At 72.1% G+C, this 48,639-nt stretch carries 45 protein-coding genes; 35 read left to right on the top strand and 10 right to left on the bottom strand.

The features are described 5' to 3' along the window. Positions 1-259: 259 nt before the first annotated feature. The gene (locus R7226_RS16740) at positions 260-475 is read right to left on the bottom strand and encodes a hypothetical protein (protein ID WP_318598346.1); all 216 of its coding nucleotides are present in this window, start codon (positions 473-475) and stop codon (positions 260-262) included. A 175-nt stretch (positions 476-650) separates the two neighbouring features. On the opposite strand from R7226_RS16740, the gene lepA reads away from it, so the two are divergent. The 5 genes from lepA (at position 651) to R7226_RS16715 (ending at position 5,308) form a co-directional block, all read left to right on the top strand. Next, complete coding sequence (gene lepA, locus R7226_RS16735; protein ID WP_318598345.1) at positions 651-2,459, top strand: translation elongation factor 4; 1,809 nt, start codon at positions 651-653, stop codon at positions 2,457-2,459. Positions 2,460-2,599: 140 nt separating this feature from the next. Further along, on the top strand, positions 2,600-3,535 hold the full coding sequence (locus R7226_RS16730; protein WP_318598344.1) for a polysaccharide deacetylase family protein: 936 nt from the start codon (positions 2,600-2,602) through the stop codon (positions 3,533-3,535). Positions 3,536-3,559: 24 nt separating this feature from the next. Further along, on the top strand, positions 3,560-4,411 hold the full coding sequence (locus R7226_RS16725; RefSeq protein WP_318598343.1) for an SDR family NAD(P)-dependent oxidoreductase: 852 nt from the start codon (positions 3,560-3,562) through the stop codon (positions 4,409-4,411). Positions 4,412-4,451: 40 nt separating this feature from the next. Beyond that, a complete protein-coding gene (locus tag R7226_RS16720) occupies positions 4,452-4,892 on the top strand; it encodes an FAS1-like dehydratase domain-containing protein (protein ID WP_318598341.1) in 441 nt (146 codons plus the stop codon). A 2-nt stretch (positions 4,893-4,894) separates the two neighbouring features. After that, on the top strand, positions 4,895-5,308 hold the full coding sequence (locus tag R7226_RS16715; RefSeq protein WP_318598340.1) for a MaoC/PaaZ C-terminal domain-containing protein: 414 nt from the start codon (positions 4,895-4,897) through the stop codon (positions 5,306-5,308). Here the strand turns inward: R7226_RS16715 and R7226_RS16710 are convergent. After that, positions 5,283-7,376, bottom strand: a complete 2,094-nt coding sequence (locus tag R7226_RS16710; RefSeq protein WP_318598339.1) for a hypothetical protein — start codon at positions 7,374-7,376, stop codon at positions 5,283-5,285. The two genes, R7226_RS16715 and R7226_RS16710, sit on opposite strands and share 26 nt — an antisense overlap. A 167-nt stretch (positions 7,377-7,543) precedes the next feature. Between R7226_RS16710 and hrcA the strand changes: the two genes are divergently transcribed. Further along, positions 7,544-8,566, top strand: coding sequence for a heat-inducible transcriptional repressor HrcA (gene hrcA / locus R7226_RS16705; RefSeq protein ID WP_318598337.1), 1,023 nt, complete (start codon positions 7,544-7,546; stop codon positions 8,564-8,566). Between the two features lie 59 nt (positions 8,567-8,625). Here the strand turns inward: hrcA and R7226_RS16700 are convergent, their stop codons facing one another. After that, positions 8,626-10,938 carry a hypothetical protein gene (locus tag R7226_RS16700; RefSeq protein WP_318598336.1) on the bottom strand — a complete coding sequence of 771 codons (2,313 nt, stop codon included), beginning with the start codon at positions 10,936-10,938 and terminating at the stop codon, positions 8,626-8,628. A gap of 144 nt (positions 10,939-11,082) precedes the next feature. Continuing rightward, positions 11,083-11,781 carry a response regulator transcription factor gene (locus R7226_RS16695; RefSeq protein ID WP_318598335.1) on the bottom strand — a complete coding sequence of 233 codons (699 nt, stop codon included), beginning with the start codon at positions 11,779-11,781 and terminating at the stop codon, positions 11,083-11,085. 138 nt (positions 11,782-11,919) lie between these two features. Here R7226_RS16695 and dnaJ point away from each other — a divergent pair, with 138 nt between their 5' ends. Together dnaJ and R7226_RS16685 are read left to right on the top strand one after the other, a co-directional pair. Then, complete coding sequence (gene dnaJ, locus R7226_RS16690) at positions 11,920-13,038, top strand: molecular chaperone DnaJ (protein WP_318598334.1); 1,119 nt, start codon at positions 11,920-11,922, stop codon at positions 13,036-13,038. Beyond that, positions 13,035-13,853, top strand: a complete 819-nt coding sequence (locus tag R7226_RS16685) for a 50S ribosomal protein L11 methyltransferase (RefSeq protein WP_318598333.1) — start codon at positions 13,035-13,037, stop codon at positions 13,851-13,853. The genes dnaJ and R7226_RS16685 overlap by 4 nt, the downstream gene beginning before the upstream one ends. On the opposite strand, the gene R7226_RS16680 is transcribed toward R7226_RS16685, so the two are convergent. Next, positions 13,850-14,446 carry a GDSL-type esterase/lipase family protein gene (locus R7226_RS16680; protein WP_318598332.1) on the bottom strand — a complete coding sequence of 199 codons (597 nt, stop codon included), beginning with the start codon at positions 14,444-14,446 and terminating at the stop codon, positions 13,850-13,852. The two genes, R7226_RS16685 and R7226_RS16680, sit on opposite strands and share 4 nt — an antisense overlap. Before the next feature lie 112 nt (positions 14,447-14,558). Between R7226_RS16680 and R7226_RS16675 the strand changes: the two genes are divergently transcribed. The 5 genes from R7226_RS16675 to era all read left to right on the top strand — a co-directional run bounded on the left by R7226_RS16675 (position 14,559) and on the right by era (position 18,825). After that, positions 14,559-15,935, top strand: coding sequence for an NAD(P)/FAD-dependent oxidoreductase (locus tag R7226_RS16675; protein ID WP_318598330.1), 1,377 nt, complete (start codon positions 14,559-14,561; stop codon positions 15,933-15,935). A 37-nt stretch (positions 15,936-15,972) separates the two neighbouring features. Next, the gene (locus R7226_RS16670; protein WP_318598328.1) at positions 15,973-16,404 is read left to right on the top strand and encodes a GatB/YqeY domain-containing protein; all 432 of its coding nucleotides are present in this window, start codon (positions 15,973-15,975) and stop codon (positions 16,402-16,404) included. Further along, positions 16,404-17,420 (top strand): PhoH family protein, encoded by a 1,017-nt coding sequence (locus R7226_RS16665; protein ID WP_318598327.1) that lies wholly within the window; start codon positions 16,404-16,406, stop codon positions 17,418-17,420. Before R7226_RS16670 ends, R7226_RS16665 begins: the two co-directional genes overlap by 1 nt. A 10-nt stretch (positions 17,421-17,430) precedes the next feature. Continuing rightward, positions 17,431-17,844 (top strand): rRNA maturation RNase YbeY, encoded by a 414-nt coding sequence (gene ybeY, locus R7226_RS16660; RefSeq protein ID WP_318598326.1) that lies wholly within the window; start codon positions 17,431-17,433, stop codon positions 17,842-17,844. A gap of 81 nt (positions 17,845-17,925) precedes the next feature. After that, entirely contained in the window at positions 17,926-18,825 is a 900-nt protein-coding gene (gene era / locus R7226_RS16655; protein WP_318598325.1) for a GTPase Era, read from the top strand. A gap of 51 nt (positions 18,826-18,876) precedes the next feature. Here era and R7226_RS16650 read toward each other — a convergent pair whose 3' ends face one another. After that, a complete protein-coding gene (locus R7226_RS16650; protein ID WP_318598324.1) occupies positions 18,877-20,031 on the bottom strand; it encodes a glycosyltransferase family 2 protein in 1,155 nt (384 codons plus the stop codon). Between the two features lie 19 nt (positions 20,032-20,050). On the opposite strand from R7226_RS16650, the gene R7226_RS16645 reads away from it, so the two are divergent. The 11 genes from R7226_RS16645 (at position 20,051) to R7226_RS16595 (ending at position 29,369) form a co-directional block, all read left to right on the top strand. After that, positions 20,051-20,572 carry a cupin domain-containing protein gene (locus R7226_RS16645; RefSeq protein ID WP_318598323.1) on the top strand — a complete coding sequence of 174 codons (522 nt, stop codon included), beginning with the start codon at positions 20,051-20,053 and terminating at the stop codon, positions 20,570-20,572. 67 nt (positions 20,573-20,639) lie between these two features. Next, positions 20,640-21,245 (top strand): bifunctional phosphoribosyl-AMP cyclohydrolase/phosphoribosyl-ATP diphosphatase HisIE, encoded by a 606-nt coding sequence (gene hisIE / locus R7226_RS16640; protein WP_318598322.1) that lies wholly within the window; start codon positions 20,640-20,642, stop codon positions 21,243-21,245. A gap of 5 nt (positions 21,246-21,250) precedes the next feature. Next, on the top strand, positions 21,251-22,729 hold the full coding sequence (gene trpE / locus R7226_RS16635) for an anthranilate synthase component I (RefSeq protein ID WP_318598348.1): 1,479 nt from the start codon (positions 21,251-21,253) through the stop codon (positions 22,727-22,729). Continuing rightward, complete coding sequence (locus R7226_RS16630; protein WP_318598321.1) at positions 22,729-23,331, top strand: anthranilate synthase component II; 603 nt, start codon at positions 22,729-22,731, stop codon at positions 23,329-23,331. Before trpE ends, R7226_RS16630 begins: the two co-directional genes overlap by 1 nt. After that, a complete protein-coding gene (gene trpD, locus R7226_RS16625; RefSeq protein WP_318598320.1) occupies positions 23,331-24,365 on the top strand; it encodes an anthranilate phosphoribosyltransferase in 1,035 nt (344 codons plus the stop codon). The genes R7226_RS16630 and trpD overlap by 1 nt, the downstream gene beginning before the upstream one ends. After that, positions 24,362-25,162, top strand: a complete 801-nt coding sequence (gene trpC / locus R7226_RS16620) for an indole-3-glycerol phosphate synthase TrpC (protein WP_318598319.1) — start codon at positions 24,362-24,364, stop codon at positions 25,160-25,162. The genes trpD and trpC overlap by 4 nt, the downstream gene beginning before the upstream one ends. A 52-nt stretch (positions 25,163-25,214) precedes the next feature. Next, entirely contained in the window at positions 25,215-26,369 is a 1,155-nt protein-coding gene (locus tag R7226_RS16615) for a S1C family serine protease (RefSeq protein WP_318598318.1), read from the top strand. 47 nt (positions 26,370-26,416) lie between these two features. Continuing rightward, positions 26,417-27,076 carry a phosphoribosylanthranilate isomerase gene (locus tag R7226_RS16610; RefSeq protein WP_318598317.1) on the top strand — a complete coding sequence of 220 codons (660 nt, stop codon included), beginning with the start codon at positions 26,417-26,419 and terminating at the stop codon, positions 27,074-27,076. Next, positions 27,073-28,293 carry a tryptophan synthase subunit beta gene (trpB, locus tag R7226_RS16605; protein ID WP_318598316.1) on the top strand — a complete coding sequence of 407 codons (1,221 nt, stop codon included), beginning with the start codon at positions 27,073-27,075 and terminating at the stop codon, positions 28,291-28,293. The genes R7226_RS16610 and trpB overlap by 4 nt, the downstream gene beginning before the upstream one ends. Beyond that, positions 28,290-29,090 carry a tryptophan synthase subunit alpha gene (gene trpA, locus R7226_RS16600; protein ID WP_318598315.1) on the top strand — a complete coding sequence of 267 codons (801 nt, stop codon included), beginning with the start codon at positions 28,290-28,292 and terminating at the stop codon, positions 29,088-29,090. Before trpB ends, trpA begins: the two co-directional genes overlap by 4 nt. An 81-nt stretch (positions 29,091-29,171) precedes the next feature. Next, positions 29,172-29,369 carry a hypothetical protein gene (locus tag R7226_RS16595; protein WP_318598314.1) on the top strand — a complete coding sequence of 66 codons (198 nt, stop codon included), beginning with the start codon at positions 29,172-29,174 and terminating at the stop codon, positions 29,367-29,369. A gap of 139 nt (positions 29,370-29,508) precedes the next feature. Here the strand turns inward: R7226_RS16595 and R7226_RS16590 are convergent, their stop codons facing one another. Beyond that, a complete protein-coding gene (locus R7226_RS16590; RefSeq protein WP_318598313.1) occupies positions 29,509-30,546 on the bottom strand; it encodes a 6-phosphofructokinase in 1,038 nt (345 codons plus the stop codon). A 158-nt stretch (positions 30,547-30,704) separates the two neighbouring features. On the opposite strand from R7226_RS16590, the gene R7226_RS16585 reads away from it, so the two are divergent. Continuing rightward, complete coding sequence (locus R7226_RS16585) at positions 30,705-31,940, top strand: branched-chain amino acid ABC transporter substrate-binding protein (protein WP_318598312.1); 1,236 nt, start codon at positions 30,705-30,707, stop codon at positions 31,938-31,940. 34 nt (positions 31,941-31,974) lie between these two features. Here the strand turns inward: R7226_RS16585 and R7226_RS16580 are convergent, their stop codons facing one another. Together R7226_RS16580 and R7226_RS16575 are read right to left on the bottom strand one after the other, a co-directional pair. Continuing rightward, positions 31,975-32,886 (bottom strand): TIGR01777 family oxidoreductase, encoded by a 912-nt coding sequence (locus R7226_RS16580; RefSeq protein ID WP_318598311.1) that lies wholly within the window; start codon positions 32,884-32,886, stop codon positions 31,975-31,977. Positions 32,887-32,969: 83 nt separating this feature from the next. Continuing rightward, positions 32,970-34,439 (bottom strand): NAD-dependent malic enzyme, encoded by a 1,470-nt coding sequence (locus R7226_RS16575; RefSeq protein WP_318598309.1) that lies wholly within the window; start codon positions 34,437-34,439, stop codon positions 32,970-32,972. A gap of 121 nt (positions 34,440-34,560) precedes the next feature. On the opposite strand from R7226_RS16575, the gene polA reads away from it, so the two are divergent. From polA to R7226_RS16555, 4 genes are all read left to right on the top strand, one after another. Next, positions 34,561-37,182 carry a DNA polymerase I gene (gene polA, locus R7226_RS16570; protein ID WP_318598308.1) on the top strand — a complete coding sequence of 874 codons (2,622 nt, stop codon included), beginning with the start codon at positions 34,561-34,563 and terminating at the stop codon, positions 37,180-37,182. 154 nt (positions 37,183-37,336) lie between these two features. Further along, positions 37,337-38,413: an AI-2E family transporter gene (locus R7226_RS16565; protein WP_318598307.1), complete on the top strand. Its 1,077-nt coding sequence runs from the start codon at positions 37,337-37,339 to the stop codon at positions 38,411-38,413. 128 nt (positions 38,414-38,541) lie between these two features. Then, positions 38,542-40,161, top strand: a complete 1,620-nt coding sequence (locus tag R7226_RS16560; RefSeq protein WP_318598306.1) for a carboxyl transferase domain-containing protein — start codon at positions 38,542-38,544, stop codon at positions 40,159-40,161. A 270-nt stretch (positions 40,162-40,431) separates the two neighbouring features. Further along, complete coding sequence (locus R7226_RS16555; RefSeq protein ID WP_318598305.1) at positions 40,432-40,701, top strand: hypothetical protein; 270 nt, start codon at positions 40,432-40,434, stop codon at positions 40,699-40,701. Between the two features lie 61 nt (positions 40,702-40,762). On the opposite strand, the gene R7226_RS16550 is transcribed toward R7226_RS16555, so the two are convergent. Continuing rightward, positions 40,763-41,956 (bottom strand): FAD-dependent monooxygenase, encoded by a 1,194-nt coding sequence (locus R7226_RS16550; RefSeq protein WP_318598304.1) that lies wholly within the window; start codon positions 41,954-41,956, stop codon positions 40,763-40,765. A 106-nt stretch (positions 41,957-42,062) separates the two neighbouring features. Between R7226_RS16550 and rpsA the strand changes: the two genes are divergently transcribed. From rpsA to R7226_RS16520, 6 genes are all read left to right on the top strand, one after another. Next, entirely contained in the window at positions 42,063-43,610 is a 1,548-nt protein-coding gene (gene rpsA, locus R7226_RS16545) for a 30S ribosomal protein S1 (RefSeq protein WP_318598303.1), read from the top strand. Between the two features lie 7 nt (positions 43,611-43,617). Then, positions 43,618-44,217, top strand: coding sequence for a dephospho-CoA kinase (coaE, locus tag R7226_RS16540; RefSeq protein ID WP_404827864.1), 600 nt, complete (start codon positions 43,618-43,620; stop codon positions 44,215-44,217). Further along, the gene (locus R7226_RS16535; protein WP_318598302.1) at positions 44,214-44,855 is read left to right on the top strand and encodes a lytic transglycosylase domain-containing protein; all 642 of its coding nucleotides are present in this window, start codon (positions 44,214-44,216) and stop codon (positions 44,853-44,855) included. The genes coaE and R7226_RS16535 overlap by 4 nt, the downstream gene beginning before the upstream one ends. 47 nt (positions 44,856-44,902) lie before the next feature. After that, a complete protein-coding gene (uvrB, locus tag R7226_RS16530; RefSeq protein ID WP_318598301.1) occupies positions 44,903-46,939 on the top strand; it encodes an excinuclease ABC subunit UvrB in 2,037 nt (678 codons plus the stop codon). Positions 46,940-46,969: 30 nt separating this feature from the next. Continuing rightward, positions 46,970-47,782, top strand: a complete 813-nt coding sequence (locus R7226_RS16525) for an A/G-specific adenine glycosylase (RefSeq protein WP_318598300.1) — start codon at positions 46,970-46,972, stop codon at positions 47,780-47,782. A gap of 181 nt (positions 47,783-47,963) precedes the next feature. After that, positions 47,964-48,639: DivIVA domain-containing protein (locus R7226_RS16520; protein WP_318598299.1), on the top strand; the 676-nt coding region annotated here is incomplete at its 3' end.

Here is a 48,639-nt window from a genome sequence, read left to right as displayed (position 1 = left end):
CGCCGAGACGGCGTCCGCCGAGGCGCCCGCCGCCGCGCGGCCGCTGAGCCGCGCCGCGCCGGCGCGCACGCCGACCGCCGTGCCCGCGCCCGCCGAGGCGCACCCTCACGCAGTAAGGGAATGCCTTAGTCGCGCTTAACGCAACGCGCCCGCCCGCTCCACTCCGACGAGGAGGAGGAACGTGCGGGCGGGCGTGGTGCGTCGCCGGGGTTGTCCGCCTCGCTCGGTGCTGGCCGAGCGAGACGCCCCAGGTCTGGGATCAGGCGTGCGAGCCGTGCTCGCGCCCGAAGAAGCCGTGGCCGAGGAAGAGCGCGCCGAAGGCCGGCGCGTGCGACGCCGCCTCCACCGCCTCGATCTCCTCGGCGGTGCGGCGGCTGGACCGGCGGGTCAGCCGCGGGCTGCGCTGGCGCTGGGCGCGCTCATGCAGCTCGGCCGCCCGGATGTCGTTCTGGATATGGGTGAGGGCGGGGTTCATCGTGTGCTCCTGGCGTCGTTTCTGACCGTTAGGACGGTACGGCTGAGCCAGAGCGGACACATCGGGCAGATGCCGTCTCTTTGCGGGCGAAATGCCTTACCTCCGGAGGGCCGGGGCCTTACGTCGCCCAGGGGCACACGCTCCCCGCGCGCCAAGCCCTAACCTGTACCGGCCCATGGCCGACCAGTCCAAGATCCGCAACTTCTCGATCATCGCCCACATCGACCACGGGAAGTCGACGCTCGCCGACCGCATCCTCGAGGTCACCAACACCGTCGAGCAGCGCGACATGAGAGCGCAGCTGCTCGACTCGATGGACCTCGAGCGCGAGCGCGGCATCACGATCAAGGCGCAGGCCGTGCGCGTGACGTTCGAGGCCTCCGACGGCGAGACCTACCAGCTGCACCTCATCGACACGCCCGGCCACGTCGACTTCTCCTACGAGGTCTCGCGCTCGCTCGCCGCCTGCGAGGGCGCGCTGCTGGTCGTCGACGCCTCCCAGGGCGTCGAGGCGCAGACGCTCGCCAACACCTACCTGGCGATCGACGGCGGACTGGAGCTGGTCCCGGTCCTCAACAAGATCGACCTGCCGGGCGCCGAGCCCGAGCGCGTCGCCGGCGAGGTCTCCGAGCTGCTCGGCGAGGATCCCGACGACGTGCTGCGGATCAGCGCGAAGACCGGCATGGGCGTCAGAGAGGTGCTCGACCGGCTCGTCGAGAAGGTCCCGGCGCCCGCGGGCGATCCCGCCGCGCCGCCGCGCGCGCTGATCTTCGACTCCGAGTTCGACCAGTACCGCGGCGTGATCGCCTACATCCGCGTCGTCGACGGCACCTTCACGAAGGGCGAGGCGATCCGCGCGATGGCGGCCGGGACCGAGGCCGAGATCGACGAGATCGGCTTCTTCAACCCGCGCATGATCGCGGCGGCCGAGCTCGGCCCCGGCGAGGTGGGCTACCTGATCACCGGCGTCAAGGACGTCGCGATGCTGCGCGTCGGCGACACGCTGACGACCAAGCGCGGCGCCGCGACCGAGGCGCTGCCGGGCTATCAGGACGTCAAGCCGATGGTCTTCTGCGGCCTCTTCCCGATCGACTCCGACGACTACCCGGACCTGCGCGACGCGCTGGAGAAGCTGACGCTCAACGACGCCGCGCTGTCGTGGGAGCCGGAGACCTCCGAGGCGCTCGGCTTCGGCTTCCGCTGCGGCTTCCTCGGCCTGCTGCACATGGACATCGTGCGCGAGCGGCTGGAGCGTGAGTACGACCTCGAGCTGATGACGACGATGCCGTCGGTCGAGTTCGAGGTCGAGCTCTCCAACGGCGAGATCGTGCCGGTCCACAACCCGTCGGACATGCCCGATCCCTCGACGATCAGAGAGATCCGCGAGCCGTACATCCGCGCCAGCATCCTGACGCCGAAGGAGTACGTCGGCACGATCATGGAGCTGTGCCAGGAGAAGCGCGGCACGCATGCCGGCATGACCTACATGTCGGCCGACCGCGTGCAGCTGGAGTACGACCTGCCGCTGGCCGAGATCGTGCTCGACTTCTTCGACCAGCTGAAGTCGCGCACGCGCGGCTACGCGTCGCTCGACTACGAGCTGACGGGCCTGAGAACGAGCGACCTCGTCAAGCTCGACATCCTGCTCTCGGGCGATCCGGTCGACGCGCTCTCGATGGTCGTCCACCGCTCGAAGGCCCACGACGTCGGCCGCGTGCTGGCGGAGAAGCTGAAGCAGAAGATCCCGCGTCAGCAGTTCGACGTGCCGATCCAGGCGGCGATCGGCTCACGCGTCGTCGCGCGCGAGACCGTCAAGGCGTACCGCAAGGACGTCGTCGCGAAGTGCTACGGCGGCGACATCTCGCGCAAGCGCAAGCTGCTGGAGAAGCAGAAGAAGGGCAAGGCGCGGATGAAGCAGGTCGGCCGCGTCGAGGTCCCGCAGGAGGCCTTCCTCGCGGTGCTCGAACTGGGCGACACCAGATAGCGGGCAATCGGCTGGCGCCGATTGCCTTGGGAGATCGGCTGGCGCTGATCTCCCGCCGCCGGGCGTAGCGCCGACGTGCCGTCGCGCGCGCCGCGCGGCTGGCGCCCTCGCGCGCGCCGAGCTGTCAGGATGCTGGCGCGATGACGCGCCTCACGGATGCGGAACGGCGCGCGCGGCGCGAAGCGGCCCAGCAGGCGGTGCGCCGTCGTCGGCGGATCGCGAGCGGCGGGCTGCTGGCGGTGGTCGCGCTGGTCGTCGCCGTCTTCGTCGTGAGCAGCGGCCGCGGCCCGTCCGGCGACGACGTCGCCGAGGCGGAGACGACGATCGCGCGCGATGACGCGGGCAGAGCGGCCAAGGAGCGCCGCGCCGAGCGCAGACGCGCCGCCGCCGAGCGAGCCTCGACGATCGACGTCGACACGATCCCGCCGGCGAGACCGGGGCCCGCGGAGGTCCACCAGGGCGGCCCGACCGCGGGCCGGATGGTCGCGCTCACCTACGACGACGGCTACTGCGGCGCCTGCATCGCGACGCTCGTCAAGCAGCTCGAACGCACGGGCGCGCACGCGACCATCTTCCCCAACGGCTCCTACGACGGCCAGTGGAGACCGCACGCCGCGGCGATCCGCAGACTGGTCGCACGCGGCCAGCTGACGGTCGGCAGTCACACCTTCAACCACGTCAACTCCCCGGCCGTCGGGGCGGCGGCGTTCGGCGCCGACCTCGACCGCAACGAGCAGTGGATCCAGCAGACCTTCGGCCTCACCGGCCGGCCGTACTTCCGCCCGCCGTACGGCGCCTTCGACGACGGCACGCTCGCCGCCGCCGGCGAGCGCGGCTACACGAGCGTCGTGATGTGGAACGGGACGGTCGCCGACTCCAACCTGCGCTCGAAGGCGTACATCCTCAACGCGATCAGACACTGGGCGAGACCGGGCGCGATCATCCTGCTGCACGCCAACTATCCGCCGACGGCCGAGGCGCTGCCCGAGATGCTGGAGATCCTCAGACGCAAGCGGCTGAGAACGGCGACGCTCGCCGAGCTGCTCGGCGGATCGCCGTACGTCGCCGCGCGCTGAGCGGCGGCACGCGACAATGCGCCGATGGACCTCGGCCTGAGCGGGAAGCGCTGCGTCGTCACCGGCGCCAGCAGAGGGATCGGCCGCGCGGTCGCGAGAAGCCTCGCCGCGGAGGGCGCGCGGCTGCTGCTGGTCGGTCGTGACGCGCAGGCGCTGACCACGGCGGCCGCGGCGATCGCCACCGCGCCCGGCCCCGCGCCCGCCGGAGCCCGTTCGGCCGCCGCGCCGGGCGCGAGCGCGAGAGCGAGCGTGGAGACCTTCGCCGCCGACGTCACCGACCCGGCCGCCGCGGAGGCGATCGTCGCCGCCGCGCAGAAGCGGCTCGGCGGGATCGACGTGCTCGTCAACAACGCCGGCACCTCCGCCAACATCCCGCTCGGCGAGCTGAGCGAGGACGACTGGGAGCTGCAGTGGCAGCTCAACGTGCGCGGGCCCGACCGCCTGATGCGCGCCGCGGCGCCGCTGATGGCGAGAGGCGGCTGGGGGCGGATCGTCAACGTCGCCTCCTCCTCGGGCAAGCGGCCGTCGGGCACGAACGTCGCCTACTCGGTCACCAAGAGCGCCCAGCTGGCGCTCTCGCGCGCGTACGCGGAAGCGTGGGCGGCCAGAGGCGTGCTCGTCAACGCCGTCGCGCCGGGGCCGACGACGTCGGAGCTGTGGATGGCGCCCGGCGGCCTCGCCGACCAGGCGGCAGCCGCGCGCGGGCGCACGCGCGAGCAGGTGCTGGCGGCAGCGGCGGCGAGAACGCCGCGCGGCAGCCTTGGGGAGCCGCAGGAGATCGCCGCCGCGATCGTCTTCCTCTGCTCCGAGCGGGCCGCGAACGTCGTCGGCGCGTCATGGTCGGTCGACGGCGGCGCCGTGCCGTCGATCATCTGATTGAGTCCCGGACAGCCGTCCGACGCACGAGAGGAGCCTGGTGCCAGCCAACACCGACGCGGTCGGGAAGAGATACACCCCGGTCGTCTACGCCGTCGGGCGCGAGAAGGTCAAGGAGTACGCGCTCGCGGTCGGGGAGACCGACCCGCTTCACCTCGACGTCGCCGCCGCGCGCGCGGCCGGCTTCGCCGACGTCGTCGCGCCGCCGATGTTCGCCGTCGTCTACCAGTCGCCGTCGGTGATGCCGGCGCTGTTCGACCCGGAGGTCGGGATCGACTTCTCGATGATGGTCCACAGCGGCCAGGACTTCCGCTGGGAGCGGCTGGTCGTCGCCGGCGAGGAGCTGACCACGACGACGAGCGTCGCGGCGGTCAGCGAGAAGGGCGGGCTCGGCTTCTTCGACTTCGAGGTCGTGACCGTGGACGAGGCGGGCGAGCCCGTCGTGACCGGCATCTGGAAGATGCTCGTGCGAGGAGCGTGACGATGTCCGCAGAGTTCGAGCCGGGCGCTGAGCTGCCCGTCCTCACGACGACCCCGGACCGCTTTCTGACGGTCCGCTACGCCGGCGCCTCCGGCGACTTCAACCCGATCCACATCGACGAGCAGTTCGCGACGTCGGTCGGGCTGCCGGGGCGGATCCTGCACGGGCTGTGGTCGATGGCGCAGGTCGCGCGGGCGCAGACCGAGGCCGCCGGCGGCCCGGCGGCGCTGAGATCGCTGTCGGTCCAATTCCGCGGCATGGGCGTGCTGGAGCAGGAGGTCGTCGTCAGCAGCAGAGTGAAGACCGTCGAGGACGGCGTCGCGACGGTCGCGGCCGAGGCGCGTCAGGGCGACACGCGGATCATCCGCAACGCCGTCGCCGAGGTCGTCGTCACACCGCCCGCGTCCGGAAGCTGATCCGCACCGTCACCGCCGGCCCGCGGCGCGGCGTCAGCCGCACGGCGAGCGTCTGAGCGCCGCCGTCGGCGCGCAGTCGCGCGGCCGGAAGCAGCGGCGCCGGCAGCGCTCTGCCGGCGAGCGTCCAGCGCACGGCGCGCAGCAGCGCGCCGCCGCGCTGCGTGAGGCCGAACTGGAGCGTGTTGGCGCCGCCGATCACGCGCGGGACCTCGGCCCGCACGGTCACCCTGCCGCCGCCGACCGTTCGCGTGACGGCGGCGACGCGGCCGACGACGCGCCGCCCGGGACAGACGCCGTTGCGCGCCGGCGGGCGGATCGAGCTGCCCGGCCGCACGGCGCAGCGCGCCGTTCTGACTCTCAGCGGGTAGGCGTCGAGCACGCCGGCGGCGCGCATCCCGCCGGTCGTCGTGCCGCTGGTGGCGCCGGTGCCGGCGTCGCCGGGCGGCTGGGCGCCGCCGCCGGAACCGCTCTCGCTCCCGTCGCCGGATCTGGAGCCGGAGCCGCCGTCGCCCGGGACGGGTTCGCGGTTGGCCGGTCTGCCATCGCCGCTCCCGGCCGGCGCGGTCAGCAGGAGCTGGAGGCTGCGCGCCGTCGACTCGTTGCCGGCCAGGTCGAAGAAGCTCGCGCGGACGCGGTAGCTGCCGGCTCTGTCGGGCAGCGTGAGCGAGCCGCTGCCGTCGGCGCGGAGCGCGAGGGGGACGCCGAGCGGCGCCTCGGCGCCGTCGAGCAGCCGCAGCTGCGCGGAGACGGCGTCGCCCGGTCTGCCGATCACCGTGACCGTGCGCGTCCGCTGCGCCGATGACCATGGCGAGACGACGACGAGCACGCCGGCGGCGTCCGGCGGCGTGCTGTCGGAGACGTAGCGCGCCTCGACCGACGCGCTCGGCAGCGGGACGCCGCCGCGCGTGCGCACGACGCGGACGCGGTAGGTGCCGGCGGCGACCGGCAGCGCGATCGTCGCCGAGCCGTCGAGGTCGGCGTCCGGGAAGGAGCCGAGCACGGTCGTGCCGGTCTCGTCGAGCACCTCGACGAGCGCGCCGGTGACGGCGGCGTCGAGGTCGAAGACGGCGATCCGCTGGCGGCTGGTGGAGGCGCCGACGAGCATCGGCGCGCCGTCGGCGGCCGGCTCGGCCGGGGCGGTGAAGCCGGCGTCGATGGTCGCGACCGTCCCGTCGGGGCTGGTCGCGGTGACGCGGTAGCGGTATCTCGTCGCGGCTCTGAGGCCGGCGAGCGGCAGCGAGTACACCTGCGCGCCGCTGCCGGAGACGGACGCGCTGGTGGTCACGCCGTAGGCGCTCGTCGGGCCGTAGTCGATGCGGACGGTCGCCGGCTGGCCGTGCGGGTCGACGGCGCCGTGGACGCGCACCCCGACGGTGTCGGCGGAGACGGTCGCGGTCAGGTCGCTCGGCGGCGCCAGGTCGACCAGCTCCAGCGCCACGTCGTCGAGGTCGATCGAGCCGGCGACCGCCGCCGCCAGCGGCGTCGCGACGACCAGCCGCAGCCGCAGCGCGTAGCTTCTGCCCGGCGTCAGCAGCGCGGGGGCGACCGGGCCGCCGTAGGCGTTGAAGCCGGCCGACGGGGCGACCGCGCTCGCCGCCAGCAGCGGCGTCGCGGCGTCGCCGGCGCTCAGCTCGACCAGGTCGGCGGCGACGGTCGCGCCGCCGAGGTCGAGCAGCGAGCTGGAGGCGGCCCGCAGCGCGAAGCTCAGCGCGGCGACGTCCGGCCGCTGCGCGGGGGTGAACGACGGGCTCCTCCAGTCGACGGTCGTGGTCGACAGCAGCCCCAACGTCGTTCTCAGCGACGTCCGCGGGTGACCGCCGGCCTCCCAACCGGTGGCCACCTGCGGGCACGTCACGCCGGGGATCGCGAGGATCCCGCCGCAGGTCACCCCGCCGTCCTGCGTCGTCGTCGCCGTCCAGCCGGCGGTGCCGCTCGCGAAGGTGCGCGCACCCTCAGGGTGCGGCTCCCAGCTCGTCGTCGCCGCGATGGCGTTCGTCGTCCCCAGCAGCGCGATCGCTCCCACGATCGCGGCGACCGTCCGGCACGCTCTCCCAAGCGTCGGCGTCACAGCGGACCCTCCAGTGCGTGGAATCCCGGGCGTACCCCTGCCCGTTGAGCCTGTTTTCGGGATGGCAACAACAAACCTTGAGCAATCAACAGCTCTTGGCGGGTCCACGCGCTCCCGTTCGGCAGAGGCGGCGTGGTTCCGAGCGGCGGGGAACCTAGAATGAGGGGATGCTCACCCCGCGACAGGAGCTGATCCTCGGCAAGGTCGTCGAGGACTACCTCGAGACCGGCCAGCCGGTCGGCTCCAAGGCGCTCGCCGCCGACGTCGAGTGGGGACCGTCGACGATCCGCAACGAGCTGGCGATGCTGGAGGAGCACGGGCTGCTCGCGCACCCGCACACCTCGGCCGGCCGCGTCCCGACAGACGCCGGCTACCGCTACTACGTCGACCGCCTGCTGAGCCAGCCGGCGCCGACCGCCGTCGTCGCGGCGCCGCCGCTGGCGCTGTCGCTCGTGCGCCACGAGGTCGACGAGGCGATGCGCGTCACGACCGCGACGCTGTCGCAGGTCACCAACCTGCTCGCGATCGTCTCGGCGCCGCCGATCGAGACGGCGACGATCCGCCACGTCGAGGTGCTGCTGCTGCAGCCGCAGGTGCTGATGGTCGTCGTGATCACCTCGACCGGCGGGGTCTCCAAGCGCGTCTTCACGTTCGACCAGCCGGTCGACGCCGGGCTCGCCGACTGGGGCGCGAGCTTCCTCAACGAGCAGCTGGTCGGGATGGGCCTCGGCGCGCGCAAGCTGCACCTGCGGCTCGCCGACCCGACGCTGGGAATCCGCGAGCGCGGCTTCCTCGATGCGATATCGCCGGTCTTCACCGAGCTGGCCGACACCAGCGAGGACACGCTCTACGTCGACGGCGCCGCGCGCCTGGTGAGCGACTTCGGCTTCCAGGACGTGACGCAGCTCAACGACGTGATGACGATGCTGGAGCGGCGCGTCTCGCTGCTCGGCGTCTTGAGCGCCGCGCTCGTCGAGCGCGACGTCTACGTCCGCATCGGGCGCGAGAACGAGACGCCGGCGCTGCGCTCGCTGGCACTGGTGGCGGCCAGCTACGGGCTGCCGCGCCAGAGCCTCGGCACCGTTTCGGTGATCGGGCCGCTGCGGATGGACTACGACCACGCGATCCGCTCGGTGCGCGCTGCCGCCCACCAGCTGTCGCGCTTCGTCGAAGACGTCTACGACGGCTGAACGGCTGAGCGGGCGCCCTCCCTGGCGCCCGCCCAAGCTGCGTTCGTCTCGATCCGGCGTCAGCCGAGCGTGACGCGCACCTTGAAGGCGCTGCTCGACAGGCTGCCGAGGCCGATCTTCACCTTGCGGTTGAGCGGAACGACCTTCGTGACGTGGCCGACGGTGCGGCCGCCGCGCGCGAGCACGCGGATCTTCACGGTCGCCTTGCCGTTCTTGGCGCCGTTGACGCGGATCGTCACCCATGCCTTGCCGCGCGGGTTGCGCGTCAGGGAGGAGGAGGCGATCTTCGCCTTCTTCGCGGCCACGGCTCTCGTCGTGCCGCCCTGGACCTGGGCGATCGCCGCCGCCGGCACGTTCGCGGCGCTCAGCTGAGCGGGCGTCGGAGTGCCGGCGCCGGGAGCGCTCGGCTGCGGCGGGACGGGCTGCGGACCGGACTCGCCGCCCGGCACGGTCGGGATTGGCGGCGGGGTGCCACCGCTCGACGGCGCGGTGCCGAAGTCGACGCGGACGTCGCGGAAGAGGCGCTCGTCGACGAAGTGAGCGATCACGTTCACCGTCGTTCTGTTCGAGTTGAGCACCTCGATCACGGCGTTGCCGTACTGGTCCGTGCGCGTGCAGAGGCGGTTGCCGCCGAGCGGGTCTCTCACGGCTCTGAAGCCCTGGAAGACGATCAGCGACTCGGCGTTGAAGTCGGCCGAGAAGCAGACCAGCTCTCTGACGAACGGCGAACCGTCGACGTCCTGCGCGTGCGCGGTCACGAGCCGCACGTTCGCCGTCGCGGCGGTCGTGCCCTTCGGCTCGTAGAACAGCGTCTTGCTGAACAGCGAGTGGACCGTCTGCTGGAGCGTGCCCGAGCTGTGGTCCGGATCGGTCACCGGCTGGTACGGGTAACGGCCGATCGCGCTGATCTCGGCGATGCCGAGCGGATCGATCCCCTGCAGGTCGCAGCCGTTGTTGCGATCGGGCGTGACGAGCGCGTCGAAGAAGGCGTCGACGCCGGGCCGGAAGGCGACCTGCGCCTCGCCGTGCTCATCGGTGTACACGACGACCGACTGCGGTCCGAACGGCCGCTCGCGGTAGTCGTGGTCGCGGCGCAGGCAGTTGGTGTCGCCACCGGTCGCTCTGCGCAGCACGTACGCGATGTCCCAGAAGTCGTACGGGTTGCTGTTCAGGAACCCGACGAAGTTGGAGCCGTGCGATGGCCCGTCGATGCCGGAGGAGGACTCTCCCGCGGCGGTCGCCGGGATGAACGCGCGGTAGAACGGCGCGTACAGGTTGTGGGCGTAGCTGCCGCCGTCGCCGTTGCGCGAGTAGACGATCGACTTGTCGACCTTCTCCAGCGTGCCGATCCCGCTCGAGTCGGTCGGATCGCCGCTGTTGGCTCTGATGCTGAGGTCGACCCGCAGCGCCGGCATCGGCGCGTCGCCCGCGTCGATCTTGCCGTCTGGCAGGTACGTGTCGTCGGCGCGCGTCGGGTCGAACGGACCGTAGGCGCTGTCGCTCGACAGGAACGCCGTGGCGCTCAGTGCGTCCCAGGCGGAGAAGGGGCCGAGGTCGCCACCGCCGACGCAGTTGTCGACGGCGTCGATCGTGACCGGGTCACCGGGGCCGCACGGACCGGCGGGATGACCCTCGGTCGTGAGGTCGTCGTCGTGCGTGTCCCACAGCAGCGGGTCGTGGTCGGTCAGCGGATCGTCGCTGCGCGCCAGTCTGCCGGCCAGATCGGCGTAGCCCGAGGGCAGGTCGATCGCCTCGCCGAGCCCCAGCTCGGAGTAGTTGCCCAGCAGCGGGACGCTGCCGGAGACCTTCACCTGGACGCGGCCGGGGCCTTCGCCGGCGTCGAAGTTGCCGCTGGCGTCAGGGTCGCTGGCGCTCGGCAGCTGCGTCAGCACCGGGTCGTGCTGGTTCATCCAGATCGCGAGGAACTGGTGCTTCCAGACGGGCTCGCCGAAGAAGCTGGCGACGAGCTTGACCGGCGCGATGCCGGCCTTCAGCGAGACGACGTCGGCGGCCATGCACCACCGCCCCTCGTCGTCGACGTAGGAGCGGATCGTGCCCGGCTCGATCTGCGGCTTGGCGCGGTCCGGATCAGCGCCGCTCCAGTCCTCGACGAGGAAGTCGGTCGCGTACAGGTCCGCGACCGTGCCGCGCTGGGAGAGCGACTCCGACATCTCGCGCGAGACGCACGAGGCGAGCTTGATCTGCTCGCCGCGCCATGCCAGGTATGGCACGTTGGTGTCGAGCGGGTCCGTCGGCGCGGCTGTCGCGACAGCCGGAAGAGAAGCGGCGGCGCCGCCGGCGGCGAGCGTCGCGAGCAGCGCTGCACGTACCGGCCACCGTGCCGTTCGCCGCATCGTTCTGGTGATGCGCATGGGTCCTCCGTGCGGTGGAGTGATGACCCGGAAAACGTACGTTTCGGCAGGTTCGGCCGCTGGGGTGAAGTTCGGCCGCGGCTGGGGTGGAGCGCGCACGTCGCTCAGCGCGCGCCGGCCCGTTGGTGGGGGCGTTCCGAGTGTCTAGTACATCGCCGCTTCGCGCATCTGGCGGGCGACGACGACCGCCTGTCTGCGCGAGCTGACGCCGAGCTTGCGCAGGACGTGCTTGATGTGTGAGCGGACGGTCTCGGTCGTCAGCACGAGCTGGTCGGCGACCTCGTCGGTCGAGAGCCCGCCGCAGAGCAGGTCGAGCACCTCCCATTCGCGATCGGTCAGCGGGCTGCGCACCGGCCGCAACCCGGCGCCGTCCTCGCGCTGCCGGCGCAGGCAGTCGACGAGGTGGGCGGCGACGTGGCGGGGCACGATCGCCTCGCCGTCGTCGGCGGCCCGCAGCGCCCGCGGCAGCGGCTCCAGCCCGCAGCTCTTGGGCAGGTAGCCGGCGGCGCCGGCTCGCAGGCAGCGCAGCGCGACGGCGGGATCGTCCGTGCGCGCGTGGACGATCACGCGCACGTCGCGCGTGCGCTCGTGGATCTGCCGGATCGCGTCGAGTCCGCCGAGCCCCGGCAGCTCGGCCTCCATCAGCAGCAGGTCGGGCACGTAGTGGAGCGTCAACTCGACCGTCGTGCGGCCGTCGCCGGCCTCCGCGATCACCGTGATGCCCGCGGCCTGCAGCGCGTCGCGGACGGCCCGGCGCGAGAGCGGGTCGTCGTCGGCGACGATGACCCGCAACGTGCGTGTCGCGTGACGGTCCTGGTCCGCCGTGGTGTCACTCCTCGACACAGGTCACCTCCATGTGGGGATGGGGGAGGGGGCGCCCAGCATGACGGGTGGAACCGACCCCGGTGGGGGAGGAACGGCCCTGACGAGCGGCCGCATGCCAGCGGGGCCGTTCTCTCACCGGTCACATACCATGAGGGCGTGCCCACGGCGAGCGACTACTACGACCGTCTCGGCGTCCCGCGCGACGCCGACGCAGACCAGATCAAGAAGGCCTTCCGCCGCCTCGCGCGCGAGCTGCATCCGGACGTCAACAGCGACGATCCGGAGGCCGAGACGAAGTTCAAGGCCGCTGCGGAGGCGTACGAGGTGCTGTCGGACCCCGACCGCCGCGCGACCTACGACCGCTACGGCGCCGACGGCCTCAGGTCGGGGGGCTTCCAGCCGAGCGGCTTCGGCTCCTTCTCCGACATCTTCGACGCCTTCTTCGGCGGCGACGTCTTCGGCGGCGCGGGCGGCCGCGGCGGCCCGGCGCAGGGCGGCGACATCGCCGTCTCGGCGACGATCGAGCTGGGGCAGGCAGCGACCGGCACGCCGGTCGAGGTCGCCTACGAGGCCGTCATCCGCTGCGAGACCTGCCACGGCAACGGCGCCGAGCCCGGCACGCCGATCGAGACCTGCGAGCGCTGCGGCGGCTCCGGCCAGCTGCGCGCCGTCTCGCGCACGCCCTTCGGCCAGGTCGTCCGCGCGACCGCCTGCGACGTCTGCCACGGCGACGGCAGGGTGCCGAAGTCACCCTGCAAGACCTGCAGAGGCCGCGGCCGCGTCGTCGCGAGGCAGACCGTCAGCGTCGACGTCCCCGCCGGCATCTCCGACGGTCAGCGGATCCGCCTCTCCGGCCGCGGCCACGCCGGCGAGCACGGCGGCCCGCCCGGCGACCTCTACGTGCTCGTGCGCGTCGCCGAGGACGAGCGCTTCGTGCGCGACGGCGACGACCTCGTGACCGTCGTCGACGTCGCCGCGCCGCTGGCGGCGCTCGGCACGACGCTCGACGTCCCGACGCTCGACGGCCCGGTCCCGCTGGAGGTGCCGGCCGGCACCCAGCCGAACGAGACGCTGACGCTGCGCGGCAGAGGGCTGCCGGCGCTGCGGCGCGGGCGCAGAGGCGACCTGCGCGTCGTCGTCAACGTCGTCATCCCGAGGCGCCTCTCGCACGAGCAGCGGGAGCTGATGGAGCAGCTGAGCGCGTCGCTGGGCGAGGAGAACCTGCGCTCGGAAGAGGGCGTCTTCTCGAAGCTGAAACGAGCCTTCGGCGCATGATTCGCCTCGCCCTGAGAGTCGGCCGCGCCGACGCCGAGATCGCGCTCGCGGAGCTGCTGGAGCTGGCGCCGAGCGGCGTCGAGGAGGTCGACGGCGGCGACTGGGTCGAGTACGCCGTCTACGGCGCGCCCGGCGAGCTGCCCGACCTGCCGGACCTGCGCGCGGCCGTCGGCGGAGCGCTCGTCGAGGTCACGACCAGCGAGCTGCCCGACGACTGGACCGAGCGCTGGAAGGACTTCCACAAGCCGCTCGTGCTCGGCGACCGGCTGGCGGTGCGGCCGCCGTGGGAGGCGCCGCTCGGCGCCGCTGTCGAGCTGGTGATCGACCCGGCGCAGGCGTTCGGAACCGGTTCGCACGCGACGACGCGGCTGTGCCTGGAGCTGCTGCTCCAGCTCGCCGACGAGGAGCCGGAGGCGCGCGGCGAGGCCGTCGACGTCGGCTGCGGCTCCGGCGTGCTCGCGATCGCCGCCGCAAAGCTCGGCTGGGAGCCGGTCGTCGCGGTCGACTACGACCAGCTGAGCGTCGACGCGACGATCGAGAACGCCGCCGTCAACGGCGTCGCGCTCGACGTCCGCAGAGGCGACCTGCGGACGGAGACGATGCCGGCCGCCCCGACCGTGCTCGCCAACCTGCTGCGCCCGCTGCTGCTGGAGTACGCGGCCGATCTGCCGCAGCCGCCGCGGCGGCTGATCGCCTCCGGCCTGCTCGTGCACGAGGGCGACGAGATCGCCGCCGCCTTCGCCCGCCACGGCCTGGCCGAGCGCGCCCGCGTCGCGCGTGGCGAGTGGTGCGCGCTGCTGCTCGCGGCTGACTAGAGCGCCGCGAGCCAGTCGCGCAGGCCGCCGTCGAGCACCAGCTCGGTCAGCTCGTCGTAGCCGCCGGCGCCCGGGTGGGCGCCGTCGCCGGCGGCCGCCTCCTCGAGCCAGGTGCGCGACGCCAGCAACGGCTCGGCGACCGCGACATAGGGGATCCCCCGAGAGGCGCAGAGCGTCTCGAAGGCGCCGGTCAGCTCGCGGACCCGCTCGTCCCACGCCGGCTCGCCGACCGGCGGCGGCCCGACGACGAAGGCCGGCAGCTCCATCATCCGCGCGGCGTCGAGCGTCTCCGCCAGCGCCGTCGTCGACTGCTCGATGGTCAGCCGCGGCGGGTCGCCGGGCTGCTCGCCGCAGGCGTCGTTGGCGCCGACGCTGAAGACGAAGGCGCAGGTCGCCTCGGCCCGCAGACGCGGCCACGCCTCGGTCTGCCAGCGGCCGCAGACCTGCACGGAGGTCTCCCCGCGGATGCCGAGGTTGTAAGGCGTCAGCGGCGCGCAGGCGGCGGCGACGCGGCCGACCCATCCACAGCCGCGCGGATCGCCCGCGCCGGCCACGAAGGAGTCGCCGAAGAAGAGAACGCGACGGTCGTTCACCGTCAGGAGCCAACCAGATCTCGGCCGCGCGTGCAGCGTCCGCGAGCGCGCGCCGCGCCGACGCGACGCGGCTCGCTTGTGAGCCGGCCGATGCGGGCATAGCCTTCAGATCATGGCCTGGGACATCGTCATCGCCGGAGGCGGGTTCGGCGGCTACTACGCCGCCCGCACGCTCGAAAAGCAGCTGCCGCCGCACGCGGCGCGCGTCACGTTGGTCAACGACGTGAACTTCATGCTCTACACGCCGCTGCTCCCGGGCGCGGCGGCCGGCACGCTGGAGCCGCGCCACGTCGTCGTGCCGCTGCGCGAGCAGCTCAGCCGCACCGACCTGTGGCTCGGTCACGTTACCGGCGCCGAGCCCGACCGCAACTGCATCTCCGTCGACTCGCTCGACGGCCGCGAGCACAAGCTCCACTACGACCAGCTGATCGTCGCGCTCGGAGCGGTCTCGCGCACGCTGCCGATCCCCGGCCTGGCCGAGCACGCGGTCGGCTTCAAGACGCTGTCGGAGGCGATCGCGCTGCGCAACCGCGCGGTCACCTCGCTGGAGATCGCTGAGACGATCCACGACGCGCAGGAGCGCGCCGAATACCTCACGTTCGTCTTCGTCGGCGCCGGTTACGCCGGGCTGGAGGGGATCGCCGAGCTGCAGGACTTCGTCACCGACGTGATCGACCTCTATCCGCGCTGCCGCGTGCAAGGCGTGCGCTTCATGCTCGTCGAGGCGCGCGACCGCGTGATGCCGGAGGTCGCGCCGCGGCTGGCCGCCTTCGCCGAGCGCGAGCTGCGCGGGCGCGGGATGGAGATCCGCACCAACACGACGGTCGAGTCGATGACCGAGCGCTCGGTGACGCTGAAGGGCGGCGAGGTGATCCCCTGCCGCACGCTCGCGTGGACGGCCGGCGTCAAGCCGCATCCGGTCGTCAGCAGACTGGGCCTGCCGCTCGGCAGAGCGGGCCGGATCGAGGTCGACCAGACGATGCGCGTCAACGGCCGTCGCAACGTCTGGGCGATCGGCGACGCCGCCGGCGTTCCCGACCCCGCGCGCAAGGGCGAGCTGTCGCCGCCGACGGCGCAGCACTCGATCCGTCAGGGCAGACGCGTCGCCCGCAACGTCGCCGCCGAGCTGGGCGGAAGCGGCAGCGTCAAGCCGTTCACGTACAAGACGAAGGGCGTGTTCGTCGACATGGGCCGCCACCAGGCGGTCGCGAGCGCGATGGGCTTCAGAATGCGCGGCTTCCCGGCCTGGTTCCTGGCGCGCACGTACCACCTCGCGAACATGCCCGGCTGGCATCGCAAGTCGCGCCTGCTCGTCGACTGGACCGTCTCGCTCCTGTTCCCGCGCGACACCTCCGAGCTGGGCCAGATCGGCAACCCGCCCGACCTGGAGCAGGTTCACCACCCCGCCTCGCCCGCCAACGGCGCGGCGCCCGTGGCGGCCGCGACGGCCAGGGACGGCAGAGCGCCCGAGACGGCGTCGACCTCGTAGACGGCGGCGCCGCCGGCGCGGCTATCCTAGGTGGACCGTGACCGTCGCCGAACGACTGAGAACCGACATCACCGCCGCGATGAAGGCGGGCGACCGTGAGCGCGTAGGCGCGCTCCGGCTCGTGCTGTCCGAGCTGCAGAAGTCGGTGAAGGAGGGCGACGGCGACGAGCTGGCCGTGCTGCGCCGTGAGCGCAAGCGCCGGCTCGATGCCGCCGAGCAGTTCCAGGGCGGCGGTCGCGAAGAGCTTGCAGAGAAGGAGAGCGCGGAGGCCGAGCTGATCGCCGGCTACCTGCCCGCGGAGCTGTCGGACGCGGAGGTCGACGTGTTCGTCGCCGAGGCGGTCGCCGAGACCGGCGCCAGCTCTCCGAAGGAGATGGGCGCCGTGATGAAGGCGACGATGGCGCGGGTCGCCGGGCGCGCCGACGGCAAGCGCGTCTCCGCGCGCGTCCGGGAGGCGCTGTCGTCGTAGTGCCGGGCACGAGCGCAACCCCCGAGGACACGAAGGTGCGGCGCCGGCTGGAGCTCGACAACGCGGTCGCGGCCGAGCTGTCGGGCACCCAGGACGAGGTGTTGCGCACGCTCGAGAGCGATCTCGAGTGCCAGATCTGGCTGCGCGGCAACATCCTCACGCTGGAGGGCGAGGCCGAGGCGGTCGAGGCTGCCGAGCAGGTCGTGCGCGAAGTCGCGGATCTGGTCGGGCGCGGTCATGAGATCGCCCCGGGCACGATCCAGGCGATCCGCGGCGCGCTGCGCCAGCACGAGTCGCCCAGCAGGGTGCTCGAGGACGTGATCTGGCGTCACCGCTCGACGAAGGTCGCGCCCAAGACGGTCAACCAGAAGCGCTACGTCGACTCGATCCGCAACAACACGATCACGTTCGGCGTCGGCCCGGCCGGCACCGGCAAGACGTGGCTGGCGGTCGCGATGGCGGCGGCGGCGCTGAGCCGGCGCGAGGTCAACCGCATCATCCTGACGCGCCCGGCCGTCGAGGCCGGCGAGCGGCTCGGCTTCCTGCCCGGCGACCTGATGGCGAAGGTCGACCCGTACCTGCGGCCGCTGTTCGACGCGCTGCACGACATGCTCGATCCGGAGAGAGTCGTCGCGCACCTGGAGCACAACGTGATCGAGGTCGCGCCGCTGGCCTTCATGCGCGGCCGCACGCTCAACGACTCCTTCATCATCCTCGACGAGGCGCAGAACACGACGCCCGAGCAGATGAAGATGTTCCTGACGCGCCTGGGCTTCAACTCGAAGATCGTCGTGACCGGCGACGTGACGCAGATCGACCTGCCCAACGACCAGCGCTCGGGCCTCGTCACCGTCGGCGAGATCCTCAGCGACGTCAGAGGGATCGACTTCGTCCGCTTCGGCGGCGAGGATGTGGTGCGCCACAAGCTGGTGCAGCGGATCGTCGAGGCGTACGACGAGCATCAGCAGCGGCTCGCGCCCGAGCTCAGGTCGGCGTCGGACCGCCGCTCCGCGTAGGCTGCGAGTCATGTTGGAAGTCGAGGTCATCGGGCTCGATGACGCCGAGATCGACGGGTTGACCGCGATCGACGTCGAGGAGCTGTGCGGGTTGGCGTTCTCCTCCGCGGGGATCGAGGACGGCCACGTCGCGGTCGCGTTCGTCGACGCCGACACGATCCGCGTCCTCAACCGCGACCATCGCGGCAAGGACAAGCCGACCGACGTGCTCTCGTTCCCGATCGACGGTCTCGACGACGGCGTCGACAAGATCCCGGCCGACCAGCGCGAGCTGGGCGACGTCGTGATCTGCCCGCCGCACACCGAGGACCTCAGCGAGGCGGTCGTGCACGGCGCGCTGCACCTGACCGGGATGGACCACGAGGTCGACGACGGCGAGATGCTGGCGCTCCAGGCCGAGCTGCTGCGATGGATCAAGCCATGATGCGGAATCTTCGCCCAGGGGCTCAGATTCCGTCGGAAGAACTCGCCTGGCGGCTCGCTCTTCCCTGCCAAGGAGGCTTTGATGCTTGGCGCTGATGCCAGAACCCGCAGCGGCTTCGTCGTGCTCGCCGGCCGCCCGAACGTCGGCAAGTCGACGCTCACCAACGCGATCGTCGGCGCGAAGGTCGCGATCGTCTCCGACAAGCCGCAGACGACCCGCCGCGCGATCCGCGGCGTGCGCACGACGCCCGACCACCAGCTCGTGCTCGTCGACCTGCCGGGCGTGCAGCGCCCGCGCGACGTGCTGACCGAGCGGATGCAGCGGCGCGTCGAGAGCGAGCTGCGCGACGCCGACGCCGCGCTGATGCTGATCAACGCCGAGCAGGGGATCGGCCCGGGCGACCGCTTCATCGCCCAGCTGCTGAAGCAGGCGCCGCTGCCCGTCGTGATCGCGGTCAACAAGATCGACCGCTGCAGCAAGCATCAGACCGCGATCGTCCTGCAGGCGGCGGCCGACCTCGACGTCGCCGAGGAGATCTTCCCGATCTCCGCCAGCGGCGGCCAGGGCGTGCAGACGCTCGTCGACCACCTCGCGTCGATGCTGCCGGAGGGCCCGTTCTTCTTCCCGCCCGAGGACAGATCCGACCAGGCCGAGCACGTGCTGCTCGCCGAGCTGGTGCGCGAGCAGGTGCTGCGCCGCACCCGCCAGGAGGTGCCGCACGCGGTCGAGGTCGAGGTCGGCGAGATCGAACAGCGCGATGACGACCTGATGTACGTGCGCGCGGTCGCATTGGTCGAGACGGATTCGCAGAAGGGCATCCTGATCGGCGCCGGTGGGCGGATGATCAGAGCGATCGGGACGGCGGCGCGCAGAGAGCTGGAGCGCGAGCTCGGCACGCGCGTCCATCTCGACCTGACGGTGCGCGTGCGCAAGAGCTGGCGCACCGACGAGCGCCTGCTCGACCGCCTCGGCATCGAGTAGGCGCCCCGCGCCGACCCCCTCGGGGGCGCGAGCCCGCAGCGTGGCGGGCCCTCAGGTGCGGCGCAGCCGCCGCGCGAGCGGCAGCAGCCGCGCCCGCAGCTGCCACCAGCGGCCGGCCTCGATCCGCGCGAGCGCCGTGTTCAGGCGCGTCGCCTCCGCCTCGGCTGCCGTCAGGCGCGCGGCGAGCGCGGCACGCTCGGCGTCGCGGTCGGCCAGCACGCGCCGGGCGTCGGCGAGGGCTGCGTCCAACTCGTTCACGCGCGCGAGCGCGTCATCGCGCTCGCTCGACACGCGCTCACGCTCGCTCGACCGCTGCTCACGCTCCTGCTCGTGCTGCTGCTCCCGCTCGCGCTGGAGCTGCTCGAGCTCACGCTGGAGCTGCTCGCGCCAGCTGCGCTCGTCGGCGGCGTTGCGCTCGAGCTGGCGGGCCCACGACTCGGCCGCCTCGGCACGCTCCAGCAGCGCCGCGTCGCGCAGCTCGCGCACGCGCCGCAGCTCGACGCGCAGCCGCGACAGCTCGCCGGGGTCCTCGAGCCGCTCCAGCCAGGCGGTGTTCTGGCGCACGCGGTCGGCCCACGGCTGGTCGCGCTCGGTCGCGCGGAAGTGCAGATGCGTTGGCTCCGCGCTGACGGCGGTGCGGGCGCCGGCCGCGAGCAGCCGTCTCCAGAGGTCCCAGTCGGCGGCGCGCGGGCAGGAGCCGTCCCAGCCGCCGATCTCCAGCGCGAGCGATCTGCGCACGCTGATCGAGGCCATCGGGTTGGTGTTGTGGCGCTCGAACCGCTCGCGCAGCGCGGGCACGCTCCAGTCGGCGCCCATCCACGTCAGCGCGTCGTCGGGCGCGACCATCAGCGCGTTGCTCTGCACGAGGTCGTAGCGGCCGCTGTCCCACAGCTCGCCAATCCGTTCGAGGTGATCGGGCATCAGCAGGTCGTCGTCGGCCAGCCACAGGACCACCTCGGTCTCGGCCAGCTCCAGCGCCCGGTTGCGGTGGGCGTAGGCGTACCCGGGGCCCTTCTCCAGCTCCAGCGCCGTGACGCGGGGATCGCCGAGCGCGCGGACGGCGTCGGCGGTGCCGTCGGAGCAGCCGTCGCAGAGGACGATCACGGCGGCAACTCGACGAGTCTGGTCGAGTACGCTGCGCACCGCCAACAACGTCGTCTCCCGTCGGTCGTGCGTCGGGACGCCAACGGTGAAGTCGATCCCCATCTACGGAAGGATGTCAGCGATGCCGGTCACCCGGGACGTGCAGACCGTCACATCCAACGGTGCGTCGATCACCCAGCTGCCCGAGGGCATGGTCGTGCGCGAGCTGATCACGCACGTCGACGAGCGCGGCAGCGTCGTCGAGCTGTATGACCCGCGCTGGGGCGTCAGCCCGGACGAGCTGGTCTTCGCGTACCAGTTCACGATCCGGCCCGGGAGAGCGAAGGGGTGGGGCATCCACAGACGGCACGACGATCGCTACGCCTTCCTCGACGGCGACCTGGAGCTGGCCTTCTTCGACGCCCGCGAGGACAGCAGCACCAGCGGCCTGGAGTCGCGGCTGGTGCTGTCGCCCTACCGGCGCCTGCTCGTGACGATCCCGCGCGGCGTATGGCACGCCGAGCGCAACCTCGGCGACAGCGACGTCCGCGTCGTCAACTTCCCGACGATCATGTACGACCACACCAACCCGGACAAGTACCGCCTCCCGCTCGACACCGACGAGCTGCCGGTGAGACTCGGTCCCGACTGGCAGGGCTGGTAGCGCGGGCGGCGGGCGGCGGGCACCTCTGGGCGCCTCCGTCCCGCCGGCCCCTACAATCTCTCGACCGATGCCTGATCTAGAAGTCGCGTTCGACGCAGCCGGCCTCGTCCCGTGCGTGATGCAGGACTGGCGCACCGGCGAGGTGCTGACGCTCGCCTATATGAACGCCGAGGCGCTGCGCAAGACGCAGGAGACCGGCGAGATCCACTTCTTCAGCCGTTCGCGCAACGAGCTGTGGCACAAGGGCGCGACCTCGGGCAACGTGCAGAAGGTCAAGGCGCTGCGGCTCGACTGCGACCGTGACGCCGTCGTCGCGCTCGTCGAACCGGCCGGCCCCGCGTGCCACACCGGCGCGCGCACCTGCTTCCACAACGGCGAGCTGACGCCGAAGGCGCCGTACGAGGTGCTGCCGGCGCTGCAGCGCACGATCGCCGAGCGCGCCGCCTCCAGACCGGACGGCTCGTGGACGGCGAAGCTGCTGGCCGATCCGAGACTGGCCGGCGAGAAGGTCGAGGAGGAGGCCGAGGAGGTCGTGCGCGCGGTCCGCGAGGAGAGCGACGAGCGCGTCGCCAACGAGGCCGCCGACGTGCTCTACCACCTCTCCGTGCTGCTCAACACGCGCGGCCTGACGCTCGCCGACGCCGAGCAGATCCTCGACGAGCGCAGCCGGTGAGCGGGATGGCCTCGCCGACCCATCAGCCTGTCGCGGCCTCGCGCGTGACCCCGTCGCTGGAGGAGGTTCGCGCGCTCGCGGGCGAGCACACGCTCGTGCCGCTGCGCCACACCTTCGTCGACGACATCGAGACGCCTGTCTCCGCCTACCTGAAGCTGCGCGGCAGCGGTCCCTCGTTCCTGCTGGAGTCGGCCGAGCAGGGCCACATGGGCCGCTGGTCGTTCATCGGCGTCCAGCCGCGCGAGACGCTGCGCTGGTCACTCGGCGACGAGGGCGACCCGTACGCGCTGGCGGCCGCCGCGGTCGCGCGCGCCAGACAGGCGCAGCTGCCCGGCCTGCCGCCCTTCTCCGGCGGCGCGGTCGGCTTCTTCGGCTACGACCTCGTGCGGACGGTCGAGCCGCTCGGCGAGCCGAACCCGGACGTGATCGGCCTGCCGGACATGGCGCTGATGCTGACCGACGCGATCGTCGCGTTCGACCACCTGCGCCACGAGCTGCATGTGCTCGCCAACGTCGACGCGACCGCTGAGGACCTCGACGCCGCCTACGCCGCCGCGGTCGAGACGATCGACGAGGTTCGCTGGAAGCTCGCCGGCCCGGTCCCGCGCCCCGAGCGGCCGCCGCGCGAGCGCAGCGGAGCGGTCGAGTTCAGAAGCAACATGCCGCGCGAGCGCTTCGAGGGCATGGTCGAGCGGATCGTCGAGTACATCCACGCCGGCGACGCCTACCAGGTCGTGCCGTCGCAGCGCTGGACGGCCGAGGTCGGGATCGAGGCCTTCTCGATCTACCGCGGCCTGCGCGCCGTCAACCCGAGCCCGTACATGTACTTCCTCGACTTCGAGGAGTTCGAGATCGCCGGCGCGAGCCCTGAGCCGCTGCTGAGAGTGACCGACGGGATCGTCCACACGCGGCCGATCGCCGGCACCCGCCCGCGCGGCGCCGACGAGGGCGAGGACGCGCGCCTGGCCGAGGAGCTGATGGCCGACGAGAAGGAGCTGTCGGAGCACGTGATGCTCGTCGACCTCGCCCGCAACGACGTCGGCCGCGTCTCCGAGTACGGCAGCGTCAGCGTCGACGGCTACATGGAGATCGAGCTGTACAGCCACGTGATGCACATCGTCTCGCGCGTCTCGGGGCGGCTGCGCGAGGGGATCGGGCCGCTCGACGCGCTGCGCTCGCTGCTGCCGGCCGGTACGCTCTCCGGCGCACCGAAAGTTCGCGCGATGCAGATCATCGACGAGCTGGAGCCGGTCAAGCGGGGCGGCTACGGTGGTGCGATCGGCTATCTGTCGTACACGGGGGACCTCGACACGTGCATCCACATCCGGACGGTCGTCGTCAAGGACGGGCTCGCGCACGTGCAGGCCGGCGGCGGGACCGTGGCTGACGCCAAGCCCGACTACGAGTTCCGCGAGTCGGAGGCGAAGGCGCGCGCGGTGCGCCAGGCGATCGAGCTGGCCTCAGCGCAGCCGGAGTGGCCGTGATGCGCGTCCTCGTCGTCGACAACTACGACTCGTTCACGTACAACCTCGTCCAGTACCTGGGCGAGCTCGGCGCCGAGGTCGAGGTCGTGCGCAACGACCACGCCTCCGTCGATGAGCTGCTGCTGCGCGGCTACGACCGCGTGATCGTCTCGCCCGGCCCCTGCACGCCCGACGAGGCCGGCATCTCGATCGAGGTGCTGCGCCGCTTCCCGGCGGCCGGCATCCCCGTGCTCGGCGTCTGCCTCGGCCACCAGGCGCTCGGCCAGGCCTACGGCGGCACGGTGATCCGCCACAAGCCGATCCACGGCAAGACCGAGCCGGTCGAGCACGACGGCAGGACCGTCTTCGCCGGGCTGCCGTCGCCGCTGACGGTCGGTCGCTACCACTCGCTCGTCGTCGACGAGCAGCTCCCGGACGTGTTGGAAGTGTCGGCACGGGGCGGCGGCGTGATCATGGCGCTGCGCCACAAGACGCTGCCGGCCGAGGGGATCCAGTTCCACCCGGAGTCGGTGCTGACCGAGCAGGGCCACGACCTGCTGCGCAACTTCCTCTTCGGCGGCTCGGCCGCCGCCGGCGCCGGCAGCGGGACGGCGGCCGCCTGATGGCGCCGAGGGACCTGCTCACGCGTGCGATCGACACGCTCGCCTCGGGTGAGAACCTCAGCACGGACGCCGCCGCGGCGGTGCTCGCCGAGATCTGGAGCGGCAACGCCAGCGACGTCCAGATCACCGCGGTGCTGATCGCGCTGCGGACGAAGGGGGAGACGGTCGACGAGCTGACCGGCCTCGCCCGCACGATGCGCGAGTTCGCCACGCACGTCGAGATCGCCCGCGACGACCTCGTCGACGTCGTCGGCACCGGCGGCGGCAGACAGACCTTCAACGTCTCGACGACCGCGGCGCTGATCGCGGCCGGCGCCGGCTGCGCGGTCGCCAAGCACGGCAACCGCTCGGCGACGGGCAAGTCGGGCGCCGCCGACGTGCTGGAGGCGCTCGGCGCCAGAATCGACCTGCCGCCGACGGCGGTCGCGCGCTGCGTCGAGCAGATCGGCTTCGGCTTCATGTTCGCGCCCCACCACCACGCGGCGATGCGGTACGTGATCCCGGTCCGCAGAGAGCTCGCGGTCCGCACGGTGATGAACTTCCTCGGCCCGCTGACGAGCCCGGCCGGCGTCGCGCGCCAGCTGACCGGCGTCGCCGACCGCCGCTACCACGACACGATCGCCGGCGCGTTCGCGAGACTCGGCGCCAAGCATGTGCTGATCGTCTCCTCAGACGACGGGCTCGACGAGCTGTCGACGGTCGCGCCGACGCAGGTCGTCGAGGTGCGCGACGGCGAGATCACGCGCTTCACCGTCACCGCCGCCGACGTCGGCCTCGACGCCGCCTCCTACGAGGAGCTGCGCGGCGGCGGCCCGCAGGACAACGCGGCGATCGCCCGCCGCATCCTCGACGGCGAGCGCGGCGCCCCGCGCGACATCGCCGTCCTCAACGCCGGCGCCGGCATCTACGCCGGCGGCCGCGCCGCGACGCTGGAGGCAGGCGTGCGCGCCGCCGAGGCCGCGATCGACAGCGGCGCCGCGCGTGAGACCTTGGAGCGATACGTCACCCAGACCCAGGAGCTGGCCCCAGCATGAGCAACGTGCTCGAACGCATCGTCGACTCGACCCGTCGCGACGTGGAGCACCGCCGCAGCGAAGTCCCGCTCGCAGAGCTGGAGCGCTCGCTGCTGGGACGCGGCGAGGATCGCCCGTTCGCCGAGGCGCTCGTCCATCCCGGCATCTCGGTGATCGCCGAGCACAAGCGCCGTTCGCCGTCGGCCGGCGCGATCCGCGAGGGCGCGACCGTCGAGGAGGTCGTCGGCGCCTACGAGCGCGCGGGCGCTGCCGCGCTGTCGGTGCTGACCGAGCGCCACCACTTCGGCGGCTCGCTCGAGGACCTGCGCGCGGCGAAGGCGGCGGTGCGGCTGCCGATCCTGCGCAAGGACTTCGTCGTCGACACCTACCAGGTGTACGAGTCGGCGGCCGTCGGTGCGGACGCGATCCTGCTGATCGTCGCGGCGCTGGAGCCGAAGGAGCTGACGCGGCTGCACAGCGAGGCGCTCGCGCTCGACCTCGACGTGCTCGTCGAGGTCCACGACGAGCGCGAGCTGGAGATCGCGCTCGAGCGGATCGACGCCGACGTGATCGGCATCAACAACCGCGACCTGACCGACTTCACCGTCGACGTGCAGCGGACCTTCGAGCTGCTCGCCGACATCCCGGCCGGAAAGACCGTCGTCTCCGAGTCGGGGATCGTCCACCGCGACCAGCTCGACGAGCTGGAGCGGGTCGGCGTCGACGCCGTGCTGGTCGGGGAGGCGCTGATGCGCTCGCCCGACATCGAGGTCGCCTGCCGCTCGCTGACGCGCCTGGATCTCGAAGACGACGTCTGAGCGCGGCGGTCGTTTAGGTCGGGTTCAGCGCGGGCGGCGACACTCGGGACGGATGAGAGCGCTCGTTCGTTCACCCTTCGTCACCGCGCTCGCGGGCGGCGCGATCGTCGCCGTGGCGCTGTTGGCACTCGGCGTTGCCGGTCGCGAGCGCACCACGACGACCGTCATCGAGCAGGCGCGGGTGGCCGGCGGGCTCGCCGGCACCGCCGCCGACCAGCGCTGGATGATGAGCGCGCACGAGGTCTACGAGCGCGACGCGCCCGGCGTCGTCTACGTTCACGCAGACCCCCGCACCGGCAGTGCGACGACCGGCACCGGCTTCGTGATCGACCGCGACGGCCACCTGCTGACCAACAGCCACGTCGTCGGAGACGCGAGGACGGTCAAGATCCGCTTCGGCGAGGACCGCACCGTCGTCGCACGGGTGCTCGGCCGCGACGTCTCCAGCGATCTGGCGCTGCTGAAGGTCGATCCCGACGCGGTCGACCTGCACCCGCTGACGCTCGGCGACTCCAGCGACTGCCGCGTCGGCGATCCGGTGATCGCGATCGGCAACCCGTACGGCTTGGAGCGCACGCTCACGACCGGGGTCGTCTCAGCGCTCCAGCGCCAGCTGCGCGCGCCCAACGGCTTCACGATCCAGCACGTGATCCAGACCGACACGCCGATCGGCGCCGGCAACTCCGGCGGACCGCTGATCGATGCCGGCGGCCGCGTCGTCGGGATCACGTCGCAGATCGCCGCCGATGGCAGCAGCGGCACCACCGACATCAGCTTCGCGATCCCGATCAACACGGTGAAGGACCGGCTCACCGAGCTGAAGGAGACCGGCGGCGTCGTGCATCCGTACATCGGCATCAGCGCGATCACGCTCGACGACCGCCTCGCGTCGCTGCGGCTGCCGGTCAAGCGCGGCGTGCTGGTGCAGTCGGTCCATCCCGGCGGCCCGGCGGCCGCGGCCGGCGTCAGCGGCGGCACGATCGAGAGCCAGGTCGAAGGCGAGGCGGTGCTGCTCGGCGGCGACGTGATCACCGCGCTCGACGGCCGCACGGTGCGCTCGATGGGGCAGCTGACGCGCGCGATAGCCGACCGCAAGCCCGGCGACGAGATCAAGCTCGGGATCCTGCGCAACGGCGAGTCGCTGCAGCTCGTGATCACGCTCGGAAAGGCGCCGGGCGAGGCGCCCGCCGACGACGAGACGCCGTAGCGCCGTCAGACGGCCGGCGGCCGTTGCCACCGCCTAGGATGTGGGGCATGGCCACACGCATCAAGTTCTGCGGGATCACCCGCCCCGAAGACGCCGAACGCGCCGTCCAGCTCGACGCCTGGGCTGTCGGGCTGATCCTGTGGCCGGGCTCCGCGCGCTACTGCAGACCTGAGGTCGCGGCCGAGATCGGCGGCGCCCTGCACCGGCGCGCCGAGGTCGCCGGGGTGTTCGTCAACGCCCATCTCGACTTCGTCGTCGCGCGCGCCGACGAGATCGGGCTGACGCTGATCCAGCTGCACGGCGACGAGGGGCCGTCGTTCTGCACCGAGGTCGCGCGCCGCACCGGCGCCAGAGTGATCAAGGTCGCGCGCGTGCAGCAGCGCTCCGACGTGCAGGCGCTGCGCGCCTTCCGCACCGACTACCACCTGCTCGACGCCTTCGTGAAGGACGCGCCGGGCGGCACGGGGGAGACGTTCGCGTGGGAGCTGGTGCACGAGCTCAGAGGCGACCGCCCGTTCATCCTCAGCGGCGGGCTGACGCCCGAGAACGTCGGCGCGGCGATCGCCGAGACGAGACCGTACGCCGTCGACGTCGCCAGCGGCGTCGAGCTGTCGCCGGGCATCAAGGACCACGAGCGGATGGGCGAGTTCTCCGCCGCCGTCAGAGCCGCCGACGCGGCATTGAGCGAGGAAGGACAGGCCGCATGATCACCTCCGTCGAGCATCGCTTCGGCCCCTATGGCGGCCAGTACGTGCCCGAGACGCTGATGCCCGCGCTGGCGGAGCTCGAGACGGCGTGGCTGGAGGCGAACAAGGATCCCGAGTACACGACCCGCCTGCGCGAGCTGCTGACCAACTACGTCGGCCGCGCGACGCCGCTCTACCTGGCTGAGCGGATGAGCGAGGTTGCGGGGCGGACGATCTACCTCAAGCGCGAGGACCTCAACCACACCGGCGCGCACAAGATCAACAACGCGCTCGGCCAGGCGCTGTTGGCGAAGCGGATGGGCAAGCCGCGCGTGATCGCCGAGACCGGCGCTGGCCAGCACGGCGTCGCGACCGCGACCGCCTGCGCGCTGCTCGACATCGAGTGCGTCGTCTACATGGGCACCGAGGACATGCGGCGCCAGAAGCCCAACGTCGAGCGGATGCGGCTGCTCGGCGCGACGGTCTCGCCGGTCGACGCCGGCACGCGCACGCTCAAGGAGGCGACCTCGGCCGCGATCCGCGACTGGGTCACCAACGTCGCCACGACCCACTACATTCTCGGCAGCGCCGCCGGCCCGGCGCCCTTCCCGGCGCTGGTGCGCTCGCTGCAGCGCGTGATCGGCGACGAGGCGCGGGAGCAGATCCTGCAGGCCGAGGGCCGGCTGCCGGAGCGCGTGATCGCGTGCGTCGGAGGCGGCTCCAACGCGATCGGCATCTTCACCGCCTTCACCGGCGACAGGGACGTCAAGCTGATCGGCGTCGAGGCGGCCGGCGACGGGCTCGACACGCCCCGCCACGGGGCGCCCCTGACGAAGAACGCCCGCCCCGGGATCCTCCACGGCGCCTATTCGGCGCTGATGCAGGACGACGAGGGCCAGATCCTCGAAGCGCACTCGATCTCCGCCGGACTCGACTACCCCGGCGTCGGGCCTGAGCACGCGTGGCTGCGCGACACCGGCCGCGCCACCTACGAGGCGGTCACCGACGCCGACGCGCTCGCCGCCTTCCAGCGGCTGGCGCGGCTGGAGGGGATCATCCCGGCGCTGGAGTCCTCGCACGCGATCGCCTGGGCGCTCGCCAACGGCGGCAGCGAGCTCGACCTGATCTGCCTCTCCGGGCGCGGCGACAAGGACCTCGCGCAGGCGCTGGAGATGATCGGCGGAGTGCAGGACGGCGGCAGAGCGGCCGCCGATGACACGGAGGCCGCACAGGCATGAGCACCGAGACGCAGACCGGCATCGAGCGGATCTCCGCTGCCTTCGCCGGCAGCGGCAAGCGCGCCGCGCTGATGCCGTACCTGATGGGCGGCTTCCCCTCGGTCGAGGGCTCGCTCGCGGTCGGCGAGGCGTACGCCGACGGCGGCGCCGACCTCGTCGAGCTGGGCGTTCCCTTCTCCGACCCGCTCGCAGATGGGCCCGTGATCCACGAGGCCGGCACGAAGGCGTTGGCGGCCGGCGCGACGCTGGCCGACGTGCTGGAGGTCGGTCGCAGGCTCTCCGAGCGGCTGCCGGTCGTGCTGATGGCGTACGCGAACCTCGTCTACGGGCCCGGCTTCGAGGGCTTCGCCGACAAGCTCGTCGCCAACGGCATCAGCGGGCTGATCGTGCCCGACCTTCCGCTGGAGGAGCAGCCGGCGCTGCTGGAGGTGCTCGACGCGCGCGGCGTCGCGCTCGTCCCGCTGGTCGCGCCGACGACCCCCGACGAGCGGCTGGCGCGGATCGGGGAGCGGGCGCGCGGCTTCCTCTACACGGTCTCGGTGACCGGCACGACCGGCGAGCGCGTCGCGCTCGACGACAGGCTCGGCGGGGTGCTCGCGCGCGCCGCGGCGACGACCGAGGTTCCGGTCGCGGTCGGCTTCGGGATCAGCACGCCGGAGCAGGCGCGCGCGGCGGCCGACGCCGGCGCGGCCGGCGTGATCATAGGCAGCCGCCTCGTGCGCGCCGCCGCCGAGGCCGAGGACCCGGCCGCCGAGGTGCGCGCGCTGGTGTCGGCGATGGCTGACGCGCTGCGGTGAGCGCCGGCGCTCACCGTCGCGACGGCTCACGTGCTGCGATGAGGCCGTCCGCCCGCCCGCTTCAGTAGGATTCGCCGCCTTATGCCTCTCGCAATCGCCTCCACCGTCGCCGTCTGCCTCTGGATCGTCCTGTGGTCGATCGGCATCGGCGGTTTCGACGGCCTCCTCGTCTCGGTCCTCGTCGTGCTGCTCGTCGGCGGCATCAGAGCGCTCGGCGCGTTCATCCCGAGCAAGAGACGCGGCGCAGGCCGTCCCGGCGCCCCGCAGGGCGGCTGGTAACGCCTACTTCGTCCGGCCGCGTGAGCGCGGCCGGATCGTGGATGCTGGGCGTGATCCGGCGAGCCGATCAGACCGGGTCGTCTTTGAGGCTCGCCGGATCGCGTCCGGCGCCGCGAGGCGGTTCGCTCACGCGGCTGGACTAGCCGAAGAAGGTCTTCGCGAGCTCCAGGTAGCGCAGGTCGATGGTCTTGATGCCCTCGACCTCGCTCAGCTCGACGCTCGTCATCTCGGCGCCCTTCAGCGCGACCATGCGGCCGGTCTCGCCGGCCATCACGAGGTCGGCGGCGTGGGCGCCGTACCTGGTCGCCAGCAGGCGGTCGGTCGCGGTCGGGGTGCCGCCGCGCTGGACATGGCCGAGCGAGGTCACGCGCGTCTCGTAGCCGGTGCGCTGCTCCAGCTCGATCGCGAGCGCGGCGCCGATCCCGCCGAGGCGCGGATAGCCGTACTGGTCGACCTCTTCGGAGGCGCGCACGAGCTGGCGGTCGCCGGCCTCGAAGGCGAGCTGCGCACCCTCGGCGACGACGATGATCGAGAAGTCCTTGCCGCGCTCGTGGCGGCGCGCGATCGCGGCCGCTATCTCCTCGACGGTCAGCTCCAGCTCGGGGATCAGGATCGCGTCGGCGCCGCCGGCGATCCCGGCGTAGACGGCGATCCAGCCGGTGTTGCGGCCCATCACCTCGAGGATCATCACGCGGTCGTGCGACTGCGCGGTCGTGTGGAGGCGGTCGATCGCATCGGTCGCGATCTGCACGGCAGTGTCGAAGCCGAAGGTGTAGTCGGTGTGCGTGACGTCGTTGTCGATCGTCTTCGGCACGCCGACGACGGGGATCCCCAGCTCCTCCTGAACCCGCCGCGTGATCATCATCGTGTGCTCGCCGCCGATCGCGATGACGGCGTCGAGCGGGTCCTGCGTCTGCTGGCTGAGGACCTTCTCGACCCCCTGCTCCTCGCGGAAGGGGTTGTAGTTCGACGTCCCGATGATCGTGCCGCCGAGGTGGAGAATCCCCGACACGCTGCGCTGGTCGAGCTCGACCCAGTCGTGCTCGGCGAGGCCGCGGTAGCCGCGGCGCAGGCCGATCGGCTGGTGTCCGTGGGTCATCAGGCGCCGGGCCGCGGCGCGGATGACGGCGTTGAGGCCGGGGCAGTCGCCGCCGGCGGTGAGGATTCCCACTCGCATTGCGGCGAGCGTACCCCGACGCCGGAGGGCTGTCGACATGGCCCGGGATCTCCCGACGAACGGGGGGTGCGGCTGCCACCACCGCGCGCGACGGCGCGCCTTCGTAGAATCCCCGGCGCTTGATTCGTCCCGTCGCCTCCCCAGACAGACGCGCCCCGTTGAGGTTCCTCCTGGTCCTCCTCGCTGTCGTGCTCGCGCTGACGTGGGCGGGATGCGGCGGTGACGACGCCGACGGCGGTGCCGTCGCCGGCACGCGCGCGACGGTCTACTCGTCGATGCCGCTGGAGGGTCCTGACGCCGTCGCCGCGCTCGACGTCGTGCGCGCGCAGAGAATGGCGCTGAGAGACGCGGGCGCTGACGCCGGCCGCTTCCGCGTCGAGCTGGTCTCGCTCGACGCCGCGACTCCGGAGGAGAACCGCTGGGATCCGGCGAGAATCTCCGAGAACGCACGCAGAGCGGCGAAGGACCCGAGCGCGATCGCCTACGTCGGTGAGTTCCACACCGGCTCCTCGGCGATCTCGATCCCGCTGCTGAACGAGGTCGGGATGCTGAGCGTCAGCCCGATGGACACGGCGCAGGCGCTGACCTCCAGAAACCTCGCCGTGCCCGACTCGCCGGCGAAGTACTTCCCGAAGGGCAAGGAGTTCGGCCGCACCTTCGCGCGCGTCGTGCCGTCCGACCGCCGCCAGGCGGCCGCGCAGATCGAGTACATGCGCGAGGAGGGCGTCAGACGGCTGGTGCTGCTGACCGACGAGAGTCCCAGCGGCGTCGGCTACGTGATGGCGATGAGACCGCTCGCGAGGGCCGCCGGGATCACGATCGTCGGCCGCGAGGACGTCGACCCGCACGAGCAGGACCCGCGCGACCTCGTCGAGAAGGTCACGCAGCTGAACCCCGACGCCGTCTTCTACGCCGGCGACTCGCACGAGGGGATCGTGCGGCTGTGGCAGGACCTGTCGGTCGCCGATCCGCAGCTGAAGCTGTTCGCGCCCGGCTCGCTCGCCGATCCCGCCTTCGTCGAGGCGATCGGCGCGGCCGCCGCATCGACCTACGTGACGCGGCCGGTGCTGGGCCTGCGCGCCTACCCGCCGGCCGCCCAGCGGTTCGCGAGACGGTTCGAGCAGGAGTACGGCGTCGCGCCGCAGCCGGAGGCGCTCTACGGCTACGAGACGATGCGCGCGCTGCTGGCGGCGATCGAGACGGCGGCCAGAGCGGCCGGTGACGGTCCGCTGGAGCGCGCCGACGTGGTCAGAGCGTTCATGGCGACCAGACGCGAGCAGACCGTGATCGGCGACTGGGAGCTGCTGCCCAGCGGCGACACGACGCTCGACCGTTTCGGCGCCTACCGGATCGTCGGCGGGGAGCTGTCGTACCAGCACCCGTTGCTCGGCTGACTCAGCCGAGCGCCGCGCGACCCGCGGCCGAGCCTCAGCCCAGCGCCGCTCTCAGCGCCTCGTCGAGCTGCGGGTGGCGGTAGGCGAAGCCCAGCTCCAGCGGCTTGGCCGGTACGGCCCGCTGCCCGGTCGTGACGATCTGCTCCATCTCGCCGTAGAGGAGCTTCAGCGCCAGCCGCGGCACCGGCGCGACCGCCGGGCGGTGCAGGGCGCGGCCGAGCGCCTTCGAGAAGTCGGCGTTGGTGACGGGGGTGGGGGCGGAGCCGTTGAGCGGCCCGCTCCAGCGCTCGTCGCCGTCGAGCGCGGCGAGGTAGAGGCCGACGAGGTCGTCGGCATGGATCCACGGCATGTACTGCCTGCCGCCCGCGACGGGCCCGCCGGCGCCGAGCTTGAACGGCGGCAGCATCTTCGCCAGCGCGCCGCCGTCGGGATCGAGCACGACGCCGGTGCGGATCCGCGCGACGCGCATGCCGAGGTCGGCGGCGGCGACCGCCTCGTGCTCCCACGTGATGCAGACGCCGGCGAGGAAGTCGCTGCCGGGCGGCGTCTCCTCGGTCACCTGCTCGGCGCCGTGCGGCCCGTAGTAGCCGACCGCGGAGGCGGAGACGAGCACGCTGGGGCGGGGGTCCGACGCTTCCAGGCCGGCGACGAGGTTGCGCGTGCCGGTCGCGCGGCTGTCGCGGATGCGCGCCTTGACCGCGTCGTTCCAGCGCTGCGCGACCGGTTCGCCCGCGAGGTGGACGACGCCGTCGCGGCCGGCGAGCGCCTCGGTCGGCGCCGGTCCGGCCGACGGATCCCAAGCGACGGCCGTGACCGCGTGGCCGAGCTTGTCGCGGGCGCTGGCGGGGTCGCGCGAGAGGACGGTCACCTCGTCGCCGCGCGCCATCAGCGCGGCGACCAGCTTCGCGCCGATCAATCCGGTCGCTCCCGTCACCGTCACTCGCATCGCGTGCCTCCTGCGCTGGTTCGCTCCATCAGGGAGGCTACGGCGGTCGGGGCGCGGCGGTTCACGCCGCGCCCGGCGGCCGTTCAGCCCGCTGCGACGTGCAACTCGTTCGGCGCGTAGCCGACCGAGTTCTCGACGACGTGAGTCTCGCCGACGGCGCGCGCCGCCCGCTCGACGGCGGCGGCGACGGCCGGCGCCACGTCGCGGTTGAAGACCGAGGGGATGATGTAGTCCTCGCGCAGCTCGTCGTCGGGGACGATCTCGGCGATCGCCCGCGCCGCCGCCATCTTCATCTCCTCGGTGACCCGCTGCGCGCGCACGTCGAGCGCGCCGCGGAAGATCCCCGGGAAGCAGAGGACGTTGTTGATCTGGTTGGGGTAGTCCGAGCGTCCGGTCGCCATGATCCGCACGTACGGTGCGGCCTCCTCGGGCGAGACCTCGGGGTTGGGGTTGGCCATCGCGAAGACGATCGGGTCGGGCGCCATCCGCGCGAGCGCGGTCGCCGGCATCACGCGCGCGCCGGAGACGCCGACGAACAGGTCCATCCCGTCGATCACGTCGCCGGGGCGGCCGTCGCGGCGGTCCGGATTGGTCGTCTCCGCGTACCAGCGCTTGATCGGGTTCATCGTCCCGTCGAGGTAGTCGGCGCGGTCGACGTGGACGGCGCCGCGCGAGTCGCAGCCGACGATGTCGGTGATGCCCGCCGACTGGAGGATCTTCGTGACCGCGACGCCGGCGGCGCCGAGGCCGGTCACGAGCACCCGCATCTCCTCCAGACGCCGCCCGGTCAGCTTCGCCGCGTTGATCAGCGCGGCGAGCGTGACGACGGCGGTCCCGTGCTGGTCGTCGTGGAAGACGGGGATGTCGAGCTCGGCGGAGAGGCGGTCCTCGATCTCGAAGCAGCGCGGCGCCGAGATGTCCTCGAGATTGATGCCGCCGAAGGTCGGCGCCAGCGCCTTGACGATCGAGACGATCTCGTCGGGATCCTGCGTGTCGAGGCAGATCGGGAAGGCGTCGACGCCGGCGAACTCCTTGAACAGGACCGCCTTGCCCTCCATCACGGGCATCGCGGCGGCCGGGCCGATGTCGCCGAGGCCGAGCACGGCGCTGCCGTCGGAGACGACCGCGACCGTGTTGCGCTTGATCGTGTACTGGAACGCCTTGTCGGGATCCTCGCGGATCGCCTCGCAGACGCGTGCGACGCCCGGCGTGTAGGCCATCGAGAGGTCGTCGCGCGTCTTCAGCGGGAACTTGTTGTGCTGCTCGATCTTGCCGCCGATGTGCATCTGGAAGGTGCGGTCGGTCGTGTCGAGCACGCGCGTCCCGTCGACCCCGGCGATCGCCGCCGTGATGCCGTCCCACTCCGACTGGTCGGAGCAGATCGCGGTGATGTCGCGCACCGTGCGGCCGTCCTCGACCGCGACCAGGTCTACCGCCCCGATCGTTCCGCCCGCGTCCCCGATCGCCGTGGCTACGCGCCCAAGCATCCCGGGACGGTCCGCGATCTCGACGCGGATCGTGAGGGAGAACTGGGCACTCGGCGTGGTCGGCATGGCGGAAGCTCCGTCGTTCGTAGGACCGCACGATCATACCGTCCTTCGGTCAGGATGTTCCGCATCGCGGAACGAATCGCCGTCCTGCTTCCACGCCGGCCCACCGCCTAGTCTTCCTGCCGTGGCGACCCCTTCGGACACGCATGACGACCTCTTCCTGATCGACGGCAACTCGCTCGCGTACCGCGCGTTCTTCGCGCTGCCCGAGTCGATCGCGACCTCGACGGGCTTCCCGACCAACGCGATCTTCGGCTTCGCCTCGATGCTCGTGAAGCTGCTGACCGAGTACGGCGCGAGAGCGACGATCGTCGCCTGGGACCGCGGCCACTCGGGCCGCAGAGAGGTCTATCCCGAGTACAAGGCGCAGCGCTCCTCGCGGCCGGACCTGTTCAAGCAGCAGTGGCCGCACCTGGAGCCGCTCGTCGACGCCTTCGGCTACGCGAACGTCTCGCTGGAGGGCTTCGAGGCCGACGACGTGATCGCCTCGATCGCCGAGCGCGCGAAGGCCAGCGGGATCCCCGTGAAGATCGTCACCGGCGACCGCGACTCGTTCCAGCTGGTCGACAGAGGCGTCGAGATCATGGCGACCGCGCGCGGGATCACCGAGACGAGAACGTACGACCGCCAGGGCGTGATCGACCGCTACGGGATCCCGCCGGAGCTGGTGCCGGACTTCATCGGCCTCAAGGGCGACACCTCCGACAACATCCCCGGCGTCCCCGGGATCGGCGACAAGACCGCCGCGCAGCTGCTGAACCAGTTCGGTGATCTCGAAGGCGTGCTCGCGAACGCGGAGACGATCAGAGCGACGAGACGGCGCGAGAACCTGATCGCCCACGCCGAGGACGCGCGCATCTCCAAGCAGCTCGCGACGATGCGGCGCGACCTTGTGGTCGACGTCGACGTCGAGGCGGTCGCCAGCGCCAGACCGGATCGCTCGCGCCTGCGCGACGTCTTCCGCGAGTTCGAGCTGCGAGACCCGCTGCGGCGGCTGGAGGAGGCGCTCGCCGACAGCGACGACGAGGCCGCGCCGCGGCCCGCCGCCGAGCAGGCGATCGCGGTCGCCGTCCGCCGTGACGGGGCGCCCGCGGAGCTGGCCACGCTGGCGCCGGCCGGCGCCGAGATCGCGCTCGCCGCCCGCGAGCCGGAAAAGCCCGACGACGCGCTCTTCGGCGAGACCGAGGCATGGCGGTTCGGCGCCTACGCCGGCGGCGACGCGCTGGCGGGCGAGTGCGGGGCGGGTGGGGACGGCGTGAAGGCCGGGCCGGAGGTGCTCGCCGCCGCGCTCGGCGAACGCGCGGCGCTCGCGCACGACGCGAAGGCGCTCGGCGCGGTGCCGGCGACGCTCGTCCACGACACGCTGATCGCCGCCTACCTGCTCGACCCGGCGCGGCGCGGCTATCCACTTGCCGAGCTGACCGAGGAGCGCGGGATCGCGGCCGACGTCGACGATCCGGCCGCCGCCGACGCGGTGCTCGTGCACGCGCTCGCGGCCGCGCAGCGGCCGCAGCTGCAGGAGCGCGAGCTGGTGCGGTTGATGGACGAGATCGAGCTGCCGCTGGTGCGCGTGCTGCGCCAGATGGAGACGGCCGGCCTCAAGCTCGACAGAGCGCTGCTGGCGACGATCCGCGAACGCGTGAAGGACGAGGTCGTCGGGCTCGAACGGGAGATCTTCGCGCTGACCGGCGAGGAGTTCGTGATCGGGTCGCCGCAGCAGCTCGGCGCGATCCTGTTCGAGAAGCTCGAGCTGTCGAGAAAGAGACGTGGCAAGACCGGCTACTCGACCGACGCGCGCGTGCTGCAGTCGATCCGCCACGAGCACCCGGTGATCGAGAAGATCGAACGCTGGCGCGAGCTGACGAAGCTGGAGTCGACCTATCTCGCCGCGCTCCCCGAGCTGGCCGACGCCGGCGATCGCATCCACACGACCTTCAGCCAGGTCGTCGCCGCGACGGGCCGGCTCTCCTCGACCAACCCGAATCTGCAGAACATCCCGATCCGCACCCCGCTCGGACGCGAGATCCGCGCATGCTTCATCGCCGAGCCGGGCAACGTGCTGATCTCTGCCGACTACTCGCAGGTCGAGCTGCGCGTCCTCGCGCACATCGCCGGCGAAGAGGTGCTGAAGGAGATCTTCCGTCGTGGGGAGGACGTGCACACCGCCACCGCAGCGTCGATTCTCGGGGTCGATCCCGAGCAGCTCGACGCGGGCTCGCGGTCGAAGGCGAAGATGGTGAACTACGGCATCGTCTACGGCCTCTCGGCCTTCGGGCTCGCCGACCGCCTGCAGATCCCGCGCGAGGAGGCGCAGGAGTTCATCGACCGCTACCTCGACGGCTTCCCGGCCGTGCGCGAGTTCATCAGAGCGACGATCGAGCAGGCGACCGACCAGGGCTACGTGACGACGCTGATGGGGCGCCGCCGGCAGATCCCGGAGTTGCGCGCGCGCAACTTCCAGATGCGCCAGTTGGGCGAGCGGCTCGCCGTCAACACCGTCATCCAGGGAACGGCGGCCGACGTCATCAAGCTCGCGATGGTCAACGCCGACAGAGCGCTGCGCGAGTCGGGGATGGCGACGAGACTGATCCTCCAGATCCACGACGAGCTGCTGTTCGAGGGGCCGGCCGAGGAGGCCGAGCGCGCCCGCGACCTCGTCGTGCCGATGATGACCGACGCGCTCGTGCTCGATCCGCCGCTGGTGGTGGACGCCGGCATCGGGCCCAACTGGCTGGACGCGAAGTGAGCGGATCGTGAGCGGCTCGCCGCCGATCCTGCAGCCGCCCCCGCCTCCGTCGCAACCTCCGTCGCCGCCTGTCCCGCCCGCGGGCGGGAACGGCCCGTCGCAGCCATCCGCCTTCGACCTGAGCGTCCGCTCGATCGCCCGCACCGTGATCACGGTGCTCGTCATCCTCGGCTTCCTGTGGCTGATCTGGCGGCTGCGCACGCCGCTCAGCTGGATCGTCATAGCGATGTTCATCGCGGTCGCGCTGTCGGGCCCGGTCAACCTGATGAGCCGCAAGCTGCCGCGCGGGCTGGCGATCCTGTTCGCCTACCTCGGGCTGGTGCTGATCCCGATCGGGATAGCCGCGATCGTCGTCCCGCCGCTGGTGCGCGAGGCGACCAACCTCGCCAACGACGTGCCCGGCTACGTCCAGGACCTGCAGAGATGGGTCAACGACAACGACCGCCTGAAGGAGCTGGACCGCGAGTACAACATCGTCGACAGACTGAGAGAGCGGGCGGAGGAGCTGCCGACCCACCTCGACGACGCCGCCGGGACGCTCTCTGACGTCGGCGGCACGATCGTCGGCTCGCTGTTCGCCGCCTTCAACATCCTGATCCTGTCGATCTTCATGGTCGCGAGCGGGCGAAGATGGATCGATCGCGCGATCGACTTCGCCCGGCCCGAGCACGCGCCGCGGATCAGACGGGCGGTCGAGAGAATCGCGACGGCGGTGGGGAACTACGTCGGCGGGGCGCTGCTGCAGGCGACGATCGCCGGTGTCACGACCTTCATCGTGCTGACGATCCTCGGCGTGCCGTTCGCGGCGCCGCTGGCGGTGCTGACGGCGCTGTTCGACCTGATCCCGCTCGTCGGCGCGACGATCGGCGCGATCCTCGTCGCGCTCGTGACGGTCTTCCACGACTTCCCCGTCGCGACGATCGTCTGGCTGATCTGGGCGGTCGCCTACCAGCAGATCGAGAACACGATGATCCAGCCGCAGATCCAGAGACGCGCGGTCGAGGTGCACGCGTTCGTCGTGCTCGTCTCGGTCCTGTTCGGCGCGACCCTGTTCGGTGTGCTCGGCGCGCTGCTGGCGATCCCCGTCGCGGCGTCGATCCAGATCGCGATCCGCGAGTGGTGGGACTACCGCCGCACGAGCGCGATCGAGCTGCCGCCGGGCGTCGACCCGCCCCCGCGCCCCGACAACCCCGACGAGCCGCCGGCGCGGCTCGACCTGCCGCCGGCGTAGCGACGTCGGCGGCGCGGCTCCTCGTGTGGCGTTGCGGCGCCCCGCGCGGCTGCCGCGCCCCGCGCCCCGCGCGGCTGCCGCGCCGCGAACCGGGTCCCCGGGCAGGCGCCAGCTCCTACGATCGGCGCGTGGGTCGTCTGTCGAGCGCAACCGAGCGCGCCGCGCTCGTCGTGGACGCGGGATCGCTGAGCGAGTGGGATCGCGAGGTCGTCTCTGACGACCCGCTGCGGTTCGCCGACGTGAGGCCGTACGCCGAGCGGCTCGCTGACGCGCAAGCCGCGACCGGTCGCGGCGAGTCAGTGCTGAGCGGCCGCGCGACGGTCAGCGGCCATCCGGCGGTGGTCGTCGCGGGCGAGTTCGGCTTCCTCGGCGGCTCGATCGGCGTCGCGACGGGCGAGCGGATCGCGCGCGCCTTCGAGCGCGCGGTCGAGCAGCGTCTGCCGCTGGTCGCGCTGCCCGCCTCCGGCGGTTCGCGGATGCAGGAAGGGACGCTGGCGCTGGTGCAGATGGCGAAGCTGGCGAGTGCGGCAGCGCGGCTGCGGGCGGCCGGACTGCCGTATGTCGTCTGCCTCACCGATCCGACGACCGGCGGCGTGCTGGCGTCGTGGGGCTCGCTCGGAACCGTCACCTTCGCGCTGCCGGGCGCGCTGCTCGGCTTCGCCGGCCCGCGCGTCGTCGAGCTGCTGACCGGCACGCCGCTGCCCGAGGGGGTGCAGCGCGCCGAGACCCTGCTCGCCCACGGCCACCTCGACGCCGTCGTGGAGCCCGGCGAGCTGCGCGCCCGCGTCGCGACCTTCCTCGCCGTCACCGCCGCATCTGCGCGAGCCGCGCCGGCATCTGCGCAAGCTGCGCCGGCATCTGCGCAAGCCGCGCCGGCGTCTGCGCAAGCTGCGCCGGCGTCTGCGCAAGCCGCGCCGCACTCTGCGTCGTCCGTGCCCGGAGCTGCGCAAGCCGCGCCCCCGCCGGCGCGCGACGCGCGGGCGGCGCTGCTGCACGCGCGCGACACGCGGCGGCCGGGTGCCGATGCCGTGCTCGCGGCGACCGCGAGCGATCTGACCGAGCTGCGGGGCGACCGCACCGGCCGCGCGGACGATCCCGGCTGCCTCGTCGCCCTGGCGCGCATCTGCGGGCGGCCGGCGGTCGTGGTCGCGCAGCGGCGTGGGCCCGACGGGAGACCGCCCGCGCTCGGCCCGGCCGGGTACCGCAAGGCACGCCGGGCGATGGCGCTGGCCGCGGAGCTGCGGCTGCCGCTCGTGACGATCGTCGACACGCCGGGAGCCGAGCTGAACGAGGCGGCCGAGCGCGGCGGGCTCGCGGCCGAGATCGCCGGCTGCCTCGCGGAACTGGGGGAGCTGCCGGTACCGACGGTCGCGCTGCTGATCGGCGAGGGCGGCAGTGGCGGCGCGCTCGCGTTCCTGCACGCGGACCGCGTCATCTGCGCCGAGAACGCGTCGCTCGGCGTGATCGCGCCTGAGGGCGCGTCCGCGATCCTCTACCGCGACCTCGATCACGCTCCCGAGCTCGCTGCGACGCAGGGCGGGGCCTCGTGGCAGCTGCTGGAGGAGGGGATCGCCGATCTCGTCGTGGCCGAGCCGCGCCCCGCGCACGAGCAGCCCGACAGCTTCGTCACCAGCATCGCCGACGCGCTCACGACCGAGCTGACCGCCCTGCTCGCCGAGCCACCCGACCAGCGCCTCGCCGCCCGCGCCGCCCGCTGGCGCCGCCTCGGCGCGCCGCCGAAGAGGTAGGGCGCAACCGCCCCCCTCGCAACCACCTCGACGCGCGTTCGCGCGTCTTCGCACCAACTGCCAGGAGACCTCGCCACTTCTGCAGCGCGCCGGCACCCTGCTCGCCGCACACGCGTTGGTCGCGCCAGCGCCGCTCTGCGCGCCCGCACGCAGCGGTCGTAGCGCGCCTCGAACCTGCGCCAGCTCCGCCTCCGGCCCGGTGTCGGTCACCTCACTGACGGGTAAGCAACGATCGTCACGAAGTGGTGGACCGAGGAGAGAGGAGGAGCCGTGGCTCAACTGCATCTGCGCGGCGAGCATCCGCATGCCGCCGCGGCCCGACGGGGCCTGGCACAGGCGTTCTGGGCCCTCGTGGCCGGCGTCGTCGTCGCGTACGTCTTCTTCCTCGCGCTGGGCGCCTTCGGCTGGGGTGAAGCCGGCGTGCTCACCGTCGCGGTGATCGGGCTCGCGTTGCTGTGGGTTGGCCATGCGATCCGCGCGGCCCGCGCCGACCCGCACGACCCACGCATCCTTCGCCAGCGCGAGCGACGCGGCTTCTGACCGGCGTCGCCGCGGCCGCGTCCGCGGGCGGGATCGCCGCGCCGAGAGCTCGTCTCAGCGCTTATGCCGTCGCGACCGGCGCCGAAGCTGCCGTCGCGCCGTCGTCCGACCCATCGCTGGCCGCGCTAGCGCCAGCACCCGACGCGAAGCGCGACCCGTGGGGTCCGCCGAGCGCGTACGACGGGTGGGCGATCTTCAGGTAGTGGCCGAACGACCAGTCGACGAACCGCTTCGACCCCATCGCGTTCAGTGCCGGCGCGAGCGCGCGCGGGTGGATCCGCGGAATCAGCCTCTGCACTTTCAGCATCGAGTCGAACGCGAATCTGTGACCGGCGCTGAAGGCGTGGTAGCGACCGAGCGCCGCCTCGCGCGACTGCGTGCCCTCGACGACGCCGCGCAGCTCACGTCCGCAGGCCAGCCCGAAGTACAGCGCGGTGCGGATCCCCTCGGCCGTCAGCGGCAGGCAGTGGCCGGCGGAGTCGCCGACCATGAAGACGCCGTCGTCGGTCGCGGGCCGCAGCGCGTGCGGGATCCAATTGCCTTGGAAGCCGTCGGGGCTCTGGCCGAGGTCGTCGGTCAGCCGGACGGTCGGCTCCTTGACGTGGAAGCGGGGGTCGAACGAGCCGATCCCGATCCGCACCTCGTCGCGCGCGGGGAAGCTCCAGCCGTAACCGGCCGGCACGTAGGAGCGGTCGATCCAGATCTCGAGATCGTCTCTCTCGCCGGCCGGGTGGACCTCGAGGCCGCGCGAGAGCAGCGCGTCCGGCGGCTGGATGTTCTCGCCGCCGCCGAGGATCCGGCGCCAGCCGAGCCCGTCGACGATCAGCGGCGCGGTCAGGTCGCCGCGGTCGGTGTGGACGGTGTTGCCGGTCCGCCCGTCGACCTTCGCGATCTCGAAGTCGGCGTCGCCCTGCTCCTGCAGCAGCGCGCAGATCTCTCTGTAGTCGAAGGTCGAGAACGACCACGGCAGGTCGTAGCGCACGCTCGTGTGCGGCGTGTGGATGACCAGCTCCCGGAAGGTCTGTCGGTGGGCGCCCATCAGGCCGAGGTTGATCAGCCAGTCGGTCGGGGCCGCGCACGCGGAGGTCTGCCGCTCGCCGACCTCGTAGCGGTCGATCATCAGCACGCGGGCGCCCGCGCCCGCCAGTTCGCGCGCGACCGCGAGTCCGGCAAAGCTGGCACCGCAGATCAGGACGTCGGCGTCGCGGGAGAGGGGGGTGCGCTCCGCGCCGCGCTTCGTTGCACGCTTCGGCATAGCGCGTGATTCTACGGCCAGTGCGCCGAACCCCGGCGGCGGCGGGACTCCGGTACCCTTCTTCGGCTGTCCATTCGGACACTCTCTGTCTCCTACCAGGTCCCCTATGTCAACTATCGACGTCCAGCCCACGGCCAAGATCGTTGAAGGCTCCGACGGCCTTCTGCTCGAGATCGACGGCCAGATCGTCCCGAACTACGACGCGACGCTCACTCCCTTCGAGGAGGGTGACGTTGTCACCGGTCACGTCGTTCGGATCGACAAGGACGAAGTCCTCGTCGACATCGGCTACAAGTCCGAGGGCGTCATCCCGTCCAACGAGCTGTCGATCCGCAAGTCGGTCGACCCGAAGGACGAAGTCGAGATGGGGGAGGAGGTCGACGCGCTCGTCCTCACCAAGGAGGACCAGGACGGCCGGCTGATCCTGTCGAAGAAGCGCGCGCGCTTCGAGAAGGCATGGCGCCGCATCGAGGCCGCCGCCGAGTCCGGTGAGCCGGTCGACGGCACGGTCATCGAGGTCGTCAAGGGCGGTCTCATCATCGACCTCGGCGTGCGCGGCTTCCTGCCCGCCTCGCTGGTCGACATCCGCCGCGTGCCGCACCTCGACGAGTACCTCGGTCAGACGATCGAGTGCAGAGTCATCGAGCTCAACCGCTCGCGCAACAACGTCGTGCTGTCGCGTCGCGCCGTGCTCGAGGAGCAGCGCAGAGAGGACCGCGAGCGGATCCTCGACCGCCTGCAGCCGGGCATGATCGTCGACGGCACGATCTCGAACATCGTCGACTTCGGCGCGTTCGTCGACCTCGACGGGATCGACGGCCTGATCCACATCTCCGAGCTGTCGTGGTCGCACGTCAACCACCCCAGCGAGATCCTCTCGATCGGCGACACCGTCAACGTCAAGGTGCTCGACATCGACCGCGACCGTCAGCGCATCTCCCTCGGTCTCAAGCAGACCCAGGAGGATCCGTGGCAGCGTGTCGTCGACACCTACAACGTCGGTGACGAGCTCGAAGGCAGAGTCACAAAGGTCGTCACGTTCGGCGCCTTCGTCGAGATCCTCGACGGCGTCGAGGGCCTCGTGCACATCTCGGAGCTGGCGCAGCACCACGTCGAGAACCCGCGCGAGATCATCCAGCCCAACGACGAGGTGAAGGTCAAGATCCTCGAGATCGACTCCGAGCGTCGCCGTCTGTCGCTGTCGATCAAGCGCGTTGAGGGTCAGATCCTGCCGCTGCGCCGTGAGGGCGTGGAGGGTGTCGAGGGCCTGGAGGGCGTCGAGGGCGAGGCTGCCCCCGCCGACTACGACAACGTCCCGGAGCTGGGCCTGTCGGAGGACGTCTTCGCTGAGGGCGCCACCGCCGCGCCGGCCGCCGACGAGGCGCCCGCCGCGTCGGAGCCGGTCGCTGAGGACTCGGTCGAGGAGGTCGCCACGGCGCCCGAGGTGGTCGCCGAGGTGCAGGCTGCCGAGCTGGCCGCCGAAGAGGCCGCCGTCGCCGAGGAGGCGCCCGCCGCCGCCGAGGACGAGCCGGCTGCCGAGGCTGCCGAGGCGCCCGCCGCCGAGGAAGCTCCGGCCGAGGACGCCCCGGCCGAGGACGACGCCCCGGCTGAGGACGCTCCGGCCGAGGACGACGCCGACACGCCGCAGGCGTAACGGACCGATCGCCCAGACGCACGTCCCATTCGTCGGACTGACCGGCGGCATCGCCGCCGGGAAGTCCACCGCGCTGGAGGCGCTTCGGCGCCTCGGTGCGGCGACGATCTCCTCCGACGCCGTCGTGCACGAGCTGTACGCGTCGTCGGAGGTGCGTGACCTCGTCGTCGAGCGCTGGGGCGCCGACGTCGCTCCCGGCGGCACGATCGACCGTGCCGCCGTCGCCGGACACGCCTTCTCCTCGCCCGAGGAGCGGGCGTGGCTGGAATCGCTGCTGTGGCCGCGCGTGGGCGCGCGCGTCGCGGCCTGGCTGGAGCAGGCGCGAACGCAGGATCCGCCGCCGCCAGCCGCCGTCAACGAGGTGCCGCTGCTGTTCGAGGCGGGCATGGAGGCCGGATTCGACGCGACGCTCGTGATCGTCGCGCCGGAGGGGCTGCGCGCCGAGCGCGCCGGCGCCCGCGGCCACGCGGCTGTCGCAGAGCGGACCGCCCGCCAGCTGTCGCAGGAGGAGAAGGCGGCCCGCGCGACGTACGTGGTCGTCAACGACGGTTCCGTCGAGCAGCTCGAAGCGAAGCTGTCGGCCGTCCTTGCAAAGCTGACCAGATGAGCCCCGCCGCCCAGGCAACCGCGGCGCGCCGACGGCGCGCCTCCCAGCGCGCCGCCATGCGGCGCCGGCGGGCCTTCCTGTTCGTCGCCATGCTCGGCGCGCTCGCGATCGGCTTCGCGCTGCTGGCGCCGTTGTTCAGAACGGCCGTCAGAGATCTCACGCTGCCGCTGGAGCACGCGAGCGAGATCCGTCAGCAGGCGCAGGAGAAGAACCTCGATCCGGCGCTGATCGCCGGCGTCATCTACGCCGAGTCGAAGTTCGTCGACCAGACCTCGCCGGTGGGCGCCTTGGGTCTGATGCAGCTGATGCCGGAGACGGCGAGATTCATCGCCGAGAGATCGGGCGGGACCGCCTTCACGATCGAGGACCTCTCGACGCCGGAGGTCAACATCGCCTATGGCAGCTGGTATCTGCGCTATCTGCTCGACCACTACGATGGCGAGGAGGTGCGCGCGCTCGCCGCCTACAACGGCGGCATGGGCAACGTCAACGAGTGGATCGAGGAGGCGCGGGCGCGCGGCGGCGAGTTCTCCGAGGCCGACATCACCTTCCCCGAGACGCGCGAGTACGTCGATCGCGTGCGCACCGCCAGACGCGACTACGCGCAGACGTACGGCGCCGAGCTGGGGATCCGCTAGCGACCGAACAGGTGTTCGTCCGAAGGGGTCGCTATCGTCGTCTGACGATGCCGCCCTTCCGCCTCGACTCCACCTACGCGCCCACGGCCGACCAGCCCAAGGCGATCGCCTCGCTGGCCGAGGGGATCGAGGCCGGCGATCGCGCGATGACGCTGCTCGGCGCCACCGGCACCGGCAAGACGATGACGATGGCCGCCACGATCGAGGCCGTTCAGCGGCCGGCGCTGATCATGGCCCACAACAAGACGCTCGCGGCGCAGCTCTGCAACGAGTTCCGCACCTACTTCCCGGACAACGCGGTCGAGTACTTCGTCTCGTACTACGACTACTACCAGCCCGAGGCGTACGTCCCCAGCCGCGACCTGTACATCGAGAAGGACTCGGCGATCAACGCCGAGATCGAGCGGCTGCGCCATTCCGCGACGGCGTCGCTGTTCGCGCGCAGAGACGTGATCGTCGTCGCCTCCGTCTCCAGCATCTACGGCCTCGGCTCGCCGGAGAAGTACGACCGCAACATGGTGATCCTCAGACGCGGCGGGATCGTCGACCGCGACGAGGTGCTGCGCAAGCTCGTCTCGATCCAGTACACGCGCAACGACCAGGTGCTCTCGCGCGGCAACTTCCGCGTCCGCGGCGAGACGCTGGAGGTCTTCCCGGCCTATGCCGAGACGGCCTACCGCGCGACGCTCTTCGGCGACGAGATCGAGGAGGTCCAGCACTTCGACCCGCTGACCGGGGAGCTGCTGGAGGAGGACCTCGAGTTCGTCGCGATCTGGCCGGCCTCGCACTACAACGTCGACCAGGATGAGATCGCCGACGCCGTCGCCGAGATCGGCCGCGAGCTGAACGAGCGCTGCGCCGAGCTGGAGAGACAGGGCAAGCTGCTGGAGTCCCATCGGCTGCGTCAGCGGACGCAGTACGACATGGAGATGCTGCGCGAGATGGGCTTCTGCTCCGGCATCGAGAACTACTCGCGAATACTCGACGGACGCAGATCGGGCGACCGACCGTACTGCCTGATCGACTTCTTCCCCGAGGACTTCGTCGTCTTCATCGACGAGTCGCACCAGACGGTGCCGCAGATCGGCGGCATGTACGAGGGCGACCGCTCGCGCAAGCAGACGCTGATCGACTACGGCTTCCGCCTCCCGAGCGCGCTCGACAACCGGCCGCAGAGATTCGAGGAGTTCCTCTCGATCGCCCCGCAGCTGGTGTTCGTCTCCGCGACGCCGGGTGAGTACGAGCGTACGCACTCGCCGCGGATCGTCGAGCAGATCGTCCGGCCGACCGGGATCACCGATCCCGAGATCGACGTGCGCGAGACGAGAAACCAGATCGACGATCTGATGAACGAGATCAAGATCCGTGTCGAGAGAGACGAGCGCACGCTCGTAACGACCTTGACGAAGAGAATGTCGGAGGACCTGACCGGCTACCTGCTGGAGATGGGCTTCAAGGTCCGCTACCTCCACTCCGAAGTCGACACGATCGAGCGGATCCAGATCATCCGCGAGCTGCGGCTGGGGGAGTACGACGTGCTCGTCGGCGTCAACCTGCTGCGCGAGGGGCTCGACCTGCCGGAGGTCTCGCTGGTCGCGATCCTCGACGCCGACAAGGAGGGCTTCCTGCGCGGGGCGACCTCGCTGATCCAGACGATCGGCCGCGCCGCCCGCAACGTCGACGGCAAGGTCGTGATGTACGCCGACAAGGAGACGAGAGCGATGAGAATCGCGCTCGAGGAGACCGACCGTCGCCGCGCGATCCAGCGCAAGTACAACCAGGACCACGGCATCACGCCGGAGTCGATCGTCAAGGGCATCTCCGACATCGCCGAGTTCCTGCAGGCCGAGTCGAAGGTGCCGAAGGGCCGCAGACGGCGGCTGAAGCTCGACAAGGGCAAGCAGCTCAACCCGGCCGAGCTGGAGAAGGCGATCGTTGAGCTGGAAGAGGAGATGCTGCGCGCCGCCGAGGAGCTGCGGTTCGAGTACGCCGCCAGCCTGCGTGACGAGATCAAGTCGCTGCGCCGCGACTTCGACATCGCGCTCGCCGAGCAGCGCGCCGCACCGACGACGCCGGCGACGTAGCCCGCCGCCCAGCGCGGTACCGTCCGCGGCGTGCCGGTCGACCACGACGCCGTCCTCTCCTGGTACGCGGCCGTGCGCCGCGACCTGCCGTGGCGGCGCACGCGCGACCCGTACCGGATCCTCGTCTCCGAGGTGATGCTGCAGCAGACGCAGGTCGTCCGCGTGGTGCCGTACTACGAGGCGTTCCTCGACCGCTTCCCTGACGAGCAGGCGCTCGGCTCGGCGCCGACCGCCGACGTGCTGCGGCTGTGGAGCGGGCTCGGCTACAACCGCCGCGCGCTGGCGCTCCAGGCCTGTGCACGGGCCGTCGCACAGGACGGCTGGCCGCCCGACGCCGCCGGGCTGCGGTCGCTGCCGGGGATCGGGCCGTACACCGCCGCCGCGGTCGCGTCGTTCGCCTTCGGCGAGCAGGTCGCGGCCGTCGACACGAACGTCAAGCGCGTGATCGAGCGGATCGACCGCGAGCACCGCACCGCCCGCCCGCTCGACGCCCGCGCGCAGGAGCTGTTGCCGGCCGGCCGCGCCGCCGACTGGAACCAGGCGATGATGGAGCTCGGCGCGACCGTCTGCGGCGCGCGCGCCGCCACCTGCGGCGACTGCCCCGTCGCCGGCTGCCGCTCGCGCGGCCGGCCGCTGCCCCCGTCGCCGGTGTCGAGACGGCCCCGCGGCGCCGAGCGCTTCGAGCAGACCGACCGCTTCGTGCGCGGCCGCATCGTCGCCGCGCTCGCGGCCGGCGAGCCGCTGCCGCCGGGAATCGCGGCCGAGCGGATCGAGCGCGCGCTCGCCGGCCTCGAGCGCGACGGGCTGGTCGTGCGCGACGGCGAGAGCGTGCGACTGCCGTAGCGGGGCGTGCCGGGCGCGCGTTGCGCGCGGTCGCGTCGGGCGAATGGCGGCGCCGCGTCTGCCGATCCCGTGGACGCGCGCCGACGCGCCAGTCGCCCGTCCAGCGGCGCCGCTTGCCGGCGGTCCCGACCGATACCCTTCGGCCCAGCCGTTCAACCCCCGTACGGAAGGTGTGCCCGCCGTGGCCCTCGACCGCCAGAGCATCGAGAAGAAGGACTTCCCCATCGGTCGTCGCGGCTACGACCCCGACGCGGTCGACACGCATCTGCGTGACGTCGCCGACGAGGTCGACGGCTTCAAGCGCTCCGCCCGTCAGCGCACCGAGACGGTCGCCACCACCGCCAGCGAACAGGTCCGCGCCGTGATCGCCGCCGCCGAGGCGAGCGCGGGGGAGATCACCCGCCAGGCCGAGGACGAGGCGCGCGAGATCCGCGACGACGCCAGCGGCGAGGCGAAGCGCACGCGCGACGAGGCCAACCAGCACGCGCACGACTACGTCGGCAGAGTCGCCGAGGCGACCGCTGCTCTGCTGCAGCGGGTCGACGCGATGCAGGGCGAGCTGAACACGCTGCTCGACACCCTGCGCACCGGCGCCAACCGCGTCCACGCCGATCTCCAGCTGCTGGAGGGCAACCTCGGCGAGCTGTCGGCGGTCGCCGGCCGTCCGCGCTTCGAGCCGGAGCCGCCGGATGCCGTCGCGCCGCCCGCGCCCGCCCCGTCGCGCACCCGCGACGCGCTCGTCGAGGATCCCGATGCTCCGCGCCGCAACGGCGGCGCGCCGGCCGACGTCGACCGCCTCGTCGCCGACCCCGACGCGCCGGCTCCGGCCGCCGCCGCACCGGCCCCGCCCGCGCCCA

The organism is Conexibacter stalactiti (assembly GCF_033542075.1).
GTDB lineage: Bacteria > Actinomycetota > Thermoleophilia > Solirubrobacterales > Solirubrobacteraceae > Conexibacter > Conexibacter stalactiti.
Note: the sequence above shows the minus strand (reverse complement) of the source record. Positions and strands in the feature narration are given on the sequence as shown.

Excerpts from the sequence above, each read along its gene's own strand:
- R7226_RS16740 (WP_318598346.1), bottom strand. The coding sequence starts at position 475 with ATGAACCCCGCCCTCACCCATATCCAGAACGACATCCGGGCGGCCGAG.
- lepA (WP_318598345.1), top strand. The coding sequence starts at position 651 with ATGGCCGACCAGTCCAAGATCCGCAACTTCTCGATCATCGCCCACATC.
- R7226_RS16730 (WP_318598344.1), top strand. The coding sequence starts at position 2,600 with ATGACGCGCCTCACGGATGCGGAACGGCGCGCGCGGCGCGAAGCGGCC.
- R7226_RS16725 (WP_318598343.1), top strand. The coding sequence starts at position 3,560 with ATGGACCTCGGCCTGAGCGGGAAGCGCTGCGTCGTCACCGGCGCCAGC.
- R7226_RS16715 (WP_318598340.1), top strand. The coding sequence starts at position 4,895 with ATGTCCGCAGAGTTCGAGCCGGGCGCTGAGCTGCCCGTCCTCACGACG.
- hrcA (WP_318598337.1), top strand. The coding sequence starts at position 7,544 with ATGCTCACCCCGCGACAGGAGCTGATCCTCGGCAAGGTCGTCGAGGAC.
- R7226_RS16700 (WP_318598336.1), bottom strand. The coding sequence starts at position 10,938 with ATGCGCATCACCAGAACGATGCGGCGAACGGCACGGTGGCCGGTACGT.
- R7226_RS16685 (WP_318598333.1), top strand. The coding sequence starts at position 13,035 with ATGATTCGCCTCGCCCTGAGAGTCGGCCGCGCCGACGCCGAGATCGCG.
- R7226_RS16675 (WP_318598330.1), top strand. The coding sequence starts at position 14,559 with ATGGCCTGGGACATCGTCATCGCCGGAGGCGGGTTCGGCGGCTACTAC.
- ybeY (WP_318598326.1), top strand. The coding sequence starts at position 17,431 with ATGTTGGAAGTCGAGGTCATCGGGCTCGATGACGCCGAGATCGACGGG.
- era (WP_318598325.1), top strand. The coding sequence starts at position 17,926 with ATGCTTGGCGCTGATGCCAGAACCCGCAGCGGCTTCGTCGTGCTCGCC.
- R7226_RS16650 (WP_318598324.1), bottom strand. The coding sequence starts at position 20,031 with ATGGGGATCGACTTCACCGTTGGCGTCCCGACGCACGACCGACGGGAG.
- R7226_RS16645 (WP_318598323.1), top strand. The coding sequence starts at position 20,051 with ATGCCGGTCACCCGGGACGTGCAGACCGTCACATCCAACGGTGCGTCG.
- hisIE (WP_318598322.1), top strand. The coding sequence starts at position 20,640 with ATGCCTGATCTAGAAGTCGCGTTCGACGCAGCCGGCCTCGTCCCGTGC.
- trpE (WP_318598348.1), top strand. The coding sequence starts at position 21,251 with ATGGCCTCGCCGACCCATCAGCCTGTCGCGGCCTCGCGCGTGACCCCG.
- R7226_RS16630 (WP_318598321.1), top strand. The coding sequence starts at position 22,729 with ATGCGCGTCCTCGTCGTCGACAACTACGACTCGTTCACGTACAACCTC.
- trpD (WP_318598320.1), top strand. The coding sequence starts at position 23,331 with ATGGCGCCGAGGGACCTGCTCACGCGTGCGATCGACACGCTCGCCTCG.
- trpC (WP_318598319.1), top strand. The coding sequence starts at position 24,362 with ATGAGCAACGTGCTCGAACGCATCGTCGACTCGACCCGTCGCGACGTG.
- R7226_RS16615 (WP_318598318.1), top strand. The coding sequence starts at position 25,215 with ATGAGAGCGCTCGTTCGTTCACCCTTCGTCACCGCGCTCGCGGGCGGC.
- R7226_RS16610 (WP_318598317.1), top strand. The coding sequence starts at position 26,417 with ATGGCCACACGCATCAAGTTCTGCGGGATCACCCGCCCCGAAGACGCC.
- trpB (WP_318598316.1), top strand. The coding sequence starts at position 27,073 with ATGATCACCTCCGTCGAGCATCGCTTCGGCCCCTATGGCGGCCAGTAC.
- trpA (WP_318598315.1), top strand. The coding sequence starts at position 28,290 with ATGAGCACCGAGACGCAGACCGGCATCGAGCGGATCTCCGCTGCCTTC.
- R7226_RS16595 (WP_318598314.1), top strand. The coding sequence starts at position 29,172 with ATGCCTCTCGCAATCGCCTCCACCGTCGCCGTCTGCCTCTGGATCGTC.
- R7226_RS16590 (WP_318598313.1), bottom strand. The coding sequence starts at position 30,546 with ATGCGAGTGGGAATCCTCACCGCCGGCGGCGACTGCCCCGGCCTCAAC.
- R7226_RS16580 (WP_318598311.1), bottom strand. The coding sequence starts at position 32,886 with ATGCGAGTGACGGTGACGGGAGCGACCGGATTGATCGGCGCGAAGCTG.
- R7226_RS16575 (WP_318598309.1), bottom strand. The coding sequence starts at position 34,439 with ATGCCGACCACGCCGAGTGCCCAGTTCTCCCTCACGATCCGCGTCGAG.
- R7226_RS16550 (WP_318598304.1), bottom strand. The coding sequence starts at position 41,956 with ATGCCGAAGCGTGCAACGAAGCGCGGCGCGGAGCGCACCCCCCTCTCC.
- rpsA (WP_318598303.1), top strand. The coding sequence starts at position 42,063 with ATGTCAACTATCGACGTCCAGCCCACGGCCAAGATCGTTGAAGGCTCC.
- R7226_RS16535 (WP_318598302.1), top strand. The coding sequence starts at position 44,214 with ATGAGCCCCGCCGCCCAGGCAACCGCGGCGCGCCGACGGCGCGCCTCC.
- uvrB (WP_318598301.1), top strand. The coding sequence starts at position 44,903 with ATGCCGCCCTTCCGCCTCGACTCCACCTACGCGCCCACGGCCGACCAG.